We start from the raw sequence: 57,041 nt of genomic DNA on the forward strand, positions 1-57,041 counted from the left end.
GAAGCTTCATATGTGATGTAATCTCAGGATGTGCCGCTTCAGCAATGAGCTGAAAGCTATTTGTTAAAAGAGCATCTCCAGCTAATATAGCCGTTGCTTCGCCGTACACCTTGTGATTCGTCGGTTTACCTCTTCTTAAGTCGTCATCATCCATGCTAGGTAAATCATCGTGAATGAGAGAATATGTATGAATCATTTCCACTGCACATGCTGTTTCTAATCCCATGCTCTCGTCTTTTCCAAACGCATGTAGCGTTGCAAACAACAGCACTGGACGAAGTCGCTTTCCTCCTGCCGTAAGCGAGTAAAGCATGGATTCCTTTAAGTTAACCGGAGCATGTAATGCTTTTACCACTTCAGGCAAGCGTGGTTCTACTCGATCTTTTGTAAAAGAAATATACTCTTTTAAATTCATTTCATTCACCATCACTCTTCCTCCTGTACCGAGAATGGCTCAAGCGTTCCGTCTTCACGTAAAATAGTTTCCATTTGCTTTTCAATATGCTGAAGACGATCGTGACAGAATTTTGAAAGAGTCATTCCTTCTTGGAATTGTTGAATTGCTTCTTCTAAAGGCACGTCGCCTTCTTCTAGCTTGTTTACGATGGTTTCTAACTGCTCCATCGCCTCTTCAAACGTATACTCTTTATTTGTCGCCATTTTTCATCGCTCCTCTATTTTCGAAACTTCACACTGCAACTGTCCATCGGTCAAACGAACGTTTACCACATCGCCTTTGGATACTTGTTTGGTTGATTTAATTAACTCTTTTTCTTTATCGTATACTAAGCTGTAGCCTCTTTCCATTGTTTTTAATGGACTAAGCGTATGTAATTTTGACGTTGCCGTGGCAAATAAAAGCTGTCTTTGCTTTAGCAGCTGCTGCATCTCTTTGGTCAGCATTTTCGTCAGCTGCTGTTGCCGGTCTGCCGCTTTCGTTAACTGATGCTCGGGGTGATTGCGCAACAAAGCGGCTGTTAGCTGCTCGTAGTTCGTCCGTTTATGTTCAATGTACCTTCTGCCTTCACGATAAAAACGCTCCATCAACTGATCTAACTGCTGCTCTTTTTGCTCGACCAACTTTTGAGGATAACGAAAAGCATATGATTTCTGGGATCGTTCAAGCCTGCGGCTACTAGACTGAAGCATTTCTTTCATCGAACGAAGAAGACGGATATTTCGCTGAGTCAATCTTTCTGTAATTTCACTGATATGAGGCACAGCCAATTCCGCAGCACCCGTTGGAGTAGGAGCGCGAAGATCTGCTACAAAATCTGCAATTGTAAAATCGGTTTCATGTCCAACCGCTGAAATAACAGGAATAGTAGAAGTGAAAATTGCACGAGCAACGCTTTCTTCGTTAAAAGCCCAAAGCTCTTCAATTGACCCACCACCGCGGCCAACAATTAATACGTCTGCTTCTTTACGACGGTTTGCTTCTTCAATTGCCTTAATGATAGACGGTGCCGCATTCACTCCTTGAACAAGAGCGGGCATAACAATAATGTTCGCGTTATATCTGCGCTTTAATGTCGTAATAATATCACGTACGGCTGCTCCAGTTGGAGATGTAATAACACCTATTGTTGTTGGATACTTCGGCAGTTTTCGTTTCCTAGCAGGATCAAATAAGCCTTCTTTTTCCAGCTTTTTTTTCAGCTGTTCGTAGGCCAAGTATAAGTTTCCAACGCCATCAGGCTGCATTTCTTTTACGTACATTTGATAATTTCCGCTTGGTTCATAAACCGAAATTTCAGCTCGAATGAGTACATTCATTCCTTCTTCAGGCTGAAAATTAAGCTGCCGGTTATGCCCAGCAAACATAACGGCTGCGATACGAGCATTTTGATCTTTCAAGGTGAAATACATATGTCCCCGACTATGACGTTTAAAGTTAGAAATTTCTCCTTTAATCCATACATCTTGCATGTGAGGGTCTACATCAAACTTGCGCTTAATGTATCGTGTAAGAGCCGTAACGGTTAGATAACGCACTTCACTCATCATTTTGCCTCCTTTGCAGTCACCCTCTCCCCTTTATATAAAGGAGAGAAGCATTTTGGTCACTTGATTTGGCAAGATGAACCTTTATTTAGATAAAGTTGTTAACACTTTAGACAATACGCCATTGATAAACTTGCTTGATTGATCATCGCCAAACGTTTTCGCTAATTCAATCGCTTCATTTAACGTAACGCTCGTAGGAATTTCTTCTTCATACTTCATTTCGTATACGGCAATACGTAGGATAACGCGGTCTACAGTAGCTACACGATCTAACGTCCATTTTTCTAAATGATTGCGTAAAAGTTCATCAATTTCTTGCTGATGTTCAACCACACCTAGCACGAGACTTTCTAAAAATTGATCAGACTTTTCATTTTGTACAACATTTCCGATTGCCTCCATTGGCTCGGTCTGCCCTAAATCATGCTGAAATAGTGCTTGTAATGCTTTTTGGCGTGCTGTATGTCTTTTCATTATTTTTGCTCCTTTATTTATCTTCTTCAACTAGTATACCTAGATAATAGCATAGTTTATGAAACGATACTTCATTGTTCTTATACGAAGTTTGTAGAACACGAAAAAGACCGTCTTTATGACGAGACAGTCTTTTTCACTTTACCATAGCTTGTGTTGAAAAGGAACAAGTAATCATACGTTATTCCATTTTAGCAACAGCCGTTAGGTAAACGTTTGTTTTATTCAACTTCTTCAATATCAGTTTTTTGCGTATCAAACTGAATCCCTACGATATGAATGTTTACTTCATCGAGATCAATAGCTGTCATATTTTTAAGGGCTTGACGAATGTTATCTTGCACTTGTTGCGCTACGTTTGGAATAGACACCCCAAACTTCATCATACAAAATACGTCTACTTTTATCCCGTTTTCTGTTAAGTCCACTTTTACACCTTTACCGTGGTTTTTCTTTCCTAGTTTCTCCACAACGCCAGCTGCAAAATTTCCTCTCATTGCAGAAACGCCTTCTACTTCAGAAGCAGCAATACCCGCAATGACTTCAATAACCTCAGGAGCAATTTCTACTTTGCCAAGAGAATTTGGGTGTTCTTCCATTTCTAATACATGATTTTCATTCATGTACAGCACCTCCTATAGTTTATATTATACTAAGAATTCATTACGTCATATAGCTCAAGAAACTTCGTGTTGAATTCACCGCTAACAAATTTTTCATGATTTAATAGTTTTTGGTGAAAAGGAATAGTGGTCGCAACGCCGTCGATAACAAATTCATCTAACGCGCGCTTCATTCGTTCAATAGCTTCCTCACGAGTTGGCGCATGAACAATCAATTTAGCCACCATTGAATCATAGTAAGGCGGGATTGCATAGCCCGGGTACGCAGCAGAGTCTACGCGCACTCCGTAGCCACCTGGCGGCAAGTACATTTGAATCGTACCTGGTGATGGCATAAAGTTTTTCTCTGGGTTTTCTGCGTTGATTCGGCACTCAATTGCCCATCCGTTAAATGTCACTTCTTCTTGCGTAAACGGTAAAGTTTCACCATTTGCCACTTTGATTTGTTCTTTAATTAAGTCAACTCCCGTCACCATCTCTGTAACAGGGTGTTCTACTTGGATACGCGTATTCATTTCCATGAAGTAAAATTTGTTTTCACGGTAATCATAAATGAATTCCACTGTTCCGGCTCCTGTGTAATTAACGGCTTGAGCGGCTTTAACAGCAGCATCGCCCATTAATTCACGCGTTTTTTCGTCTAATGCTGGAGAAGGCGTTTCTTCAATTAATTTTTGAAGACGGCGTTGAATCGAGCAATCACGCTCTCCTAAATGTACAGTATTCCCATGAGAATCAGCCAACACTTGGATCTCAACGTGACGGAAATCCTCAATGAACTTTTCAATGTACACACCAGGGTTACCGAAAGCTGTAGCAGCTTCTTGCTGTGTAATTGTAATACCTTTAATAAGCTCTTGCTCATTTTTCGCAACGCGGATTCCTTTTCCTCCGCCTCCTGCCGTTGCTTTAATAATAACAGGATAGCCAATATCATTAGCGATTGACATACCGTCTTCCACTGACTCTACAATTCCAGTTGAACCAGGAACAATTGGGACACCGGCTTCACGCATCGTTTCTCTCGCTACGTCTTTTGTTCCCATTTTGTTAATGGCTTCAGGACTTGGTCCTACAAATGTAACGTTACACTCTCTGCATAGCTCTGCAAAATCAGCGTTTTCAGCTAAAAAGCCGTATCCAGGGTGAATAGCGTCACAGCCCGTTAGCATCGCAACGCTCATAATGTTTGTAAAGTTTAAATAGCTGTCTTTAGATGACGTTGGTCCAATACAATACGCTTCGTCTGCTAATTGTACATGCAAAGAATCGCGATCAGCTTGAGAATGAACAGCTACTGATTCTACACCTAACTCTTTACAGGCTCGAATAATTCGAACCGCAATTTCTCCTCGATTCGCAATTAATAGCTTTTTAATCATATTTACCGCTCCTTATTCAGGCTTTACTAAGAAAAGAGGTTGACCGTATTCTACAAGTTGTCCATTTTCAACTAATACGTCAACGATTTCACCTTTAACTTCTGCTTCGATTTCATTAAATAATTTCATTGCTTCTACGATACATACAACCGAATCTTTTTGTACTTTATCTCCAGGAGTCACGTATACATCTGATTCTGGCGATGATGACGCATAGAATGTCCCTACCATCGGAGATGTGATTTTATGTAAGCTTTCATCAACCGCTGGGGCCGCTTGTTCTTCTTTTGGTTGAGCAGACTGTGCTGCTGGGGCTGGCGCTGAAGCCGCTGCTGCCTGCGGTGCAGGTGCTGCCGCTTGTTCAGGTGCCGAAACCACTACTTGCTGCGCTTGTTTGGAAACAATTGCGTCTTTTTTCTTCATCTTGATTTTGGAGCCTTCGTGCTCATAGGTGAACTCCTCGATTGATGATTGATCAACTAGTTTAATGATCTCACGGATCTCTTGAATTTTTAACATATTGAACACTCCTACCTCATGAAAATAGAATTCTCTACAATGTTAATAATACGACAGATGGCTACAGCCATTCAATTCGTTTGGCAAACATTAAAAAGAAGTTCCACTTACTCTATAATAACTTTTTAGCGTTATCGTTTTATAAATGGAAACATAGCTTTACAGATGACAATACGTATGAAAACATTTGTCACCTAGTACTAATATAAGATTATGAAACCTATTATAACCGAAGTAAAAAAAGAAAGCCATGTTAAAATTTTTACCGTCTCGCTTAGATTTTAGTCATTTCATAAAAAAAGAAGTGTAAACAACCCCAATTTACGGCTGTTTCACACTTCTCTTATTCCCTTTATTTAGTTGGTTGAAACTCTACCGCTACTTCTTTTGGACCCATTTCTTTTTTGACTAGCTGAATGATTTGATTTGCTTTTGTTTTTGAGTGTTTTTCTGTCTTAACCGTAATTTGTACTTGCTTTCCGTCTGCTCTTACTAGCGCATCACTGTATCCTTTTGCTTTAATTAATGTTTCCAGCGTGGCTTCTTTTTCCCCGAGCTTTGATAATTCATCAATTTTATCCATCGCCTTGCTTACTTCCGCAGGCGTCACATTTTTTGATGCAGCTACTTCTTGATACTCTTCTTTTAATTGACTTCTTTCATCATTTAATTCCAAGCGAAGAGCCGTAAATAGCTCATCGCTATCTGTGCTTGATACAACCGCTGATTCTTTTGCATTTTTAGCCGTTTCCTTCTTTACATCTCCTGCTGAACCTTCAGTTTTTGAATCTTCTTTTGTTCCTGATTTCTCATCTGCCTGTTGTTTTGTATCTTCTGCAGGAGCCTTGTCATCAGCCTGCTTTTCGCTTTGTTTTTCATTGTCTACTAGCGCAACATTACTCTGAGGATTTTCTGGCGTTGTCATATAATACACCGATAACACAACAACTAAACTTAACATTGTTAATAACCAAACCGTTTGCTTTTTTAATAACATATTCATTTCCCCCTCATCCTTTTTTCGCTAATACTGCTACTCTATGACTTGGTATATCGAGCGCTCTTGTCACGGCTTCAATAATAGATTTCTTTACCTCGATATTATCAGCTCCTTTAGCGACAACTAACACGCCTCTTACTTTTGGCTTTTCGGTTTTAACTACAACAGGCTTTTCTTGTTCTCCACTTCTTACAATGACCAGCTGTTCGTCTGTTGAGGAATCTTCAACTTTACGAGTCCCTCCTTCACGGTCCGTTTCGTTGGTCGTTTGCGATTTTGTGACGCTGTTTTTTTCATATATTTTGGATTCTGTTGCATCTAGGTTCACAATTACTTTTACCTTACTTACGCCTCTAACTTGATCCAAAATATCTTTCAATTCTTCCTCATACCGCTCTTCATAACCTGTCATCGTTGTTGTCTTTTTAGAGCTGAAAGCGGGAACATCCTGTGATACCGGTGGTGCGCTGGTTTCTTTGCTTGCACTCTTTAGTAATCCCCCTGAATTCATAGATGTTGTGAGTGAGTTGCTAAATACCATAAAGATAACGCCTGCAGCTAGTAAAATGCCTATATACATTAACTTTGAAGGTTTCTTCGTAGTTGATGACTGTTTAAGTGAAAAGAACCGCTGAAAAAATGATGGGTCACCTTTTTCTGGCTTTTGACTCATTTCGTGTCTCCCTCCTCCATATTCACAACAACTTGGCCTTGTTTTACATCCCATTTTGCTGCTAAATAGTTGGATAATTTCTTGGATTCTGTTGGTTTGTTTGTTTCGATCGGTGTGGAGGTATCAATAGAAATAACTTTCACAGCTGAAACAACCTCGGAATCATCCGATGCTTTTTTACTTACGGCAACTGAAATGGATTTAATATTATCAGCGGTAGGTTCGTCGTTCGGCTTTTTTGTTTCAATGTGAATTCGATCAATTGCTACACCATACTGATCCATCAACTCCTCTTTTACATCTGCCTCCATTTGGACAGCCATTTGTTCTAAAATATATGCACGTTGTGAAGCTTGTATTTCTTTTTTCTGATTTTCTATTGAATTTTCTACCTGCTGATCGGATCGAATAGATGATAAGCTAAGTGATTTCAGCATTTGATTAACATCCACTTTGAAAATTTGAAAAACGGGTGTAATAATAATCAGCATTAAAAGAAGTCCAACCACCAGCTTTGTATATTTTTGAAAACTAGAATTGGGCAGCAGTAAATTAATAATGGTAGCTAATAAGATAAAAAGAACGATATTAGTAATCCACGTCGTTAAGGCCTGCAATTTCTTCACCTCACCATCATTGTGACGTTGCTCGCTGTAATGATCACCGTTAAACATAAGAAAAACATAAGCGAGACAACCGCAAGCGCCGCAAAAATATAGATGACGCTTTTGCTGATAATGCTCAAGCAGGAAATAACCGGTCCTCCTCCAATGGGTTGAAGAAGAGCTGCTGCTAGCTTATAGATAAAAGCGAGCGTTAATACTTTAATAGCCGGAAACGCGACGATTAACAGTAAGACTGCTACTCCAGCAATCCCTACTGAATTCTTTAATAGAAGCGAGGCACTGATAACTGTATCAGCCGCATCTGTGAACACACGCCCTACAACAGGTATAAAGTTCCCTGTGACAAACTTTGCCGTTCGAATCGTAATACCGTCGGCAACAGCTGACGTGGCCCCTTGGACGGATAGCACTCCTAAAAAAACAGTTAGGAATATCCCAAGCACGCCAATGCTTATATTCCTCAACAGCTGAGCAAGCTGTGTAACGTTATGCTCATCTGAAATCGTACTCACAATGCTAAGCAGTGCTGAAAGAAAAAGCAGCGGCATCACTACGTATTGAATAAGCAAACCGCTTGTGTTCATTAAAAACAAAATCATCGGATGAAAAAAGGCTGCAGATACAACTCCTCCTGATGATGCCATTAAGGCAAGCAGCAGCGGCACCAGAGCTAAAATGAATTTGGTCATGGTCTCAATCGCTCCCGTTGCATAAGAGATGGCAATTTGAAAACTATTAAGAGCAATGATGATCAAAACCATATATACAAGCGCATACGCTACTTTACTTACGGTTTGCTGATTAAACGCACTTTGGAGCGTTTGTAAAAACACGCTAAAAACCGTTAGCATAATGAGCGTACCGAGGAGCTTTCCATTCGCTAATACTTCATGAAATAAAAACTTTACAAGACCTCCTAGCCATTCTTTAAGAGAGAACTCTTTTTCTCCTTTTAAAAAATCGACTAAACTTCCCTTCTGACTCTCGGGTAAAAAGCCGCCGTATTGGGTAATAATATCGTCCCAAAACTGTTTGACTTCATCGATACCGAGCTTATCAATTTGTTCATTGACAAGTTCTTGCTGCTTCGGGGGTTCGGAAGCTTGTACATTTTCTGGAAAGAAAAAAAAGAGGAACAAAAGAAGAGCGAGTATATTCACTTTAAACGTCCACCGCTTCATTTCGTCACCTCATATTAAGTAAAATTAATTGGGCAGCATTGAAATAATCGTTTCAATAATGACCGTTAAAATAGGAATTGCCATGGAGAGAATCAGCACTTTTCCACCTAATTCAATTTTAGAAGCAATGGCACCTTGCCCTGCATCTTTCGTAATTTGAGCACCAAATTCGGCGATATAGGCGATACCAATAATTTTCAAAATGGTTTCCACATAAATCATGTTAACGTGGGCATTAATCGACAGCCGCTCGACCATCTTAATAATTTCGTAGATTTGATCAATTAAAAAAAGAAAGATCACGGATCCCACGAATACAACAAGTAAAAAAGCAATAGGTGATTTATGTTCTTTTAAAATAAGAGCCAAAAACGTAGCTACTAACCCTAAGCCCACAATTTGAAGCATTTCAATGGCAACTCACCCCTCTACCCTTGAAATAAAAAAACCGATTTGATTTTTTGAAATAAGTCCTCTACAATCGAAGCAACCATAAATAAAATATAAATAAAACCGATGAGGGTAACCCAGTTCGCGTAATCTTTTTTTCCCATCTGTTCGAGTACGGTGACTAAAAAAGCTACAACGATACCAATCCCAGCAATCTGAAAAATGGTGTTCATATCAATTCCCACATTCAATCCTCCTCTACCGCTACATCAATAGAATGACCAGTAGCAACCCAGATAGAAAGCCTAAACTTTTAACCATTTTTTCATAGCGATTCTGCTTATCAACTGCATCTTGTTCTTCGCGTTCAAGATGATTCAGCGTCAGTAAGATATGCTTTTGCTGTGAATAACGATCATGCTGACCAAGCGTTTCACCAAATTGTTTTAAGATTTCTAGTTCTCCCGTTTTAAATGCGGTTTGTTTCCAAAATTGGTCCAACGTCTTTTCCCAAGCTTCCTTGACACTTTCAGTACCTTCTTTTAATTTCATTGAAAACTCATTAAATAAAGAAGCCAAAGGATTAGGAAGCTGTAGAGATAACAAATGAGCAACTTCTTGAAGAGGCCGATTGCTGTACATAATTTCTGCTTCTAACGACCTCAGAGCCGTTTTTAATTGCCTGAGCTGCCTAGGTCTTGCACTAAGCTGCTTCGCAAACTCAAATCCTGTGTAAGTGGAAGCAAATAAGATAAAGATGGCACCAAACAGTTTCATACACCATCACCCTTTACTATTTTCAATAAGCGACTTTTCAGCGGACGTTTTCATGGAATTATAGTGCTCATCGTAGATAGCCTGAAGTGTTCCAGGACCTCGGCTGTTCGATAGCACAACATACCTTTTGAATACGTGAAGTTTCATTAAAGCTTGCAAAGTGGGACGCTTCATTAAATCGTCAATGTCATAGCCATGAACAGTCATAATGACACGAACGCCAGCATTAACCGCTTCAAGTACGGCCTTACAATCTTCTTCACTTCCCACTTCATCCACGATCAGCACATCGGGGCTCATGGAGCGAATCATCATCATCATGCCTTCAGCTTTCGGACAGCTGTCTAATAAATCCATTCTAGATCCGAATGTATGCTGAGGAACCCCTTTAACGGCCCCAGCAATTTCTGATCGTTCATCTACAATTCCCACTTTAAACGGAGGAATCTTAGAGCGCTCTATGCCAGTACTTATTACTCTGGCTAAATCGCGAATCATGGTTGTTTTTCCTGTTTGAGGAGGTCCTATAATGACCGTACTTTGCCAATAGCGATTGTATAAAAAAGGAATAAGCTGATTCGAAATACCAATCTTTTGTTTAGCAATCCGGATATTAAAGGATGATACATCTCGAATCACACGAACCTGTCCATTTTCCGTTACAACCTTTCCCGCTAGCCCAACCCGGTGCCCGCCTTCAATGGTGACATATCCTTTTTTCAATTCTTCTTCAATCATATAAATCGAAAACTGGCTTAATTTATTTAAGATAAATAAAGCATCTTCTGCACTTGGAAGATACGATTCGAAATATGGCTGATTGTTGATTGTAAATTCGACAGGTCTTCCTATGCGCACTCGAATTTCTTCTAGTACATGAGAATGGTTTGTAACATAAAATTCAACAGTCTTTTTTAAATTAGGCGGAAAGATTGCAAGTATTTCGTTTAACATATTCATCCCCTCATATTTGAACTCACTTCAATGTATTATAAGCTTGACCATTTTATGCCTACCTTTTATTTAAAAACACCGATTAAAATGAAGAGCACTCCTACTACAATCATGATTAATTTCCCAAAAGATAATTGATCGGCTACGGACACTAAACCTATGGTAAAAGAACTCACCATTACAATCGGACCAACAAGCGCTAACATTCCATTAATCATTAACGCTTTTTTCACATCATTGTTTGTGACAATTAAAATAGCGGCAATAAACTCAATAAATGAAGAAATAAATCGAAGGCACGCCATCGTTAATACCGTACCGTTTAAATGATCCAACCACTGCTTCATAAGCCCCTCCTATACCTCTGCGTTGTTTAGTACAACCTATGCAAAATAAAGAAGAGTTAGCACAAAAAAACATACAAAAAAGGCAGAGAATGATTCTCTGCCTTTTTTGTATGTTTGCAGCTTGCTTACACGACCCAATTACGCGCGTGATACGTAGCTGCTGTCTGTTGTGTTGATAATTAATACGTCGCCTTCATTTACGAAGAACGGAACGTTTACTGTTAAGCCAGTTTCAACAGTTGCCGGTTTTGTACCGCCAGAAGCTGTGTCACCTTTAATACCAGGTTCAGTTTCTGTTACTTTAAGCTCAACTGTGTTTGGAAGTTCAACACCTAATGTCTCACCTTGGTACATCATAATTGCTACTTCCATATTCTCTTTTAAGAATTTTAGCTCATATTCAATTGCACTTGCCGGAAGCTCTAATTGCTCATAAGACTGGTTGTCCATGAATACGTGCTGATCGCCGCTTGCATATAGATATTGCATTTTACGGTTATCAATTTGGGCTTTTCCTACTTTTTCACCTGCACGGAACGTTTTTTCTTGCACAGCTCCTGTACGAAGGTTACGTAGTTTTGAGCGAACGAATGCAGCGCCTTTACCAGGCTTTACGTGTTGGAAATCCATCACACGCCAAATACCTCCGTCTACTTCTACTGTCAAACCTGTACGAAAATCATTTACTGAAATCATGAAGAAATCCTCCTACATTTTATAAAATAATGAACTCTTTTGATGAGTGCGATAATGCCTCATTACCTTCTGCTGTGACGATCGTATCATCTTCAATACGAACGCCCCCTAAGTCTGGTATGTAAATACCTGGTTCAACGGTTACAATCATACCTGGCTGCAGTACATCTGTAGATTTCACAGAAAGTGATGGGCCTTCATGTACTTCTAACCCTACGCCGTGACCGGTCGAATGTCCAAAATACTGGCCGTATCCGTGTTCTGTAATATAATCACGCGTTAGCGCATCTGCTTCTTTACCCGTCATGCCTGCTTTGATGCCGCTCATTCCGTTAAGCTGCGCTTGCAGTACGACATTATAAATTTCTTTTAGCTTATCACTTACTTCACCGACGGCAAATGTTCGTGTGATATCTGAACAGTAACCATTATAGTATGCGCCAAAATCAAGCGTGACAAGTTCGCCTTTTTCAATTACTTTGTCAGAAGCAACACCATGCGGTAAAGCCCCGCGATGCCCTGAAGCAACAATTGTATCAAAAGATGAAGATGTTGCGCCTTGTTTTCTCATAAAGAACTCCAGTTCATTAGATACTTGAAGCTCTGTTAAACCAGGACGAACAAAGGTTAAAATATGTTCATATGCTGCATCTGCTATTTTTGCAGCTTCCTTTAATATCTTAATCTCTGAGTCACTCTTTATCAAGCGTAAGTTTTCGATTGCGTGCGAGATTGGAACAAGTTCCGCCCCGATATGCTTATCAAATAATTGATGCTGTCCATATGTAACATAATTCTGTTCAAAACCAAGCTTTTTAATTCCAAATTGTTTCACTACATTCGCTACTTCTTCTACAATAGGACCCTTGTGCTGAACGATATCAAAACCTTCTGTTTGACTAGTTGCTTGTTCAACATAACGAAAATCTGTTACAAATGCCGCTTTGTTTTCAGAAATGATAACCACACCAGCAGATCCTGTGAAATTGGTCATATAGCGTCTGTTATATTCACTTGTAATTACAACACCGTCCACATTCAACTTTGAAAACTGTTGGCGTAGTTTTTCGATTTTCATTTTATTTCCCCCTTAATTGTAAAAGTGCCTGCAGGGCAAGCTCGTATCCGTATAAACCTAACCCGACAATTTGACCATGTGTAACAGGTGCCGTCACCGAATGGTGGCGAAACTCTTCACGCTTATGTACGTTCGAAATATGCACTTCAATAACAGGAACAGATATACTAGCAATCGCATCCCGAATGGCATAACTGTAGTGAGTAAAAGCACCAGGATTGATCATAATCCCATCGAATTTCTCATCCGCTTCATGAATCCAGTCGATAATTACACCTTCGTGATTAGACTGTACGCACTCAACTTCTACCCCGTGGTCTCTGCCTGCTCGCTGAAGCTTCTCTTCAAGATTTTGAAGATTATCTGTCCCATATACCGCTGGTTCGCGTACGCCTAAACGATTTAAATTAGGACCGTTTATTACTAAAATCTTATTCATCTTAATTCAACACTCTCCCCTACTACGAACCCTTTATGCAGCTCACTTATGTGAATTTGCACTTTATTTTTCTTTTTAAATCATTATATAGAATATATTAGCATACGTTGGAACATTCACACTACTTATTCGCCGTTTGAAAATCTGTAGATTCATCTTTTGTTTGAAGCTCTGCAGCTTCAAAAGAAATGGAATATCCGATGAATACACCATATAAAATATAAATACAGAGGGATGAAATAATCGTGTTAGCTGGAAGCTCTCCAATTGTTTTTAAGTTGGGAAAGAGCGGATTCAAAACAACGAATACAATTGCCCACCATAATAAGCCGTAAGCAAAACCTATCCAAATTGTTTTAAACTTCTTTAATAGGACGTAGTATAACAACCCGACAACAATAGATAATACCCCTATAAGAAAAATACTGACGATAACACCTATTCCTTTGTCCTTCCAATCACCTAATGCCCATGGATCTAAAAGCATATTTGGATTGATAACACTAAAGCTGAACAGATAATTTAAATAGCCAATAAAGCTCCAGAAAACCCCTCCAAAAAAGGAAATAAAGATGGCTTTAAATAAAAAAGACATTTCCTGTTTATGCGTAGGGTGGTTATCCTGTTTTTTTTCATGCTGTTCTTTAGGTTCTGACATATTAATCACCTCTTGATGTAGTATGAACTTTTTTCTCATTTCCTACTGACTCATTTCTAAGTTTTTACGTTTATTACTCTTCCTATACGCAAGAAGGGAGCCTGATATCAAAGAGACATTTTAAAACTACTTCGCACAGAGTTTCATAAACAAATTTTATAAGTGAAAGGAAAAAAATTCATAACAAGGGTGTGGAGATGAAAAATATTGGCTAAACTAGATAACATGCATCCACCTAGAGGTTTATTTGATTTTGCTGTAGAATATAAAATACTAAGAAGTCTAGTCTAGTTAAGTTAGGTTGGTGCCTGAAATGTCTAAATTACAAAAACCTGCGTATGGTGGTCAAGCCGTTATAGAAGGCGTCATGTTCGGTGGCAAACGTATGATGGTGACGGCTATTCGCCGCAAAGATCAATCTATTGATTATTTTCATTCAAAAAGAAAATCAAATTCCGTACTCACTGCTTTAAAAAAAATTCCTTTTTCACGAGGAATTGCTGCTATTGTTGAAGCCAGTGCAAACGGTACGCAGCACTTGAACTTTTCCTCTGAACGCTATGACGTGAATCCAGAAGATGATGCTCAAGTAGCAGAAGAACAACAAAAAGAGAAAAAAGAATCAAAACTATCTTTAATATTTGGCGTTGCAACTATTGGTGTAATATCCTTTCTTTTCGGGAAAGTACTATTTACATTGATTCCTGTGTTTTTAGCACAATTGACACGTCCTGTTTTCACTTCAAGTGTAGCTCAAGTTTTTATTGAAGGAGTATTTAAACTATTATTGCTCCTTAGCTATATTTATGTGATTTCACAAACGCCACTTATTAAACGGGTGTTTCAATATCATGGAGCAGAACACAAGGTCATTAATGCATATGAAAACAATGCTGAACTTACGGTAGAAGCCGTGCAAGCACAATCTCGACTTCATTATCGCTGCGGAAGTAGCTTTATCCTCTTTACCGTAGTTGTAGGAATGTTTGTCTACCTACTCGTTCCAACGGATCCTCTTTGGTTACGAATTGTGGATCGCCTTGCATTAATTCCAGTTGTCCTTGGTTTATCATTTGAAGTGTTACAGTTAACCAATAAAGTTCGTCACGTCCCTCTTCTTCGCTTTTTAGGTTATCCCGGTTTATGGCTTCAGCTTTTAACAACCAAAGAACCAAAAGATGATCAAGTTGAAGTTGCGATTGCTTCATTTAAAGAACTTTTACGCGTTGAAAATGAACTTTCTTCTACCACTGACGAACAAGTTGTCTAATCCACACCGTTTTGCTTTCTTTTTTTACTATTTTAGGAGGTGAACAAAATGAGACGTCCATTCGTGAGACCACTTGTATATGGTCTAATCGGGTTAGGAGTCATTGGCTTTGCATTTACGTTGATTACAGATCCAGCTGTTTTATTACGTCAAGCAGGTTATATTTTTCTGTTTATCATTTTGTTTTACTTAGTTTATCGGTTTATTCTCCGCCCTTCTCAGACAAAAGGTCAAGATAGAGGCTATGTGCGCGCAGTAAAACAATCAAAACTGCGTCAAAAAGAAAAAGAGCGAGGAAGCAACAAAGTTGACATGCATACGTATCGAAGCTCAAATAAGCGCCCGGTATCCAAATCAACGAAACCGCTAAAGAAAAAGAAAAACAACTCACACTTGACCGTCATCGAAGGTAAAAAAGGAAAAAAGAAAAATAGAGCATTCTTTTAAAAAAACAAGGAGAAAAGCCTCCTTGTTTTTTTAATAGCACCATTTTTTCAAAAATGCCCTTGTACGCTTTTTGCCAAACGCAATCAGCTCTTCCTTCCGCTCTTCTGTGAGGGTGAATTCGGTCGCAAAAACTTGATTAACAGGTAAAAAGATAATATTTTTTTCGTGACGTTTTGAAATATGTCTTGCATCGTGCGCATCTTTCATCGTCTCAAAAAGCGCGCTGAATAAACCAACGGCATTTTTAATTTTATTCCGTTCCCTTTCTTCGTTCTTCGGGCTCAGCTTCACACCAATTACCGGTCGTTTCTTAAGACTTTTATCATCATCAAATAGAAAAATTGGAAAGTTGCTTAACACGCCCCCGTCGACTATTAAACTGCTTGGGGTAGATTTTAATTTAACCGGCTCAAAAAAATATGGAATGCTGCAGCTCATTCGAACGGCTCTTGCTACAGAAAAGCGATTCGGGTCGATTTGATATTTAGGCAAATCATCTGGAAGAACAAGCATCGTACTGTTGGTCAAATCTGAAGCAATAATACGCAGCGACTGATCAGGCAAATCAGCAAATGTACGAATTCCTCTGTTCCGCAATTTCTCAGCAATCCACTTTTCAAGCCTTTCTCCTTTATATAATCCCATTTTCCAATATAAAAACAGCCACTTTGTCAAGCTTGATGGTAAAAAAGACATTCTTTGATCTAAAAAAGAAGATAACTCAATTTCATTCATCATTTCAACAATTTCTTCACTTGTATAACCGGCTGCTACAAATGCACAAATAATGGAACCCGCGCTCGTTCCGGCTAACCGCCGAAAGATCAAGCCTTTTTCTTCTAGAGCTTGTAACGCGCCAATCAGCGCAAGCCCTTTAATACCGCCACCTGAAAACACTCCGTCGACGTACACAGCCTCTCCTCCAAACTACCCACTCTACATTTGTAGTCAACTCAGCAACAAGTTATGATAAAAAGAAAAAAAGCAGTGACGCTATTGGCCGCTGCTTTTTTCTTATAATTTTTGCTCTTCTTCATTTCGTTTTTGTACATTGCGAAGATCTTGAATACGGTTATGATTTTCTTCAAAGTATTGAACCAAATCTCCAATTCGATCAATGGAATTCCAGCTTAAATGATGTTCAATTCCTTCTACGTCATCATAAATATTTTTCTCATCTACGCCAATGATGCGCAGCAGCTGCTCTAAAAGCTCGTGGCGATAAACAAGACGTTTTCCAATCTTCTGCCCCTTAGCTGTTAAAACAAGGCCTCGATATTTTTCATAAATTAAGTACTCATCTTTGTCTAGCTTTTGAACCATCTTCGTTACAGATGAGGGGTGAACCGCCAATGCATCAGCAATATCAGACACTCGAGCGTATCCTTTATCTTCAATTAGCATATATATTTGTTCAATATAATCTTCCATACTCGGTGTAGGCATGAAATCTCCCCCAATTAATATTATGTATTGCTAATAATAAGTCATAAATGTCTGTTTCTTATAGTGATATCGTGTTAATGTTTGATAATCTATGTGAAAAAAACGTGTAAATAAAGCGATGTCATAAGATAAAACTGGATAAAAGACATTCAATTAAAATCATACTACAATGCTTATTCAAATACAAGAACCGTTCGATCCCGCTTCTTATTTATGCCCCATTTTTATACATAATAAAAGCTGACTCGTTTGAGTCAGCTTTTACTAATCAATCATGATCAAAAATTAAAGGCCGCATTTCAGCTGTGCACCACAGTTTGTACATGTGTTGCATCCGCCCATTTCTTCTACCGTTCCTTGACGGCAAACCGGACAAGTATTGCCTACTTCAGAACCGATTGTTACATCAGTTGAACGAATTTCATTAATTATATCAACTAACACAACGTGCGATTTCGTTTCTTCTTTTGGCGCTTCAATTTCTTCATCAAACGTATTTTCTTCTGCTTTTAGCGTTAAGACTTGTGCATCACGGCTGCCGTCTACGTACACCGTACCGCCTTTTGCTCCGCCTTTATACAGACGCTCGTACACTTTTTGAACTTGCTCTACTGTGTAACCACGAGGAGCGTTTACTGTTTTACTAATTGAACTGTCAATCCAGCGCTGAATCACACATTGCACGTCCGCGTGAGCTTTTGGTGCAAGTTCCATAGCTGAAATGAACCATTCAGGAAGGTTATTTGGATCTGCTTCTGGATGCTGATCTAAATACTCTTGAACAATATCAGCTTTTACTTCAATAAATTTACCTAAACGGCCGCTTCGGAAGTATGAGAATGAGAAATAAGGTTCAAGACCCGTTGATACCCCAACCATTGTTCCAGTACTGCCTGTTGGCGCTACTGTTAATAAATGAGAGTTTCGGATACCGTTCTCTTTAATGTTTTCACGAATATCTTCAGGCATTTTTTTCATGAAGCCTGTATTTGTGAATGCTTCACGTAAAGAAGCCGTTTCAGCATCTGTTTCGCCCACTAAGAACGGGAAGCTTCCTTTTTCTTTTCCAAGCTCTACAGACGCGCGGTAAGCCGTCGTTGCAATTGTTTCAAACACTTTATCTACTAACTCATTGCCTTTGTCAGAGCCGTACTCTGTTTCACAATAAATAAGAAGATCGTGAAGACCCATTACACCAAGGCCAACACGGCGTTCGCCAAGCGCTTGCTTTTGGTTTTCTTCTAAGAAATAAGGAGTTGCATCAATAACGTTATCTTGCATTCTAACGCCTGTTTCAACCGTTTGACGTAACTTTTCAAAGTTAACAGTTTTCGTTTCTTTATCTGCCATTTGCGCTAGGTTAACAGCAGCTAAGTTGCAGACAGAGAATGGTGCAAGTGGTTGTTCACCACATGGATTTGTTGCAACAACGTGCTGACCATATGCTTGAGCATTTGTCATATCATTAGCATTGTCAAAGAAGAAAATGCCTGGTTCAGCTGAGTACGTTGCACAGATGTTAATTAAGTTCCATAGCTCTTTCGCACGGATAGTACGGTACGTACGAACTTTGTTTCCTTGTTTTGCCCACTCGCGCACATCGCCTACTTCGTGCCAGTTTTCATTGTAGTTAGCCATTTCTTCTTTTGAATAGCTTTCTACATCTGGGAATCGAAGTTCATATTCACCGTCGTTTTCAACAGCATCCATGAAATCTTTTGTTAAGCATACAGAAATGTTTGCTCCTGTTAAAAACTCTGAGTTATGAACGCTGTACGTTCCGCCGGTTTGCAGCTTTTCTTCTGCATCTTTAATGATTTTTTCGTTGAATCCACCAAGACCAGGAATTTGTTTATAGTTAATGATTCCTTGGTACATCGCTTCTTCAGACTCTGTTAGCGGCGTGAACTTCAATTTATCTTGCGCATGTTTTTTAATCATTTCGTCATTTGTGTTTTCAATTAAGAAACGTAAAATGCGAGGGTTTTGCATTTTAGAAATAATAAACTCTACAATGTCAGGATGCCAGTCGGCAAGCATGATCATTTGGGCCCCCAATTTGTTACTCTTCGTTAAGAAGGGTACGGTCATTTCTGCCGTACTCTTACACTTTCATGTAAGATCAGACTATATCATCAAAGAAGAAAATCCCTTTGTCTCGTGCCCCATAGCCACGTTGCCGTTTGCTATGGTTTACTCCTTCCTTTGCTTCCATCATAACACCTACTTTATTCACTAAAGTTTTATTACATTAGAACTTTTAGGAAGTTTCAATAGTCGTTGAACCTTTATCTTCGTTTCCAAAGACACTTGGCTGCTGATTGCCCAATCTTTCCTCTTTTCTAACCATCACGCTCATCGTTGCCGATCACGTTGTGGTGAAGAAAGCTCTAAGGGTGTTCCAGCAATTCACGAGATTACGTCGCCGGTTTGTTAACGACGCGACCCACCTTGCTCAACAAGATGCGTCAGTTTAGCAATATCATCTAACCATGAAACCGAACCAGATGATTTGCCGTTTACACCGCGAGCCAGCGTGTTGCGCGGGCGAAGAGTTGAACCATTCGTTCCAACACCGCCTCCACGGCTCATGATTTCCATTACTTGTTTGCGGTGTTCTGAAATACCTTCACGTGAATCTTTTACATAAGGCATTACGTAACAGTTGAAGTACGTTACGTCTGTATCAGCACCTGCACCGTAAAGAACGCGGCCAGCTGGTACAAAGTTTAGCTGAACAAGCTCTTGATAGAACTTTTCAAACCACTCTTTACGCTTTTCTTCTGTTTTTTCCACAGAAGCTAAGCCTGTTGCATTACGTTTTGCAATTTGCTCGTAGAAGACCTCTAGAGGCTTTTCAATGACATCCAGCGAACGAGTAATTAACCCGTTTTCTGCTTCTTCAGGCGATAAAGCACCTCTAAACTCATCTTCTACCTTGACAACAGCGGTCTTTTGCTCAAAATTAATGCTTTCCACATAGCCAAGTCCTCGTGCTGGAAATTTTGGATCTTCTTTTACAGTTAGAACAACAAAATCTCCTTCTGATAACGTCAATTTTTCCGTATCTTTAAAAGCATAGCGGTCTAACATTACCAATCTTGAAACACCTTTATGAGTCAACTTCATATCCGGTGTAATCGGATGTACTTGCGGAAAGCGTTCAATATCTGAATTGAGCTTTTCAACATTCATATTCACTTTTTGATTTAACAAAACAGTCATTCTCACAACTCCTTACCTATCGAACATCTATAAATTTATTAACTCTTTTTCCTTTTAAAGGAAAAAGAGTTTTTCAATCAACTATCAATAACTTACCACAGGGCTTGGACGAATTCAATATATAGTATTTGACACTTATTCAAACATCTACATATAGAAGAGTGTCAAGTGAAATATTTTTTTTTTCATAAAAAAAGTGTTTGACTTTTCTTCCCTATGTATTCTATTAGCCAAGAATTATTTCTAAAAATTCCAATAAAAAGTGCAACTTATAAGAAGTTGCACTTTTATCTATTTCCCATCGGCATCCGTTTAGCGCTTAAAGTTCCATTCATCCGATCCATACTTTGTGCGCGCTAGTTCTTCTACGTATGCTTCCTCTTCTTCAGACAGTGTATATGGTTCTAAATCGATATCAAGAGCCGAAGCAAATCCTTTATAAAACGCTTCTTTTGCTTCTTCAATAGAGATTTTGCGGCCAGCAATTGCATTGATGGCTACCGCTTTAGAACGAAATGCGCGCTGCATTCTTTCTTTCACGCGATCATTTGGATAATTAAACACGCTGAATAATTTATCTTCATCAATCTCTAACAGAATAGAGCCATGCTGTAGAATAACTCCTTTTTGTCTAGTTTGGGCACTTCCAGCAATTTTGCGGCCCTCTACAACTAGTTCATACCAAGAAGGAGCGTCAAAGCACACGGACGAACGAGGGTTTTTTAAGCTATTTTTTTCTTCTTCTGAACGAGGAATAGCAAAATAAGCCTCGAGCCCTAACGAACGAAATCCTTCCAGTAAACCTTCAGAGATTACGCGATATGCTTCTGTAACTGTCTTGGGCATGTTAGGATACTCTTCAGATACAATTACGCTGTAAGTAAGCTCTTCATCGTGAAGCACGCCCCTGCCGCCCGTTGGACGTCTTACAAAGCCTAGCCCTAATTCTTTTACTTTATCAAAGTTAATTTCTTTTTCAGCTTTTTGAAAATAACCGATTGACAGCGTTGGAGGGTTCCATCCGTAAAAACGAATCGTAGGTGGAATTTCTCCTTTACTATGCCATTCTAATAACGCTTCATCTAACGCCATATTGTAATAAGGCGAACGGTTGTTGGAATCAATAAATCTCCACTTTGCTTTCATCTACCTCATCCTCAGCTATATGTAATATAAAAAATAAATCCGTTTTTTAGTCTACCAAAAGATTGAGCTAAGGAAAAGCAAAGAGCAACATAAAACTGTGAATTCAAATGTGGTAGTTTTTTCATTTCCGGGAAGAAATCCGCTAGATTCAAGGCAAAATCGCTTTACTTCTAATTTCATTCACTTATATAATAAGAGTATGGATTTTGTCGAAGAAAGGAAGAATCAGCATGTCAGCAATTACAGCAGTACTCATTTTACTTGGAGTAATCATCATATACTCTGTCGTTATGTTCTTTTACCAACGTCGCATTATGAAAACGTTAACTGAGGAAGAATTCCGCAGCGGCTACCGCAAGGCACAGCTAGTTGATATTCGTGAACCGAATGAATTTGAAAACGGACATATTTTAGGCGCACGAAATATTCCTCTTTCACAGTTCCGTATGCGCATTAAAGAATTTCGTCCCGATCAGCCTGTCTACATCTATTGTCAAAGCGGAATGCGCACAGGACGTGCAGCACAAATGCTTCGTCGCCACGGTGTTCAAGAAATCTATGATTTAAAAGGCGGCTTCAAAATGTGGAACGGTAAAGTAAAAAAGAAAAAATAAGGGTATGTATATAGAAAAACCTCGCCTTTGGGCGAGGTTTTTTGTTAGACGTTTTGAACAGCCTGTTCTTTCTGATAGCGAAGAACTGGCTTTCTCGCTGCCAGCGTTTCATCAAGGCGCTTCACAACCGTTGTATGCGGAGCTTCCTGTACGACTTCAGGCGTTTCTTCTGCTTCTTTTGCAATTTGAATCATCGCATCGATAAACGCATCTAGCGTTTCTTTCGACTCCGTTTCCGTTGGTTCGATCATCATGCACTCTTCTACGATAAGCGGGAAGTAGATAGTCGGCGGATGATAGCCAAAATCAAGCAGTCGTTTCGCAATATCCAATGTGCGCACGCCAAGCTTTTTCTGACGTTTTCCTGATAAAACAAATTCGTGCTTACAGTGACGGTCAAACGGAAGCTCATAGTGTTCTGCTAAACGACGCATCATATAGTTGGCATTTAGCACAGCGTTTTCCGTCACGGCTTTTAAGCCGTCTGGACCCATTGAACGAATATACGTATAAGCGCGAACGTTGATACCGAAGTTGCCGTAAAACGGCTTTACGCGTCCAATTGACTGAGGACGGTTATAGTCAAAATGATAGCTTTGTTCTGTTTTCACAAGCACTGGTTTAGGCAAATACGGAATTAAATCTGCTTTTACCCCTACCGGACCAGAACCAGGACCGCCTCCTCCATGAGGCCCTGTAAACGTTTTATGAAGGTTTAAATGCACAACGTCAAACCCCATATCTCCAGGGCGAGCTTTACTTAATACTGCGTTTAAATTTGCACCATCATAATAAAGCTTTCCACCTGCTGCGTGAACAATTTCAGCCATTTCTAAAATATCTTCTTCAAATAACCCTAGCGTATTTGGGTTTGTTAACATTAAAGCGGCTGTATCTTCTCCTACTACGCGGCGTAAATCCTCTAAGTCCACTAAACCATGTTCGTTTGATTTTACCGTTACCGTTTCAAATCCCGCAACTGTTGCCGAAGCCGGGTTCGTTCCGTGAGCTGAGTCTGGAACAATGACTTTTGTTCGCTGCGTCTCACCATTTGCTTCATGATAGGCACGAATCATCATAAGCCCGGTCCACTCGCCGTGAGCACCTGCTGCTGGCTGAAGTGTTACTTCATCCATTCCTGTAATTTCTGTTAAATGCTCTTGTAAATCATATAAAAGTTCGAGAGCACCTTGAACCGTTTGCTCATCTTGAAGCGGATGAATATGCGCAAATCCAGCAATGCGTGCTGCTTGTTCATTCACTTTTGGATTATATTTCATCGTACATGAACCAAGCGGATAAAACCCTGAGTCCACTCCGTGATTTCGTTTTGAAAGCGCGGTGTAATGACGCATAATATCGAGTTCTGATACTTCAGGAAGCTCAGGAGCTTTGGTACGCACATACGCTTTTCCAAGCAGTTCTTCAGCATTTACTTGCGGCACATCTAACTCTGGCAATGAATAGCCGATTCGCCCTTCTTTACTGCTTTCAAAAATAAGTGATTGATTTTGATTAAGCATGAAGATCCCCCAATTCATTTACAAGTTGGTCAATTTCCTCTTTTGTACGGAGCTCTGTAAAAGCAAGCAGCATGTGATTTTCAAGCGCTTGGTTATCACGGCTAAGATCATAACCGCCAATTATTTTTGATGCTAATAAATGATTGTTTGCTTCTGTTACAGAAACAGGAAGCCTCACGACTAATTCGTTAAAAAACGGTCCTTCAAATGCTACATTTACCCCTTTTGCCTTTAACACTTCATATGCATAATGCGTTTTTGATAAGTTTTGCAGCGCCATTTCTTTTACACCTTGCTTGCCTAAAGCTGTCATTGCAACTGATGCCGCTAAAGCATTTAACGCTTGATTTGAACAAATGTTAGACGTCGCTTTATCGCGGCGTATATGCTGTTCACGCGCTTGAAGGGTTAAAACAAACCCTCGCTTACCGTTTTCATCTACCGTTTGCCCTACTAATCGCCCTGGAATTTTTCGCATAAGCTTAGACGTAGTTGCAAAGTATCCGCAGTGCGGGCCTCCAAATTGACTCGGAATACCAAATGGCTGTGCATCTCCGATGACAATATCAGCTCCGAATTCTCCAGGAGGCGTAAGTAAACCTAACGATAAAGGATTACTTGAAACCACAAACATGCATTTTTCTTGATGAGTAATTTCTTCAATTTCTTTTAACGGCTCGATTTGTCCGTAGAAATTGGGGTATTGGACAATAACAGCTGCCACGTCACTTCCCATCTCTTTTTCTAATGCAATCATATCTGTTACTCCGTCTGCTGCAGGGATTTCTACCACTTCAATGTATTGACCCTTCGCATACGTTTTTAAAACATCTTTTGACTCAGGGTGAACAGCCGCAGAGACAAGTACTTTTTTCTTTTTTGTTTGACCCGCACTGAGCATAGCAGCTTCTGCTAAAGCAGTTCCTCCGTCATACATAGAAGAATTAGCCACGTCCATCCCCGTTAACTCACAAATCATCGTTTGAAATTCAAAGATGGCCTGAAGTTCTCCTTGAGAAATTTCTGGTTGATACGGAGTATAAGCCGTATAAAATTCCGAACGAGAAATAACATGATCAACAATAACCGGCATGTAATGATCGTAAACTCCTGCTCCTAAAAAAGAAGCATAGTCTTTTAAATGAGCATTTTTAGCAGCCATACTATTTAATTCTTTTAACAGCTGAGGCTCTGAAGCCGCTTTTTTAATATTGTATTCTCCTTGAAAACGAACGCGCTGCGGAATATCTGAAAATAAATCATCAACAGATGAAACACCAATTGCTGCTAACATTTGCTGCTGATCTTGTTCTGTCATTGGTAAATAGCGATGTAACATGTTAAATTCCTCCCCAAAGCTTACTTTGAACGTTTATAAAAAGGTGTTGAAACCACTTTTGCTTTTAAGCGTTTTTTTCGAACCTGCACTTCCACTTCTTGACCAAGCTCTGAATACTCTGCAGATAATAGCGCTAAACCGATGTTTTTCTTTAGTGTAGGTGACTGTGTCCCTGTTGTCACAAACCCAATTTGCTCTTCACCTGCAAATACTTCGTAACCGTGTCGTGGTATACCTTTATCAATCATTTCAATTCCCACTAACTTACGGGATGCTCCGCTTTCACGCTGTTCTTTTAGCACTTCTTTTCCAATAAAGCTGTCTTTGTTCGTTTTCACTGCAAATCCAATTCGAGCTTCAATGGGCGTAATATCTTTTGAAAGCTCTTGGCCATATAAAGCCAAAGTAGCTTCAAAACGAAGCGTATCGCGAGCTCCTAATCCGCAAGGCAACACACCTTCATCACTGCCTGCTTCTAAAATAGCCGTCCACAAGTGAGAGGCATCAGCTGAAGAACAATAAATTTCAAAGCCATCTTCTCCGGTGTACCCAGTACGTGAAACGAGAGCTTTTACATTGGCTACTTCTACATCATCAGCAAATGTAAATGGCTTTAATAAAGATAAATTTTCGTTCGTTAAAGTTTGTAAAACTTTTTCTGCTAAAGGACCTTGTAAAGCTAGCTGCGCAGTTTCATCAGATTGATTAACGAGCGTTACATCTCCTTGTTTGTGAGACACCAGCCACTCATAGTCTTTTTGAATATTAGCAGCGTTTACGACTAGCAAATACTCTTGATCTGCTTTTTTATAAATCAGCAAATCATCTACCGTGCCTCCGTCTTCGTAACACATAGCCGTATACTGCGCTTTTCCATCTACAAGGGTAGAAACGTCATTTGTCATCGTGTGCTGAAGAAAAGCTAAGCTATCAGCTCCTGTTACAAGAATTTCTCCCATATGAGAGACATCAAAAAGGCCTGCCCTTGTACGTACAGCTTCATGCTCTTCTTTAATAGAAGAAAATTGAACGGGAAGAGCCCATCCGCCAAAATCAATTGTTTTGGCACCATATTTTTGATAGGTATCATAAAGCGGCGTTTTGTGTAATTCTGTTGTCATATTCATGTCCTCCTCTTTTTCACGTGAAACTTTTCATAACGGGGAGTTTTCAAATAGTGTGGGGATCACTATGTATCCAAACAAAAAAGGACAGAAAACCCCCTACTGTATTTAGTAGGAAGTCTCTGTCCTTTTCACCTGAAAGTTTACCTATAAATAAATAGGTTTGCCTCGTGGGTGGTCTATAAACGCATAGACACTCTCCAGAGCTGCGTCAAACAAGAGTCTTTTTGCCTGAGAGATTCACAATTTTATTGCTTGCTCCTTCGGCGCTACATTCAAGTAGTCTCTCCCCGTGTCGTCATTCGCTTCTATAAAGTTGGTAAAGTTGGGCATACTACTGAAAGATGTATCTATCTTTATTCACACAATCATTTGTAAAGTGCTAATCTATTTTCTTTTTCAAATTTTCTAAATATATTTTTATCCTACCTGATTCTTATCATTTGTTCAATAAAAATTTTTTACAAAGGAGCATTTTTATCATGAAAGTGAAATTAAACATCGATGAAACATGGGAAGCGGCCTTCTCAACTAAATTGGAGCAAGACGGCCCTTGGTCTGCGTGGGATTTGTATAAACTTGCCTATGAAATAGAAGACCAAACGCTTATTTCAGAATTTGAAGGACTGCAAAGCCCAAAACATCTAGCCGATTTAACGCCGCTTCCTCATCAGCTCGAAGTAGCCAAACAAGTAGTTGAAACAATGAATGGGAAAGCCATTTTAGCAGATGAAGTAGGACTGGGGAAAACGATTGAAGCAGGGTTAATTTTGAAGGAATATATGATTCGCGGACTTGTTAAAAAAGTTCTCATTTTAGTTCCAGCTTCGCTTGTTTCGCAGTGGGCTATGGAATTGAATCAAAAATTTTATATTCCCGCAGTCCCTCAAAGAAAATCATATGTGTGGGATCAGTGTGACATCGTTGTGTCTTCAATTGATACAGCAAAACGTTCTCCTCATCGAGAAATTGTGCTAGAACAAGACTACGACCTCATCATCATTGATGAAGCTCATAAACTTAAAAACAACAAAACAAAAAACTATGAATTTGTGCAAAGTCTAAAAAAGAAATTTTGTCTGTTGCTAACCGCAACACCGATTCAAAATCGAATTGAAGAAATTTTTAACTTAGTCTCTCTTTTAAAGCCTGGCCATCTCGGCAATAAAGACTATTTCGAAAAATTATTTTCCGCTAAAAAACGCTCTTTGCAAAACGATGAACACTTAAAAGAGCTTGTTAACAAAGTTATGATTCGAAATCGCCGCCACGATACGGGTATCGAATGGACGAAGCGAATTGTTCAAACCATTCCTGTTGAATTCTCGCCAAAAGAACGGGAGCTATACGATGCAATTACGTCTTTTAAAGGAAACGGACTGCACCCTTCAAGCGCTTTTTCAATTTTAACCCTGCAGCGAGAGGCCTGCAGCAGCCGTGAAGCGGTGTATATGACATTAAAAAACATGCTGGAACGTCAGGAAGATCCAAACAGCGCATTAACAGAACATATGATTACTCCGTTAATGGAACTACTTCAGCAAGTGCCGCAAAATGCAAAAGCAGAAAAAGTGCTGGAGCTCGTTCAGAAAATTGATGATAAAGTCATTATTTTTACTGAGTACAGAGCAACTCAACTGTATTTACAGTGGTATTTAAAACAGCATGGAATTACCTCTGTACCTTTTAGAGGCGGATTTAAGCGAGGTAAAAAAGACTGGATGAAGCAGCTTTTTGAAAGCCACGCGCAAGTATTTATTGCCACTGAAGCAGGCGGAGAAGGAATCAATCTTCAGTTTTGTCATCATATCATTAACTATGATCTACCGTGGAATCCAATGCGTCTAGAACAGCGAATTGGAAGGGTCCATCGTTTAGGTCAAAAACATGATGTTCACATTTACAATTTAGCCATTCAACATACGGTCGAAGAACATATTTTAAAATTGTTATACGAAAAAATAAACCTTTTTGAACGAGTTGTTGGAGAGCTAGATGATATTTTAACAAAGCTTGATTTGAAAAATATCGAAGAGCATATTCAGGATATTTTATTTCATTCACGGAGTGAAGGAGAAATAAAAATCAAAATGGAGAACTTGACGTCTATTATTCAATACGAAGACAGCGAGGAGGATCAGCATGCAGCAAACTGATATTCATCAATTTTTAAAGCGTTATTTTCTAGCTAATAATTGTTCTATTGTCACAGAAACATCTTCTTACCTGACGGTTCAATTAACGATTGAACTCGATAAAGAATTGATGAATCGTCCATTTTATTGGCACTATATTGAAAAGACGGGAGGAGAAGCAACTCCTGCTTCGCTCACTTTCATTACAGACCCAGCATTTGAAGACGATTCCGTTCAAGGAGAACGAATTCATTTCGGTTCACCTAGGCTGCACCAAATTTTCGCTTCTACTCAAAAACTAGGCGGGTTTATTCACTTGTATGAACAAGTTGCATCGGCTCAGCCAACAAATCAGCCTTTACACCCTTGGCTTGCATTAAATATTAAAGTCTCATACAAATGCGATCGTAAAAAAGATGAGCTCTTGTCGCTTGGCATTAATTTAATCAATGGACAGATTATTGAATCATTTCATGAATTAATCATTAATCAAAATTTGTCATCTAAAATCTCAGACTATTGCTTTACTCTCTCACCTTTTATTAAACCTAAAAGTGCCATCGCACGACTCACATCATATGTGACTGACTATGTTAAAGCTCAGCCAACTGAATGGGCTGAAAAAGCGCAGGAGAGATGGTATGAAGACTTAGCGCTTCTTGATCATTTTTACGAAACAGCAGAAGAGCTGCCAGAAATATATATGACCGAAAAAACAGCGCTTCAAGAACTGTACGAGCCGACTATCTTGTTTAAGTTTATAAACGGTGGCTTATTTTACATATCGCCTGAAACGATGTCTCGTCAATTTAACAAAACACAAGCCGGTTAAAAAAAAGATGAGCATATGATATGCTCATCTTTCTTTTTTCTTTCGATACCACAGCATAAACGACAGCGGAATCATTCCAAACCATCTGTTTGCAAAAGGTGCTCGCTCTTCTTTTTTTTGAATCTTTTTCGTTTTCCTCTCTTCTTTTGGCTGATCCATATATTGTACAAATTGCTGAGTCATATATTTTACATAATCATTCGTTTTCATATAATCATCTCCTCAGCACTATTATATCCGGAGAGAAAGAGACTTAATCCGTCCACTTCACAATGTGCTGATCCTTTTTTTGAATATATGCCGTTTCCGTCAATGCTCTTCCTTGCAATGTTTGACACTTTATTTTTAGAATAATCATCTGTTCATCTTCACTTACTACTTCGTATGAAACCGTACCAGTTTCTAATACTAAAGATGCAGATGGAGATGTATTATGTTCTTTTATTTCTTTTTTTACATGTACAACTGCGTTTTCTAAAAGTTGCTGCAGACGATTTTTCTGCTCTACTTCTTGATAAAATGAACTTTTCGTCACAAAATAAGTGGTTTGCTGAGCTACTAACAGAAGAAAAAGCGCACAAAATGCCAAAACAACCGGGAGAATAAATCCTTGCTCATTATGTTTCATGAGCAAGCATCAAAAACGTCGTAATGGTTTCTTCTCTAACTTTGTTAACACCGTCTGTTGAACGAATCAACAGCCTTTCTTTTTGCTGTTCATACATAATATCCTTAATGTGCTGCAGCACAACTTCATGACCGCTTTCATCCACTCGTCTTCTTATCTTGTCTTCGTAGCGTTCATAAGTGATGATCTGATTATCTTCCATTTTCAACGTAAGCGTAGTCGCATGAATTCCCACTTCTTTTGCTTCTCGATATTCCATAGCAAGTTGATTCACAAAAATTTCCCACTCCATTTCATTCATACTAAAATCCGGATTATATGTTTGCTTAGCTAGCGGAATGATAATGGGAAAAAATGAAACAATGATCAAAAAAAGAGTAAAACTGACTAACATCTCTACAAGCGTAAAGCCTTTTTCCCTTTTCACTTCAACATCACATCACACTTCTTTTTCATTTTCTCAGCGGAATCTGTCCATTCTACACAAAGCTTTTGAGCACTTTCTCCGTTCCACTTCAGATAAAACGCAACGTTTTCTTTTACGATTTTTTCTCGCCGTTTATATCCTTCTTCATATTTATATTTCAATAGCTCTTCGTGCAAGATAGCATCAGCTTGATACGAAACATATTGCTTCTTTTCTGCTTCCTTCATCTGAACATACAAAGGAATAATTGTACCGGTTAGGAGTAAAAGCATGCTAAATGAAACAAGCATTTCTAACAAGGTGTAGCCCTGCTGACCCTTACATCTTGTCCACATAAAAACGCCCTCTGCCTATTTGAAAAGTAACTTTATATTTAAATTTTTGATTGCTGATAAAAATGGTCTTCGCTTGAGAAATATTGCCGTTTTTGTTGTATTGTATCGTGGAATTGCCGCTTCCAAACGTGATATGAATGGTGGAGTCATAAGCGCGCTTATAAAGAACGGCACGAGAATCAGAAACAATATATTCTGTTTCCTTCGGTGCGAAGTTAATTTTAATTGGAGATTCTCGGTTCATGGCTGTCTGCTGCACATAAAACGTGTCGCTTTGCAGCTGTCGCAAAAATAATGTGATTTTGTAATATTCCACAAGCGGACGAATGGCTACAATAATGGAAAACATCATCACTTGCACAATAAATAAAACCATCAGCATCTCAATGAGGGTAAATCCTTTTTGCTTAAGAAGAACCACTAGCTGTAACCTTTCCGGTACCGTCAACTTGAATGGCTTGACCATTTGGACACACGGTGCCTTCTTTTAAGTAGCCGCCTGCTTCAAGCTCTTCTAGACTTGGTTTTTCGCCATTTTCAAGTTCGTATACTTGTACCTCAGCCTCTACGGTTTTGACAAGAGCTGAGCAGCCTTTGTTGTTAATAACCGTATTATGCTTTAATACATTTGGAATCATAATGAGCAAAAGCACGGTAATAACGAGCATAACAATGAGCATTTCAATAAGGGTAAATCCTTTATCACCTTTTAGAATCATATTCTTTCACCTTTCTACAAGCTCGACATCACTTCTAACATCGGAAGCATAACGGACATATACATAAGCAGAATGACAATTCCGATGAATAAGAATGTAAGCGGCTGTACATATTTTAAAATACGAAAAATAAACTGTTCCATTCTTTCCATCATAAATAGACTGTAATCATACAGTTCTTGAGAAAGCTCACCGTTCTGCTGGCCATGCACAATAACTTGAGCCAAGTCTTTTTCATAATGAGATTTACCTGAAACGATATGATCTAATCGCATTCCTGAGGAAAGTTGATCTGTAAAAGCAAAAGCTTCCACTTGAAAAAACGGATGATGCTCTTGCTTTTGAAAAAGAGCAAAGCATTCATAAATAGATAAACCACCATTTAGTAAATTGCTCATATGAACAGAAAAAAAGTACGAGTTAAATAGCCGTGTGAACGTTCGGATAACGGGAACTCTCATAAAAAGCTGCATTTGAACTACTGGAGGCAATTTTTTAATATAAATCACATAAAACAAATAAAGGATGATTGGCATACTGATGACTGCAGGTAACACAAAAGGAAAGAACGACATCGCCTGCATAAATAAGAGAATAAACGAAGACTGCTTGTTTCCAAAGGATAAATACAGAGCTTCAAACTGTGGAAGTAAAACCGTACTTAAAACAAATAAAATGGAAAGAATAAACAGCAGTAGCAATACGGGGTATTGAACAAGTTTTTGAAATTTTTTACGATGCCTTACTTTTTCTTCAATCATTGAGCTGCTTTCTTTTAAAGCAAATTGAAGATTTCCATGCTGTTCCGCAAAATATAAATAGCTTAAAATATCGCGGTGAAACTGAAGTTTAACAAAAGCATCGTGCAAAGATTCTCCTCGTTTTAACTGCTCAAGACATTTTTCAATATCCGTTTTTTCTTTGTTAGATACTTGAAACGTCAAAAACGAAAGAGCTTGAGAAAGAGTGTAGCCTTTTTCCAAAAGCTTAGAGACCTGCTTAAGAATTTTTGCTTGCTGAGCAAGAGACCACCTTTTTTGTCTATTTGTCTTCACCCCCATCCGTCTAGCGAATGCGGATATAAATAGCCTAGCGCGATTCCTTTTAGAATCACATCTCGGAGCGTCTTATAATCATAATCCGCATTTTCTCCTTTCACTTCTCTCATCACTGCGCTAAGTTCCTTGCCATAAAGCAATTCGTATATGCTGGACTGACGATGCTTCCTCATTTTTTTACAAGCGGGGTGGCACTTTCCGGAACACAGCGGACAGCGAATTTCTACAAGGCGCTGTGCAGCTACTGCTACAAGAGTCTGTTCCATTTCTTGAAAGCTAACGCCAAACTCAAGCAGCCTGTACAAAGATCCTTTTGTATCTTTAGTATGCATCGTTGTCAAAACCAAGTGTCCGGTAAGCGCTGCTCTCACAGCAATTTTGGCAGTCTCACTATCTCTTATTTCTCCCACCATGATAATGTCTGGGTCATGGCGCAATATAGCTTTTAAACCAGTCGTGTACGTAATCCCCGCCCGTTCATTTACCTGTACTTGAAGCACAGTTTCACTCGGTTTTTCAATAGGATCTTCTAGTGTAATAACATTTCGATTAAAAAGGTGCTTTACTTCGTGTAAAAGAGTATATAGAGTAGTGGTTTTACCTGATCCTGTAGGACCGGTAAAAATAATTAATCCATGAGAGAATTTCAAGAGAGAAATAAGCTTTTTAGTGTGTTCAGGAAAAAGAGATAAATGTTTGAGAGATGTAGATTGTTGATGAGGCAAAAGCCGAATAACAAGACTTTCATCATGAGAAGTAGGAAGAGTTGATAAACGCAAATTTACTTGATAGTGATCAATGGAAGTGGTCAATGCACCATTTTGAGGTTTTCTGCGCTCGCCAATATCCATTCCCCCTAAAAATTTAAAATGCGAAATGAGCCGTTCAGACATTTCCTTTGAAATAACCCTCTTTAAAATAAGCTCCTGGTCAATTCGCAGCTGAATCACAGCATCTTTCTTTCGGGGCACAATATGCACATCAGAACTTCGGCACTCACATGCATCTCGTATAACGTAAGTAGCAAACTGTTCAATTTCGGTCAAACGATCATCACTCCTTTATTTGTATTAAAGATGTTTGGTAAAACATCTAGAAACAGTAATTTCGACCTTTTTCGAGATTTTCCTCCTTCTTTTTTCATTTTTTATAATTTTTTAGTATACGCTTCTTTTCTTGGCTTCAGTCCTTCTACACGATGTACAACTTCTGTACACCTCTAAACGACTACATAAAAAAAGACAACGTGATGTAAAACTCTACGCTGTCGTTTTATTCGTTATTTACTGAATTGAGCTTCTTCATCATGTACGCTTACACAACTAGAGAAGCAAGACTTGTTTTTTTCTTGACTAAATTTTTAAGAGCAGATTCGTTATAGCCTACTACAAGCTTTTTGCCATCTGTTAAAATTGGTCGGCGAAGCAAACGAGGATGTTCAATTAATAGATTGACCACTTCTGATAGTGTCATGCTATCCACATCAACATTTAACTTTTTATATTCTTGACTTCTTTTAGCAAGAAGTTCATCCATCCCTTCTGTTGTCATAGAAAGAAGTTCAAGCATTTCTTTATGAGTAGGTGTTTCTCTAAATAAATGACGCTCTTTAAAATTTACATCTTCCTTCACTAGCCACTTTTTCGTTTTACGACAAGATGTACAGCTCGGGTACGTATAAAATTTAATTTCTTCCATATGAAACCCTCCCGTTTTTTAGTTATAGATTGTTTATATACATTGTACATGTTTTGTATAACTTTTGTATAGTATTTTACACATGTTTTGTATAACTTTTTTTCTTCTGTCGTATTTCAAGGAAAAGATAGCGTTTTCAGGAAAGAAAGGATGTATTATAATGGAAAAGTATCGATATAGTTTCATAAGTGCTTTCTAGTGCTTACACAGCGATGACATTCATCATGACACTAACTAAGTTTGATAAAGGAGGAAATGGACGTGGAACGAATGTACCGTGTAATGGGGTTCTGGACAGCAATTTTCACTGTAATGTTTTACCTCGGTCACATGCATAAGACTTCTTTACTCTTTTTAGCTCAAACAGGCTTTTTTGTAATTCTTAGTTATTTAAAGCTGTCTGAAAGAATGTACATTTACGTTTTCGGCGCATATTTGACCGTCTTTTTTGTGGGGTTCACGTACTGGTCAACTTTTATGATGACACCAGGACAGTAAAGAGAAAAGCGATGGGCTTCCATCGCTTTTTGTATTCTTAAAAACCATTTAGGAAAGGATTTTGATCCATTTCGTGTGCCACAGTTGTTTCAGGTCCGTGACCGCTTAATACAAGCGTATCTTCTGGAAGGGACAGCAATTTCGATTCGATGCTTTCTAACAGCTGAGCTTGATTGCCTCCAGGTAAATCTGTGCGTCCAATGCCGCCTGCAAAAAGCGCGTCACCAGATACTACAAAGTTACCCGGTTTGAAATAATATGAAACGCTGCCAGGAGAATGGCCAGGCGTTTCGTACACCTCAAATTGGAATGAGCCAATTGTTAAATTGCCTTCGATTGAAATAATATCGGTTGCATCTGGAGCCGTAATTTCTCCTAAATCAAAAAATTTCGAACCGTTTAAATCACTATTATGAAGCCATTCTTTTTCATTTTTATGTACATAAAGCGGGATAGAGTAGTGATTCATTACTTCATCTACTCCTCCAATGTGATCAAAATGAGCGTGTGTCAGCAAAATAGCCAACGGTTTATACGTTTGTTTTTCTAGAAATTCAACGAGCTGTTTTCCCTGAGCTCCCGGGTCAAAAACTAAACACTCTTTTTTTTCGTTAGCAACGACATAACAATTCGTTTGAATAGGTCCTAGCGGTATACGATGATAGTTCATAATGTGTCCTCCTTGTAAAATTTATTTCTGTTATATGCATTATCATACACACATCATCTTATAAATGAAAGTAAGGACCTTTCTAAGCTAATAAGGCGAAAGAAAGATTGGTTTTCATCTCGACAAACGGTTAGAAAAGTTTTACAATTAAAGGGATAAGCTAATGATAGCGCTTTAATTTTAAGTTGCCTAAAGGAGGTTTCTTCGAGTGGGTCTTATGATTATTTTTGCACTAACAACATTGCTAGGCGTATTTGCAGCTATTTCATCTTTTAGAAATAAAAACATATTAGGCATTGGTTTTTCGGTACTAACATTCGGGGTATTCGGATGGTTTACCGTGATGACCATTATACATCACGGTTATCCGGCGGTACATCATTAAAAAAGCCACGCAAAGCATATGCTTTGCGTGGCTTTTCAAATAGATAGATATTCCATTGCCGCAACTAAAATAGCCTTGGTCGGATTATATACGCGTGATATTTGAGATAGAGGCAGCGGATTAATTCCTTTCCCCAGTTCTAAGGTGAACCCTAGCTTTTTCTTTTCTAAGATAAACCAATCCTTAAATCCAGCGTGACTATCAATCGTTTTGACTGCTTTATAACCGCTTACCCTTTCAAAATAACTGGCTATTTCCTTCGCTTCCGTCGGCTCTTCATTCATATACCCCCAGTAAAATTCTTCTCCTTGGGTATGTAAAGCAATCACACAATCAAAATCATGACGCTCAACGAGTTTTACCATTGCCTGCGCTTCAGGTTCAGACAGAGATTCATAGCCTGGAAAGTCCCGATAATGCGGAGCTTTAGGTTCTTTGCGCTTTTTTTCAATTTCCCAATAAGCCGGAAACTGATTATTTAAGTCTACCCCTCGGATATTTGCTTTCCAGCTTTGAAAATCAGGGAAATCTCTTCCTATTTTAGAAAGAAAAGACGCATAAGGTTCACTTACAGCAGGACCTTTTAAGACCAGATCTACTCCGTCTGGATTAACAATTGGAACCGCAGAAAGCGTAATTTGATTAAAAAGAGCTCTTGCTTCCTGCCCGTTCAACGCCTGGTCGTAATGAAGAGCAGCTAAATAATCTTCAACAAACTGTAGAAGAACATTTGTCGTAATCCATTCATTGGCATGAAAAGACGCATTAATATGAACCTTTCTTTCTCCGTTTCCAATTAAAATATGAGGAATCGGCTTTCCAAGCACGCTGCACCCTATCCATTCAAGAGAACCATAGGGGTAGTACGTCAAAAGTGTTTGGATATCTTGTATTGTTCGCATGTAATCGTAGGGCTTTTGGATATCTACAATTTGCATAATCTTCACTCCTTTACACTATGTATATGTAAAGATTGAAAAGATGCATGATAAAAAAGCGCTTTGACTAAATGTCAAAGCGCTTTTTTATCTCAGTTAGATTCTTGCTTATTATTCAAAATAAGATTTAACTAACCAAGCTCCTCCAATAATTCCCGCATCGTTTCCTAAAGTAGCGATTGCTAGCTCAGCACCTTGCGCTACGCGAGGAAATGCAAAACGTTTGAAATAATCTCTTACCGGTGCAAGTAATACCTCGCCTGCACGAGACACACCGCCGCCTAGAACGATCTTCTCAGGGTTTAATGCATTAGCAGAGTTTGCTAGTGCTAGACCTAAATGAAAAGCAACTTTACCTACAACATGCATAGCTAACTCGTCTTTTGAACGAGCTGCATCAAATACATCTTTAGATGTAACTTGTCCCTTTTGTTCTAACACTGTGCGAAGCTCACTTGGTTTGTCCGTTTCCGTTAATTCTTCCATTGTTAAACGTACAATTCCAGTTGCTGAAGCAATTGTTTCTAAACAGCCGGTTTTGCCGCAGTTACACGGTGCCCCGCCTTCAGGAATAGAAGTAATGTGCCCGATCTCACCAGCGGCTCCATTTACGCCTTGTACAATTTCACCGTTTGCAATGACGCCACCGCCAACGCCTGTGCCAAGCGTAACGCAAAGTAAATCTTTTGCTCCGTCTCCAGCACCCTTCCACATTTCTCCAATCGCTGCAATGTTTGCATCATTGTCTACTACAACAGGAAGAGAAGTTTCTACTTCCAAGATATCTTTGATAGGGAATTTTTCCCAACCTAAATTGACAGCTACTTCAATCGAACCGTTTGCAAAGTTGACAGGCCCCGGTGCACCAATACCAATTCCTACTAACCTTGATTTTACTTCTCCAAGATCGTTTAACTTTTTATCAATTGCTTTTGCAATATCCGTTGGAATTTTACGGCCTTGCTCGCTCACATCCGTATTAATTTCCCACTTGTGAATGATTTCTCCATAATGATTAATAAAGGCCATTTTTATTGTTGTACCGCCTAAATCAACTCCAACTAACCATTTGTCATCCATGTTCATTCATCCTTTTTCTCTTTTTGTTGTTTTAACTCTCGACGAAGCAAAAGAATTGCCATTTGGTAATCACGTACATCAATCAAGTTAGACTGATATAACTCTTTTACTTCCGCTTCCATCAGCTCTAAATCAGCAATACGATCACCCACGTATATAAAAATGCCGAAGGACTTTAATAATTGTTGTACATCATATAACGTATTCATTCTGTCACCTTTATCCTATTTTCTAGGTGATATGATTCATTTATTTTGAGATAACTCAACAGTCATTCAGTCATAAACAGCGGCCGTATTTAACGCCCACTGCTAGGTCTACATATTAATATTCTAGTAAACGTTCTCACAATAGTAAAGTATAAAATATTAAATTCGTCATTCAACAGTTTTAATTTTCTAGCTCTCGCTTCAGCTTTTCGTATTTTTCATTTTGCGGTTCAAGCGCAATTGCTTTATCGATATTTTGTGTGGCCGCTGGAATATCATTCAGTTTCATATTCACCAGAGCTAAATTGTAATACGCCTCATGAAAAGTTGAATCATACTTTACAGCCTGATTCAATTGCTGTTTAGCTTCTTTATAATTTTCAAGATAAAATTCTGCGCTAGCACTGACGAAATACACGTTACTATTTCCTGTTCCTTTTTCAACAAAAAGCTTAATGGCATCTTTTGCTTCTTCATACTGCTTCTGCTGAAGATACGTAGCCGCTACGCTGAGTGCATAGGGCTCATCTTGATAAACAGAACGCTCATGATATCCATAAAAAAGCAGACTTCCTACTAATAAAAGCGTGCAAATGAAAGCCGGAATCTGAATATACAGCTTTTTTTGTTTCGGTAAACTGACGATGCTCGCAGCTAAAAATCCGCCAACCAAACCGCCAATATGCCCTGCATTATCGACGTTCGGCGCAACAAATCCAAAAATCAAGTTAATCACAATGATTACAATAAAACTCGATCCCATTGTTCGAAAAAAGAAGCGTGGATTTGTTCTTGCTAAAAACAGTAAAGCTCCAAAGCAACCGAAAATGGCCCCTGAGGCTCCTGCGGAAATAGACGTATTCCATATAAAACTTCCTAGAGATCCTGCAAACCCGGCAAATATATAAATAAAGACAAAACGCCCGCTGCCATATATCCTCTCTACAAGCGTTCCTAAATAATACAGGGCTACACTATTCATAAGCACATGCAGAAGTCCTATATGCAAAATTATAGGTGTAAAAAAACGCCACCATTCGCCTTCCATAATTAAGGGGTTGTATTTAGCACCGTATTGAATCAGAGTGAGCGTATTTTGTGTACTGCTCTTCCACTCCAGAAATAGAAACATTAAGATTTGCAGCGCTAAAAATATATATGTAAAAATAGGCTTCCCGTATCCAGCTATTTGCTGTTCTTCGCTTTGTTTTTTCTGTACAAAAAGCACAATTTTATGTTTCCACTGCTCTATTCGCTGTGCTTCTTCTTCGGAAGAGAAATTGTCTGCGCTTTCTAATGTAAGACCCAGCCGTTCGAATAGAGGTTCATAAGCGCTTGCTTTCTCTGCCGTTAGTTGTTCAACGTAACTATTCACTTTAGAGGGACTTGGCTCACTTTCTAAGGACTGCTCTGTATAAAAAGGATCAAAATCAGCAAAGTAAATCGTGTTAAGAGTAATCGTTGACTTACCTCTCTGCTTCCGCACATTCTCAGCTCTTTGTAATGCATATAATACATCTTTTTGCTGCTCAACGGCTGATTTAAAATTCCGGCGGACTATGCGGACAATTGACTTATCTTTGCGATGCGAAGATTGAAACCATAGCTCTGAAGCATCAGCTTTCATCGAAATCAACTCATATGAAGAATGGCCAAGCAATTGCTGTGCCAGCTGCAAATAATAAAAATCTTGCCTAGACAAATAGTCACCTCCTCATACTCTCTATATGTAAAGATGGCAGAAAGCCAGGAAAAAAGCAACGATTTTCCCTTTTTCTTTTTCTACAAAAAAACACCTTACAGGTCTGTAAGGTGTTTTTTATGTATCTTTCGCTCTTAGCGGAAGACCTGCTTCATTAAACGATCCCGAACAAACGGCAAATTAAAAAATGAACGAACAGCTAGACTGCGGATAAATGAATTTCCAAACAGCGAATTTAAAACACGGTATCTCATTTGATAGCCCAGCGTTCCAACAACTAAAAGCGTAAGTACTAATACAATATGTCTCATTTTCAAGCCTCCTTACGTTTACTTTGCTCCTATGACGAACATTTTATGCTCTTATATAGGTAAAAGCAGGATAAGGATTCCGCCTGTAAAAGCAGCAAGCAAAATAGCGGCAAGATTCACAACATCATTGTTAAAGAAAGTTATTCCTTTCTCTTTTACCGTTGGCTTACGGCAATGATCTTTCCGTTCCGTTTCAATACCGCAGTTTTGACAGCGAAAGCGAACTTGCACACTTGCTCCAAGAAGAGTGTCTATAGCGTTTCCAATAAAACCAAAGCACCCGACTATCAATATACTACTTAGCGATACGGATGGAAAAGCAAAATAACAAGCGGCAGCAATAAGAAAAGCTCCGGCTGCTCCGGCTGCTGTGCCTAAAAGTGAAACGGCTCCTGAGGTACCCGCTTCTACTCTCTTTAATGTCCAAAGGTAAAACGGCGGCTTCTTACTAAGAGACCCTATTTCAGATGCCCATGTGTCCGCATTAGCAGCTGAGATACTGATCATAAACATCCACATGTAAACAGGAAAAGCTGTTGCAGCATATAACAAACCGCAAGCAGCAGCTACACCTCCATTAGCAAGGACTTGAATATAATCTCGCCTGTCGTGCTTCTCTAGCTTTTCTTCTAATGCGCGTTTTTTTTCTTTTTTGTACTTACTACACAACGTAGAAGTGCTAAAAAATAAGAGTAAGAGTAAAAAACCTTGAAGCGAAAAACCGATATAAACGCTCGCTCCTACGATAAAAGACATGCAGGCTCCCGATACTGTCAGTGCTTTTGCTATGTAGCCTGCTCCTGCCATGAGTAATATTACAATTATCATGACAGCATCAAACGGGTTCACAGCAAATAAGCTCCTTCTCTGTCAAAATATATTCAACGGGAATATCATGAGATTCATATGGGACCTCTGAAACGACTTGACAATCAAACGCAAGGCTTAGCTTCTGTCCGGTATAATCTGTTAGATAACGATCGTAATAGCCGCCTCCATAGCCGATACGATATCCATTTTTGCTATATACCACGCCAGGCACAAGGAGTAAATCAATTGAAGATTTTGAAACGGGAACAGTTTCTTCAACAATTGGCTCCGCTAACCCGTAGTACACTGTTTCAAGCTGTGAAAAATTCGTAATCTCGTAGAAAACCATTTGAGATGTTGTGGGGTTGCATTTTGGAACAGCTACTTTCTTTCCATCTTTCCAAGCACGTTCAATAATGGCTTTCGTATTAACTTCTTTATTTCTTGAAACTGTAGCTGCAATGACTCTAGCTTCTTTCCATAAACAAGTTTCATACAGTGCATTTGCTATGCTTGTTGAATGTGCCTCGTGCTGCTCTTCAGAAATTAAATTAAGAACGCGCTTCATCTCTTTGCGCAGATGAGATTTCATTTTAATTCCCCCTATAAAAAAAACAGCAGGATTGTACTCCTACTGCTTACTTTGTTTCACGATGAAGTGTAACTTTTTTAAGTCTTGGGCTGTATTTTTTTAACTCAAGACGATCTGGGTTATTACGCTTGTTTTTAGTTGTAATGTAATTACGGTCACCAGTTTCAGTGCAAGCTAATGTAACGTTTACGCGCATCTATTTTCCCTCCAAACATTATAAACATAAATCAGACTTTAATATAATATCATTTTTCGAAAGGAAATGCCAGTCTGTTTTTTTGAAGAAAGTCATTTAATTTCATTTCTTCACTTTTTCTTTCCTCTTAGAGCCCTGAGCTCCTTCTCTGCTACGCCTTATATATAGATGAAGTTTCCTGAAATAAGCGGAACTCTTTTTATGAGAGGCGTACTTTCTTTCTTTTAAATAAAATCCATTATTTACACTCTTTGATACTCTTGTATTTTTTCTACAAAATATGCCGACAGCTTCTTGGCAGTCTGAGTGTTTAACGCCTCTGAATAAATATTTAATACAGGCAAGTGACCATCAGGCAAAATAAGCGTCCATTCATGGGGATCATGGTAAATTTTTAAGCCATCAATGACATACACTTGTTTACCGATTGCTTCTTCTAATAGCTTCTTCATCACTTGTTCTTGAATTTCTAGCGGACATGAAATATACCGCCAGTTCATATAAGCGTGCGGGACATATTGAATCATTTCAGAAATTTTCCGCTGTTGCACCATAATTAATTCGATCAGCTGACATAAAGCGTACATAGCATCTAACTGAAATTGAACGGGCCCCAACAGACTAAGCAAATCACGTTTTTTTGCTTTTGTCCTCATAAATGATTGATTGAGAGATTGAGCAAATGTTTCTAGTGTGGATGAATAGTGTATAGGAATAGGAACGAATGCTACTTTTTTTGTCATGTATACGCTATAAATATAAAGCGACATAATTTCTGAGTCATTTACGATGCAGCCTTTTTCATCATATAAAGCAAATGTTTCTCCATCTTCTTTAATCTGAATACAAAAAGACAGCTTATTTCGTTTAATTATTCGTTTGATTTCTTCTGTTTTCTCCCATTTTTTTAAAAATAAAACGTGGACACGAAGACGCTTACATAATAATTCGACAACTTTCTGTATAAACGGCGAACAAATCACGCCAATACGCGTACTGTCTTCTAATAAAACATGCTGATTAATTGATTTTACTAAAGCATCACAATATTCTTCCCTGATATTTCCTATGCTTGTTTCTTTAAGTGAAACAGAAGTTGTTATGTTTGCTTTTTTAGCTTGAAGGTACATCCGCTCAATCTTTTTTTCAATAAGCTGATTAACTAATTGCCCTTTCTTGTCATATATTTCTAAAAAGAGGCCGCTGTTTTTGCTATCCACACCAATATAAATACCAATGCTCGCTTGCGAAGTCATCATGTAATATCGAAATACCGGAAGAGCTTCTTTTTTAATATCATACACAGCTGAATGATTACTCCGTAAAAAAGAAAAGCATTCTTTACGAAGTTGAATGGCTTCTCCTTCATCATCGCTTGCTAGACAGAACGACCCTTGGTGTTTGCATACAAGTAATAACGCATTGTATAGTCTTTCTCGATCAACAGATGAATGTACATACAGGCGACCGTTTTTGAAGATAGAAACATCTGGTTTTACAGAAAGTTGAGGTAGCACTTGATTTTCAGCTACTGTATCTTGGACATACGTAGTCATTGCTTGAACATTTACATAGGGACCTATCGTAGCGTTGTATAAAAACGATTCTGCCCCCACCGTTACGTTTTGAAGCAAAATCGTTTTATCGATTGCAGAATGTGCTTCTATGATACTATTGGTTCCGATAATCGTGTAAGGACCAATTGAAGCACCTTTTCTAATCACAACATTTTCTCCTACGTAAACCGGATCGTAAATAGTCACCCCTTCTTCTATAAGCGCGTCATCTGAGACAATACTTTCCTGTCTATTGCCAAACCACTTCCTCCATAAATCATAGTGTGCTTGACGATAATGGTGGATTTGCCCAATATCAATCCAATAATCTTCCGTTACAAAACTGCACACAGTATGATTATATTCCAAAAGAAGCGGGATAATGTCAAAGCTAAAATCTGTAGGACCATAAGAATTCACGTAATCAAGAACGGATTTTTTGATCACATACACTCCCGTATTAATCAATCGGCTATTGGCCTGTTCGTAGGTCGGTTTCTCTACAAATCCCGTGACTCGATGCCCTTCATCTATCGTCACCACTCCATAACCCCGCACGTCGTTTACTTCTTTTGTAACAATGGTCATTTCGCTTTTTTGTTCATAATGAAAATGAATAACGTCTTGAAGATTAATTTCTGTTAAGGCATCTCCACTAATAATAATACAGTCTTCCTCAATAAAGGCCTCTGCTCGCTTAATTCCGCCCGCTGTTCCAAGAGGCTCTTTTTCAATAAAATAAGTAAGCGTCACTCCCCACTGAGAGCCATCCCCAAAGTATTCAATAATTTGTTCATGCCTATACTGCAGCGTAATCCCAATCTCTGTAATTCCATGTTTCTTAAGCAGTTCAATGCTATATTCCATCACAGGTTTATCGTAAAGCGGCAGCATAGGCTTTGGAATCGTATAGGTCAAGGGCTGCAGTCTTGTTCCTTTACCGCCAGCAAGTATAATGGCTTTCAATTTTTTGCCTCCCTCCTTTTTTTATCCTGGCAAATGTGATGTTGAAACAGCTTACTTGTATCAATAGCGATTTTTTCCCAGCTAAACATAGTTGTTGCTTTTCTATACCCATTTTCGCTGATTTTTGCAGCCGTTTTTTCATTTTTTAACAAAAATTCAATACAATTGATTAATTCGAGCGTATCTCCTCGGGCAAACGTCAGGCCCGTGTCGAAATGTGAAACAATATCGCTTAGACCTCCTGTATCAGCAACGATAGTTGGCTTCTTGGCTACCATCCCCTCTAAAGCCACAATTCCAAAAGGTTCATATAGACTTGGAAAAACAACCATTTTGCAAGCTTGAAGAAGCTGATTTCGTTCGTTATCGGTAATGTATCCAATAAAATACACGTATTTGTCTAATTGCTTTTCACTTACCTGTGTTCGAAACTCATGAAGTAAAGGCCCTTTTCCTGCCACAACGAATTGAACATCTATTTGTTTTTTCTTAAATAGTTCCGCTGCTTCAATAAATAGCTGAAATCCTTTTTCATATACAATTCGTCCAATTGAAAAAATAATAGGGGCCTTTCTAAAATTATATTTCTTTTGTAAACTTTCTTTTAGCCGCTCATTTACTGCGTCGACTACCAGCTGCTTGTCAATTCCATTTGGAAATATAGCAATTTTATCTTGCTCTACGTGAAATAAAGTGATTAATTCTTTCTTCATATAGTCGCTGCAGACAATGATTGAGCTTGATTGTCGAATCAGCTCCTCTTCTTGCAAGTGAATTTTCTGCTGCATGTCATTATGAATACCATTATTGCGCCCATGTTCTGTCGCATGAATGGTCGTAATTAGCGGTCTATCCGTTTTATCTGCTAAACATTTTGCAGCGGAGGCAACAAGCCAGTCATGAGCATGAATAACGTCAAAAGACAGCTTGTAGCCTAACTGCAGTCCTCTAAGAGCCATAGCCACGTTCAAACTGTTTACCCATGTCAAAAAATCCGGATGATGAGGCTGCAGGCTTTTAACTCGGTAAACGTGAACACCGTATAAACGCTCATATTCCGGCAGCCCCTCTACATACGTTGTTAATACATTAACGTGATGACCCGCCTTTGCTAACGCTCTGGATAAATCAAATACATGTCGTGCAAGTCCTCCGATAACTAGAGGAGGGAATTCCCATGCAAGCATTAAAATGGAGAGACCACCTTTATATTGATTTACTGATAAAGCCGCCGGCTCTATCCCTTTTGTAGGGTATAAAAAAGAACTTCCTGAAAGAAAACTGTTTTCGCTATCCATCCTTGGATTCTCTTCGTGACAAAGAAAATCAAATAGTTTTACTTGCCTTTCGTATTCATCTCTGACTTTTTCAAAATTATAAAGCCAATCGCTGCTACTTAAAAGGAGCCACTGTCGGTAGATAGCATTCACCACGCTAGGATGTTTAGAATCGATAACATCTAGCATCGCCTCTGACTTCTGTACGGTTGAAATAAACAATTGATTGTTCTCACTGACAAATTCGGCGCTTTTTGTTGCACCGTAGAGTGCAAGAGTTTCGTTTTGATGAAACTCTATATCCCTCGCGTAATCTAAAGGATATTGAAATGTACCGCTTACTGCTTGCATTCGCTGAAAGCCAAGCGTGTCCTTAGCCTTCAAATCCAAAACAGCGCTCGCTTTATTCATTGCTCCTTCCTCAACTTGTTTTCCTTGCTTAGGATATGGGAACAAGATAATGCCAGCAGGCGACTTTTTTAGTTCATCTGTTGATGACTTCACAAAGGTATAGCGTATTTCATGAGATTTTAGGAGCATATCTACTTGATGAGTATACTCTCCTTGCTGTATAAAAAAACCGACGGGCTTTTTTTCAAAAAACTGTTGAAAAACACGTATTGCTTCTGTAATTTGGAGATTTAATGTTTGTTCGGTTTTAAGGGTGGAAACGAACGCGTTCGTTACGGTAGTAGGAATACATTCCATCATGTCATGCTGAAAGAAATATTTGCAGGCTGAGAACAAGCTCCCGTCCCACTTTTTTAAAAAAGTGAGTGCTCTCTGATGCTGCCGGCTTGAAAACTGGTGTAAATATTGAGCGTAACGAGTGTTAAACTCCTCGTCGTTTAATGCGTTCGAAAACACACAAGACATCACAGCTGTTGCACCTATCAATTTCTTAGACTCAATTTGATCTAAAAAAGGGATGAATTCGTTCGTTACTTGTTCAAACAGCGGATACTCACTCTCTGCTTGAAGTACATGTAGCAACGGACAATGCATATAAGTTAAAAGAATACAGTCATCACTATTCATATTGCTTCTTCACCTGCTCCAAGTCATTTGAATATAAGGAATATGTGCTAAATTCATTTTGAACACCCTGGTAAACTTTTACAGGTTTGTACATCCAGCCTAACGAAGTTACATTCACTTGTTCATGTTGTTCTTTCATCAAATAAACTGGATTCGAACGAAGAAGGGAAAAAAAACTTCCTTCTTTATCTTGAATACCAATATCTATTACATACGTGCGCTCACTTTCCAAGCTGTTCATAAACATGAAGTCTTGCTTAGGAGTAAGACCCTTCATATAATAGCGGTTTGATTCATGGCCGTTAAAATGAAGACCTGTTATATCATACGTACACATAGCTAGATTCAATTCTTCCCACCGTGTTGAAAACATACTTTCTACCATCTCTCGAATATGCTCAGAAAACGACCAGTGAACATAAATACGAGATGAGTCAAGCTGAGTAGCTATACACACATTTAAGTTTTGAATAAGATTAGCAGCCACTGTTTTATCACTTCGTTTCTTAGAATGTTTTTTCTACATATAAATGCCGTATAAACTTATTAACATCTTACCATTCAGAAAAAGTTGCCACAATAAACGCAATTTGTCGATTTATGTTAAAAATTCAGGTTAACGTAGTAATTATAATTTACTAACAAAAAAACCTCTTCGCTTATTAGAAGAGGTTTTTCTACTATTCGTTTAAGTCGTAGCGTTTGCCTTTTACAAGGTAAAATACGCTTTCTGCTACATTAGTGGTATGATCAGCCATACGCTCTAAATAGCGGGCTACAAATAAAAGCTGCGTAATTTGGTTCATAGCCTCCTGCTTTTCTTTAGCAAGACTTAAAAGTTCTTTGATTGTTATTCCGTAAAGCTCATCCACTTGATCGTCCATTTCCGCTACTTTTTTAGCCAACACAAGATCTTCCTCGTGATAAGCTTTTAACGAAAGGCTCAACATTTCAATCGAAATATCATGCATTTTCTTTACGTGTTCTAACGGCTTAATTAATTCTTCGTTTCCAATTCGTATAGCTGATTTTGCTACGTTAACCGCAAAATCTGCCATACGCTCAACATCCGAAGCAATTTTAATTGCCACAATGATACGTCTTAAATCGATAGCCACCGGCTGCTGCTTTGCAATCAGTAAGATAGCTAGGTCATTAATTTCTTCTTCTAAGTCATCCACGTATGAATCGCCGTCGATAATTTCTAGCGCCAGCTCAACGTTGCTTGTTTGCAACGCTTCAATTGATTTTGATAGCGCCTCATGCGTTAAGCGCCCTATTTCTAATAATTTTTCACGTAATATCTTTAAATCACCATGAAACTTTTCGCGTACAACCACTCATCCCATCTCCTTGTATGTCTTAACCGAAACGACCTGTAATATAATCTTCTGTGCGTTTATCAGATGGCATTGAGAAGATTTTATCTGTTTCTGCGTACTCTACCACTTCTCCATTTAAGAAAAATGCTGTTTTATCTGAAATACGTGCCGCTTGCTGCATATTATGGGTAACAATAATAATGCTGAAGTCTTTCTTTAATTCTTGTACTAACTCTTCTACTTTTAATGTTGAAATTGGATCAAGTGCAGAAGTAGGCTCATCCATTAAAATAACGTCGGGTTCAATAGCCAAGCAGCGCGCAATACAGATACGCTGCTGTTGTCCACCTGACAACCCATTCGCATTTTGATTCAAACGATCTTTAACTTCGTCCCAAATAGCTGCTCCTCGTAAACTTTTTTCAACAATTTCATCTAGTTTTTTCTTGTTGCGAACACCATGAATTCTTGGACCGTACGCAATATTATCATAAATAGATTTCGGGAACGGATTTGGCTTTTGGAAAACCATTCCTACTTGCGTGCGCAGCTCTTCCACATGGTACGATTTATCAAAAATATTTTTCCCTCTATACTTAATTTCACCTGATGTACGAACAATTGGAGTCATTTCTACCATACGATTTAATGTTTTAATATATGTTGATTTTCCGCACCCTGATGGACCGATGATCGCGGTAACTTCGTTAGCATGAATGTCTAAATCAATATTTTTTAAGGCATGTGTGTTGCCATACCATAAATTCAAACCTTTTGTTTTATATACAATTTCTTTTGTTTGCGGAGTATTTACTTTTTCTTTGTTAGTCAATTCCATTGTTATTGCCATTGGATAATCCTCCTTCATCGTCTTTAACCGTTTTGAGCACAATAAAAGTCTCTCTATGTCTATTTAATATCTATTGTTTACTATCAGTGTAAATAAATACGAGAAGCCGAAACGCTTCCCCTTATTTTGATCATTTCTATTAACCCTTACACTTACAGAATAATAGCCGACTATTAATTGTGTTTTAACTCAATGTAAAGCTTTTGTAAACGAAGGTCTATCTGCGTGTTTTTTAGGTAAAAAACTAGTTCTTTTGACCCTTAAATTCAATTAAAAACCATATATGTAAAGATTTATAACAAAAAAAGAAGAGGTAGGGACATAACTAAATTAATTCAATCTAAAGATGGGTAAAGTAGATAAATAAGCCAGTATGAATCACTTTCGATACCGCTGTTGATTTTCGTGCAAGGCTTCGCTTTCCACGGGCGACCGGTGAGCCTCCTCGTCGCTTCCGCTTTTCCTGCAGGAGTCTTCACCTTGCCCTCCAATCAACCGCTAAAAGCACCTACATACACGAAATCTACGTCCACCCTACCAATAAAAAAATCCGAACAAAGTTGATTCTTAATCAACTTCGTTCGGATCTTACTTCAACTAATATGCTTTTGTCCCAGCCTCTTTAATTGGCGTCGTTTGCAATGACAGCCTGTTGATTCTCTTCTTGGTCTTTTACTTCTTGTTCACCTTTTTTCTTTAAATCAAAATACGTATCGAGCGCAGAACGAGCAAGCTCTTTTGTAATGGTATTTGGTGCACTTGGCACAAATGCCGATGGTACCACGACAGCTACTGCAATTTCAGGATTATTTGCCGGAGCAAAGGCCACAAAGTTTGAATTATTAACTTTAATCGGATCCCCTCCGCTTGGGTTTTTCTCATAGGCTTGTGCCGTTCCTGATTTACCAGCAGGATTATAGTTCGCTGTATGGAAAGCTGCATACCCTGTACCGCCTTGTTCTTGCGTAACGCGCTTAAAGCCATTTTGAACATCTTTAATGTATTCTTCTTTCATCGTAATACGATTTAACACATCAGGTTCAAATGAATGCTGCGTACCGCCAATTTCATCGGTTTTAATCGTTGATTTTCGGATTTCTTTTACTAGCTGCGGCTTGATGCGATACCCTCCATTAGCTATTGCAGAAGTATATTGAACAAGCTGCAGCGGCGTGTACGTATCATACTGACCAATTCCTAAATCAAGCGCCGTACCTGGAACATCGCTTCCGCCTTGGACACCTGTTGATTCGTTATCAAGGTCTATGCCTGTTGATACGCCTAAGCCGAACTGACTGTAGTAAGAACGCAGTTCGCTGAATGTATCAGGTTTAATCGGTAAAGTCATGTTTTTATGATACTGTAACCCAGCCATAGCCATTACCGTTTTAAACATAAAGACGTTGGATGAATATTTTAACGCAGATGAATACGTTAAGGGTCCTAACCCTTCAGCCTCAGCTGATTTTTTAACCGGTGTTCCTTTAATTTTTAACGGTTCATCAACGAACACTGTGTTTGGCTTAATAGCTCCTGAATCTAAGCCGGCTAAAACCGTTGCTCCTTTTACAACAGAGCCCATTGTATAAGATGTTGAAATATTTCCTAATGCAAAATCTTCTATTTTAGGCGCTCCAGTCTTCTTATCAATGGTGTATTTTTTACCTGCCATTGTTAAAATTTCTCCTGTGTGAGGATCCATCATAATAACAAAAGCACGGTCTAAAAATTGCGTTCCTTTCATTTGCTTTTTGGCTAAAAGCTGGTCCGTAATTTGTTTTTCTACTGCTTTTTGAAGCTCCATATCAATAGTTAAAACCAAATCACTGCCGCGTTCACCTTTAGACACTTGAATTGTATCAAGGAGATTTCCTTTTTTATCTGTTACATATTGGACTTTTTCTTTTTGACCGCTGAGCTGAGCTTCGTATTGCTTCTCTAAATAGCTCGTCCCAACTTGGTCATTTCGGCTATAGCCTCTTGACAAGTAATACTGTACTTTATCTTTAGGCAGTCCTTCGTTGGCAGATGATACATTTCCAAGCAAAGTACGAAGAGTACTGTTTTCTGGGTATGAGCGATCCCAATACGTTGTTGTATCAACACCTGGAAGTTCATCTAAGTGCTCACTTACAACGGCATACTCTTCATTTGTCACACCGCTCTTAACAATTTGCGGGGTGTTAGAGTAACCTGCTTCCATTTGGCGCTTAATAGCGAGAACTTCTAAATCACTCTTTAGACTTTCTAAATCTTTTTTAGAGATGCGGTCTAACTGACGTTGATACAGTTCGTCATCAGTCATTTCACCATCTTGAACTTTTTTGCGATCAGCTTGCGTAATTTTCTGTTCCGCTTCTTTTGGGTGAAGCATAATCCAATAATCCTTCATATCGCGTTCTGTAATTTTTACCACATTTTTAGCATCTTTATTCTTTTTATTTTCTGGAATATCAATCACATTTGTGGTGTAAGGAACATCGATCATAGTGGCTAACTTTTTAGCGATGCGCAGCCTTTCTTCAGCTGTATTTCCTTGAAAACGAGTATATGTAATCGTATTTAAAGAGGTATTATCTACAATTACGCGGTTATAACGATCGTACATTTTCCCTCGAGGAACAGGCGTACTGACCGTAACGTCCTGTGTTTTTTCGACTTCTCGTTCGTAATTCTCACCGTACACAATTTGAACAAGTCCCAACCGCAAAATTAATACGGAAAATAGGGCAAATACGGTCAAGAAAAGTAAGTTCACACGAAAAGGCACGTGACTTTTTCTTCTTTTTTTCTTTTTCATACCAACACCTACACTTTATAAAACATATATACCATAACACCATAAAATCAGACATTTAGCAAATAAATAGACACCTGGCAGGTGCCTATTTACACAACGTATTTATTCTAAAAGAAAAGCGAGACATTTTCCATAGTACAAATGAAGGAGCTCACAATACTCTAAGCTGGAGACTCTCCGTCTCCTTCATTTAATACCGGAGGAGTAACAGTCGTTTCTTTTTTGTGCAGAGGCTGTGAGATATGTCTCACACAAAAATAAATGATCGCATGCCCTGCTCCAACAATAGCTAACAAAATGGGAATACTTTTTGCTTCATCAAAAAATAGTACAGCTATTAAAAACAAAGATATGGAAACGACGCGCCCAATATTCAGAAATACTTCTCTGACAACAATGTATTCAATTCTTTTTGAAACAACGTCTTTCGCTCGTCCAATCACATCGTATGTTAGAGAAATGAATGGAACCAACAAAATAGGATAGGCAATGGCAATACAAACAGCATATATAATTAACTTTGGATACGATAAGTTAAAGATAAGCAAAAAGACTGCTCCATAGAGAAGGAGGCCCCCTGTGAAGATAAATCGAAGGCGATTTTTTTGCTTAATAAATCTTGAGGCAACATAGTATCCTACAAACGCAACCGCTGAATTCACCAGTCCATATGTTCCTAAAGCTAATTCACTTCCCGTCGTAATAAATACCATGACGGATACAACAAAAATGAACGTACCTTCACGCAACCCTTGAAAGAAATGAGCCTGCAATATTCGATTCCAGTCTTTATTGACTTTTCTTTCAGCCCATACTTCTTTAAATTTGTATACTCCTTCCGCTGCGCGTCTTGTAATAAAAAAACTAAGCACAACGGCACCGATAAACAATAGCAAAGATACACCAAATACAATTTTATACCCAAGTGATTCATACAAAGCGGAAATAACAAAGCCCGCTCCTAAAGGACCAATCATCCCTGCAAAAGAGTTTAAGATCCCTAAAAATCCGTTAAAAAAGTCTCTTGTATCAGGTTCTGTAATTTCAAAAGTTAGCACATTAAAAGCTAGCCAATAAAAGCCATATCCTATACCCAGCAGTCCACCAAGCACTACTAAATACTCGGCTGCGTTAGCTCCACTGACTAATACAGCGATATAAAAAACAGCTAAAAAAGATACACCTAACCTTAAAACCACAACACGGTCAATTCGTTTGGCCCATTTACCTGCTAAAATAAACGTAAGCGGCTGAAGCACCACTACCGCTAAATTATAAATAGCGAGATCCGAAAATTCGCCTGATTGTTTCCACAGATAAATGTTAACAAACGAATTGGAAATTGAAATAGCCAAGGCATAAAGACCGCCTATAATTAAAAGCAAAAGTAAATCTTTACTAACTTCTACATCTCCAACTACTTTTTTTAATAAAGCCATATTAAAAAACTCCTTTTCTCTTCTACACCTAGTGTGTGAAAAAGAAAAGGAGATATGTAAAAGAATTGGAAAACAAAAAAGCCAGTAAAGGTAATAATTACTTTACTGGCTCTTGAATACGTCTTCAGCTTATTTTGCAGCGTCGTAACGCTTAGCAACTTCGTCCCATTTTACAACATTAAAGAATGCTGAAATGTAATCTGGACGGCGGTTTTGGTAATTTAAGTAGTAAGCGTGCTCCCAAACGTCTAGACCAAGAATTGGCGTTTTGCCTTCCATTAATGGGCTATCTTGGTTTGGTGTGCTTGTTACTTCTAATTCGCCGTTGTTTACAACTAACCAAGCCCAGCCAGAACCGAAGCGAGTTTTAGCTGCATTTGCAAATTCTTCTTTGAATTGATCAAAGCTGCCGAATTTGCTAGCGATAGCGTCTGCTAATTCACCAGTTGGAGCACCGCCGCCGTTAGGGCAAAGGATTGTCCAAAATAATGAGTGGTTCGCATGACCGCCACCGTTATTGCGTACTGCTGTACGGATATCTTCAGGAACAGCATCTAAGTTTGAAATTAACTCTTCAATACTTTTGCTTTCTAAATCCGCTTTGCCTTCAACAGCAGCGTTTAGGTTTGTAACATATGTGTTGTGATGTTTTGTGTGGTGAATATTCATTGTTTCTTTGTCGATATGTGGTTCCAGTGCATCGTATGCATAAGGTAGTTCTGGTAATTTGTAAGCCATGAATAATTCCTCCTTCAAAATATGTAAGCATTTTGGCGCAAAAGCACCATATACGTTTAGATTAGCAAATTTACCCTACTGTTTCAAATAAAAAGTTTCTAATCCATGATTTATATTTACCTAATTCCCATTCGCTATTCTTTTAAACATAAAAAAAGCTTCTTTTTCTCAAAAGAAGCTTTGAATAGACAATAGTATGGCGGAGGAAGAGGGATTCGAACCCCCGCGGGCTTTAACACCCCTGTCGGTTTTCAAGACCGATCCCTTCAGCCGGACTTGGGTATTCCTCCAACCCTATAAATGGTGGACCCTGCAGGACTCGAACCTGCGACCGGACGGTTATGAGCCGTCTGCTCTAACCAGCTGAGCTAAGGGTCCACATGGCTCCACAGGTAGGACTCGAACCTACGACCGATCGGTTAACAGCCGATAGCTCTACCACTGAGCTACTGTGGAACAATATGAATTATGTATGTCACAAACGTAAATTGGAAAATAGCGGCGGAGGGGATCGAACCCCCGACCTCACGGGTATGAACCGTACGCTCTAGCCAGCTGAGCTACACCGCCATGGCTCCACAGGTAGGACTCGAACCTACGACCGATCGGTTAACAGCCGATAGCTCTACCACTGAGCTACTGTGGAACAATATAACATTTACTAGCGACATTAAAAATTTAACATGTTTCTAGCCTAAAGTCAATATATTATTTTAAAACAGCGTATAAAAAATAGGCAATCATCAGCAGTTGAATAAATCCTTTTGAAATAGCGCCACTAAAAAAGCCAATAACTGAACCTACTCCAATTTTTACTGCGTTGCTAATTGTGGTCCGATGAACAATCAGTTCTCCTACAATCGCTCCGATAAACGGCCCTAAAATAATTCCAAATCCCGGAATGACAAACGGACCCACAAGCAGCCCAACTGTACTTCCCCAAACACCTGCTTTAGTGCCTCCGAATTTTTTCACACCAATAATATTAGCTATATAGTCTGCTAAAAAAAGTGCGACAACTAACAATCCTTGTATCACCCAAAATAACCAGCTATAGGAGCTAAAATCATAAAATAAACCGTATATAACAAATCCTAGAGCTACGAATAGCACGCTTGGGATGATGGGATAAACCAACCCAACAAACGATACAACAAAGCTAATGATAATTAATGTCCAACATAAAATAGCCATGTCCGCACCTATCCTTTTTATTATTACTATTTATCATACAATAATCACTCCTATAAAGAAAGACCTTGCACGACGATTCCTTCCTTTATTTTACTTTCGAATACCTCTTCAAATAATGATTCTCGAGTGTACCTCTACAATATTAACAGCACGGTCCTCAAGCTGTCCGTAATATCCCCAAAAACAATGACGGCAAAACCTGTACATATACGCATAAGATGTGCTTGTGACAAAACGCTCCACCGCATCATTTTAATTGGTAACGGTTTCTAAAATCTATTGTAAACCTTAAATTTTCGCTATAAAATAAGGTATAATCAGAATCTTCAATAAGAGGAGGCTTTACAATGAGCATGCTGAAAAAGATGGCATGGAGTTTTACTTCCTTCAAAAAAATAAGGTCGCTTCGCTTTGAGCATACGAATAAAACAATTGGCTTTGTGCTGTTTTTAACATTTATTTCTTTGCTGCCTACATTTTTCTTTATGACTTTGACGATTGTAAACGGCTATCATATCGCTACTACAGATCTTCCGAAATCTGTTTCTTCTTTTTCTATTTCAAACTCACAGCTTACGTCAAGTCAACCTTTCACTAAAAAAGTAAACGGTACCGCTTTTATCTTAAACCCCTCACAGTCTATTGAACGGTTTCATTCCCCTGCTCATGCAATTGGTTTTTTAAAGGATGGAATTTACATCACGACTAATTCACAAACACAAACGTATTCATATGAGTTGCTAAACTGGCATCATAAAGATAAAAATGAACTGTTAAACTTGCTGCACGAACAAAAATTTTCTTTATACATACTAGTCCCTATCGCTATGCTTTTACTGTACGTATTAACATCTGGACTAAACTTCCTTTCTATTACCTGCCTTGCTTATCTTGGAAAACTGATTGGACTCATTACTAAAAAGCAGCTTCCTTTCAAGCAGCTATGGGCACTGAGCGCTTATAGTACGGTAGCCTTCACGCTGCTTTATACGCTTTTTGAAGCTTTTTCTTCGTCTCTAGCAACACATAGCTCTCTTTACTGGATAGGAACATTCTTCATTTACTTGTTGCTCGTCACAAGGGTTCCTATAAGAAAAAAGGTAAAACCTAATAAAGAGGCTGGGACAAACGTATTTTAGTTGAAGGAAAATCCAAACGAGGAATCTAGATTCTTGATAGAGAATTCAACTCGTTCGGATTTTTTTATTGATATGGTGAACGCAGTTTTCATGTATGTGGCTGCTTCTAGCTGGTGATTGGAGGGCAAGACGAAGACTCCTGCGGGAAAAACGGAACGCAGGAGCGTATGCGATGAGGAGGCTCACCGGCCGCCCGCGGAAAGCAACGCCTGGCACGGAAATCAACAGCGGTGTCACAAGCGATACATACTAAATCATTTATTCCACTTGTTCGCCTTTAGATTGGAGTGATTTAGTTAAGTCTTAGCCTCTTTATTTCTGTACAACTTTTCTTCTTCCCATTGCAGAAGAAAGAATTTTCAACTGATACAAAACCCACAAACCTCCTGCTGTGAGCAGAATAAAGCTATAAACAAACATCAGCCTTTCAGTATGCATCCACACTTCAAAAACAACAGGTCCCAACGCTACTCCTAAAAATCTCACCGTTCCATAAATGGATACAATAAACCCTCTTTCTTCGTCTGAAGCCGCTGAAGTAATCATCATATTAATACACGGAAGAACAAATCCTAAGCCGCCAAAGGCGACTGTCAAACAAAACATCAGCACAGGAAGCGTATAAATAAGCGTTAATACTCCAAACATCAGGAATAAAAGAGTTATGCCTACTATCATTAATTTTTTCATGAGCTCTACATCTGTTTTGATGCGTTGACCGGTCCAATAAGAAACGAGCGTCATCGCACCAAGAGGAAATAAAAAAGCGGTTCCTTTAAAAAAACCGTCTATATGATACGTTTCCTCTATTAGAAAAGATAAGTAATATAAAATGCCAAATAATAAAAACAACCCCAATCCCCCGACAAAGAATAAAGGAAAAAGCGATTTTCTTTTATCATAGACAATCCCAATGGCTCTCTTTAAATATTCTTGAACAGATACTGAATCCGAACCTGTTTTCCCTTCTCTCACATACATCACTATACCTACTAAAGCAGCACCTGCAGCTAAAGGATAAACAAAAAACGCGGCATACCATACGACGAGTGCTGCCAATGCTCCAATTATCGGCGCAACCACTTTTCCAACTCCGTTATACACTTCTAAAATCCCGAGGACTTTTGCTCTTTTTTCCCCTGTAAATACATCTCCAGTTAATGCCATTGCCAACGTTGTAGTACCTGCAGCTCCAATCCCTTGAATGACTCTGCCTGCCATCAACACAGCAAAGCTTCCAGAAGAGAATGAAGCACTACTAGCAGCGATGACACTACCTATTATCATCATGACGAGTGAATATATGATTAACTTTTTACGCCCATACCGGTCTGATAAAATCCCTACAGCAGGGATACACAATGCGGCTGGAATCGAAAATGCACTCAGTATCAAACTGGTTTGAACTCCGCTTAAATGAAGTGACTTTTGAATGCTTGGCAGCAGAGGAATGAGCATGGAATTTCCCAGCACCATGATTAAAGGCAATAAGCCTAATGAAACAATCATTAATTTTTCTTTCAATTTTTGTTCTCCAATCA

The 57,041-nt window shown here is 38.8% G+C and carries 62 protein-coding genes, 5 tRNA genes, 2 pseudogenes and 1 riboswitch (1 of these 70 cut by a window edge); of the genes and pseudogenes, 8 read left to right on the plus strand and 61 right to left on the minus strand.

What is annotated here, in order from left to right:
• The 20 genes from ACN6NE_RS06870 to ACN6NE_RS06965 all read right to left on the minus strand — a co-directional run.
• Positions 1 to 427: the beginning of a polyprenyl synthetase family protein gene (locus tag ACN6NE_RS06870; protein ID WP_129704731.1), read on the minus strand. It extends 470 nt beyond the left edge of the window; only the first 427 of its 897 coding nucleotides appear in the window; the start codon lies at positions 425 to 427; its stop codon lies beyond the left edge, outside the window.
• Entirely contained in the window at positions 427 to 660 is a 234-nt protein-coding gene (locus ACN6NE_RS06875) for an exodeoxyribonuclease VII small subunit (protein WP_013059140.1), read from the minus strand. The genes ACN6NE_RS06870 and ACN6NE_RS06875 overlap by 1 nt, the downstream gene beginning before the upstream one ends.
• Positions 661 to 663: 3 nt before the next feature.
• Positions 664 to 2,004, minus strand: coding sequence for an exodeoxyribonuclease VII large subunit (xseA, locus tag ACN6NE_RS06880; protein ID WP_129705185.1), 1,341 nt, complete (start codon positions 2,002 to 2,004; stop codon positions 664 to 666).
• An 84-nt stretch (positions 2,005 to 2,088) separates the two neighbouring features.
• The gene (nusB, locus tag ACN6NE_RS06885) at positions 2,089 to 2,481 is read right to left on the minus strand and encodes a transcription antitermination factor NusB (RefSeq protein ID WP_013059142.1); all 393 of its coding nucleotides are present in this window, start codon (positions 2,479 to 2,481) and stop codon (positions 2,089 to 2,091) included.
• 221 nt (positions 2,482 to 2,702) lie between these two features.
• A complete protein-coding gene (locus ACN6NE_RS06890) occupies positions 2,703 to 3,104 on the minus strand; it encodes an Asp23/Gls24 family envelope stress response protein (protein ID WP_013059143.1) in 402 nt (133 codons plus the stop codon).
• Between the two features lie 29 nt (positions 3,105 to 3,133).
• Positions 3,134 to 4,486, minus strand: coding sequence for an acetyl-CoA carboxylase biotin carboxylase subunit (gene accC / locus ACN6NE_RS06895; protein WP_013084993.1), 1,353 nt, complete (start codon positions 4,484 to 4,486; stop codon positions 3,134 to 3,136).
• Between the two features lie 12 nt (positions 4,487 to 4,498).
• On the minus strand, positions 4,499 to 5,005 hold the full coding sequence (gene accB / locus ACN6NE_RS06900) for an acetyl-CoA carboxylase biotin carboxyl carrier protein (protein WP_474324964.1): 507 nt from the start codon (positions 5,003 to 5,005) through the stop codon (positions 4,499 to 4,501).
• Positions 5,006 to 5,357: 352 nt separating this feature from the next.
• Entirely contained in the window at positions 5,358 to 6,002 is a 645-nt protein-coding gene (locus tag ACN6NE_RS06905; protein ID WP_129705187.1) for a SpoIIIAH-like family protein, read from the minus strand.
• 13 nt (positions 6,003 to 6,015) lie between these two features.
• Complete coding sequence (spoIIIAG, locus tag ACN6NE_RS06910) at positions 6,016 to 6,678, minus strand: stage III sporulation protein AG (RefSeq protein ID WP_013084996.1); 663 nt, start codon at positions 6,676 to 6,678, stop codon at positions 6,016 to 6,018.
• Positions 6,675 to 7,295: a stage III sporulation protein AF gene (gene spoIIIAF, locus ACN6NE_RS06915; protein ID WP_013059148.1), complete on the minus strand. Its 621-nt coding sequence runs from the start codon at positions 7,293 to 7,295 to the stop codon at positions 6,675 to 6,677. The genes spoIIIAG and spoIIIAF overlap by 4 nt, the downstream gene beginning before the upstream one ends.
• Positions 7,296 to 7,300: 5 nt before the next feature.
• Positions 7,301 to 8,485, minus strand: coding sequence for a stage III sporulation protein AE (spoIIIAE, locus tag ACN6NE_RS06920; protein ID WP_129704738.1), 1,185 nt, complete (start codon positions 8,483 to 8,485; stop codon positions 7,301 to 7,303).
• 24 nt (positions 8,486 to 8,509) lie between these two features.
• Positions 8,510 to 8,893: a stage III sporulation protein AD gene (gene spoIIIAD / locus ACN6NE_RS06925; RefSeq protein ID WP_013059150.1), complete on the minus strand. Its 384-nt coding sequence runs from the start codon at positions 8,891 to 8,893 to the stop codon at positions 8,510 to 8,512.
• Positions 8,894 to 8,913: 20 nt separating this feature from the next.
• On the minus strand, positions 8,914 to 9,120 hold the full coding sequence (gene spoIIIAC, locus ACN6NE_RS06930) for a stage III sporulation protein AC (RefSeq protein WP_013059151.1): 207 nt from the start codon (positions 9,118 to 9,120) through the stop codon (positions 8,914 to 8,916).
• A gap of 19 nt (positions 9,121 to 9,139) precedes the next feature.
• Positions 9,140 to 9,652: a stage III sporulation protein SpoIIIAB gene (gene spoIIIAB, locus ACN6NE_RS06935; RefSeq protein ID WP_129704740.1), complete on the minus strand. Its 513-nt coding sequence runs from the start codon at positions 9,650 to 9,652 to the stop codon at positions 9,140 to 9,142.
• Positions 9,653 to 9,658: 6 nt separating this feature from the next.
• Positions 9,659 to 10,606, minus strand: coding sequence for a stage III sporulation protein AA (gene spoIIIAA, locus ACN6NE_RS06940; protein WP_013059153.1), 948 nt, complete (start codon positions 10,604 to 10,606; stop codon positions 9,659 to 9,661).
• Between the two features lie 65 nt (positions 10,607 to 10,671).
• Positions 10,672 to 10,953: a YqhV family protein gene (locus tag ACN6NE_RS06945; RefSeq protein WP_013059154.1), complete on the minus strand. Its 282-nt coding sequence runs from the start codon at positions 10,951 to 10,953 to the stop codon at positions 10,672 to 10,674.
• 138 nt (positions 10,954 to 11,091) lie between these two features.
• On the minus strand, positions 11,092 to 11,649 hold the full coding sequence (gene efp, locus ACN6NE_RS06950) for an elongation factor P (protein WP_013059155.1): 558 nt from the start codon (positions 11,647 to 11,649) through the stop codon (positions 11,092 to 11,094).
• Positions 11,650 to 11,668: 19 nt separating this feature from the next.
• A complete protein-coding gene (locus ACN6NE_RS06955) occupies positions 11,669 to 12,727 on the minus strand; it encodes a M24 family metallopeptidase (protein WP_474324968.1) in 1,059 nt (352 codons plus the stop codon).
• Between the two features lies 1 nt (position 12,728).
• Positions 12,729 to 13,166 (minus strand): type II 3-dehydroquinate dehydratase, encoded by a 438-nt coding sequence (gene aroQ, locus ACN6NE_RS06960; RefSeq protein ID WP_013059157.1) that lies wholly within the window; start codon positions 13,164 to 13,166, stop codon positions 12,729 to 12,731.
• A gap of 121 nt (positions 13,167 to 13,287) precedes the next feature.
• Positions 13,288 to 13,824 carry a YqhR family membrane protein gene (locus ACN6NE_RS06965; protein WP_060746982.1) on the minus strand — a complete coding sequence of 179 codons (537 nt, stop codon included), beginning with the start codon at positions 13,822 to 13,824 and terminating at the stop codon, positions 13,288 to 13,290.
• 313 nt (positions 13,825 to 14,137) lie between these two features.
• Here ACN6NE_RS06965 and ACN6NE_RS06970 point away from each other — a divergent pair, with 313 nt between their 5' ends.
• Complete coding sequence (locus tag ACN6NE_RS06970; RefSeq protein ID WP_474324970.1) at positions 14,138 to 15,094, plus strand: DUF1385 domain-containing protein; 957 nt, start codon at positions 14,138 to 14,140, stop codon at positions 15,092 to 15,094.
• 48 nt (positions 15,095 to 15,142) lie between these two features.
• The gene (locus tag ACN6NE_RS06975) at positions 15,143 to 15,541 is read left to right on the plus strand and encodes an SA1362 family protein (RefSeq protein WP_129704746.1); all 399 of its coding nucleotides are present in this window, start codon (positions 15,143 to 15,145) and stop codon (positions 15,539 to 15,541) included.
• 30 nt (positions 15,542 to 15,571) lie between these two features.
• On the opposite strand, the gene ACN6NE_RS06980 is transcribed toward ACN6NE_RS06975, so the two are convergent.
• The 5 genes and pseudogenes from ACN6NE_RS06980 to ACN6NE_RS07000 all read right to left on the minus strand — a co-directional run bounded on the left by ACN6NE_RS06980 (position 15,572) and on the right by ACN6NE_RS07000 (position 21,358).
• A complete protein-coding gene (locus ACN6NE_RS06980; RefSeq protein ID WP_129704748.1) occupies positions 15,572 to 16,453 on the minus strand; it encodes a patatin-like phospholipase family protein in 882 nt (293 codons plus the stop codon).
• Between the two features lie 102 nt (positions 16,454 to 16,555).
• Positions 16,556 to 16,987 carry a transcriptional regulator MntR gene (gene mntR / locus ACN6NE_RS06985; protein WP_013085004.1) on the minus strand — a complete coding sequence of 144 codons (432 nt, stop codon included), beginning with the start codon at positions 16,985 to 16,987 and terminating at the stop codon, positions 16,556 to 16,558.
• Positions 16,988 to 17,272: 285 nt separating this feature from the next.
• Positions 17,273 to 19,051 (minus strand): annotated as a pseudogene (locus tag ACN6NE_RS06990) (vitamin B12-dependent ribonucleotide reductase); the annotation flags it as partial.
• Between the two features lie 372 nt (positions 19,052 to 19,423).
• Positions 19,424 to 20,212 (minus strand): annotated as a pseudogene (locus ACN6NE_RS06995) (ribonucleotide reductase N-terminal alpha domain-containing protein); the annotation flags it as partial.
• Positions 20,213 to 20,524: 312 nt separating this feature from the next.
• Positions 20,525 to 21,358, minus strand: coding sequence for a lipoate--protein ligase family protein (locus tag ACN6NE_RS07000; RefSeq protein ID WP_013085005.1), 834 nt, complete (start codon positions 21,356 to 21,358; stop codon positions 20,525 to 20,527).
• A 230-nt stretch (positions 21,359 to 21,588) separates the two neighbouring features.
• On the opposite strand from ACN6NE_RS07000, the gene ACN6NE_RS07005 reads away from it, so the two are divergent.
• Positions 21,589 to 21,972 (plus strand): rhodanese-like domain-containing protein, encoded by a 384-nt coding sequence (locus ACN6NE_RS07005; protein WP_129704752.1) that lies wholly within the window; start codon positions 21,589 to 21,591, stop codon positions 21,970 to 21,972.
• Positions 21,973 to 22,016: 44 nt separating this feature from the next.
• Here ACN6NE_RS07005 and gcvPB read toward each other — a convergent pair whose 3' ends face one another.
• From gcvPB to gcvT, 3 genes are read right to left on the minus strand one after another with little or no spacing between them, the layout of a single operon-like run.
• On the minus strand, positions 22,017 to 23,495 hold the full coding sequence (gcvPB, locus tag ACN6NE_RS07010; RefSeq protein WP_129704754.1) for an aminomethyl-transferring glycine dehydrogenase subunit GcvPB: 1,479 nt from the start codon (positions 23,493 to 23,495) through the stop codon (positions 22,017 to 22,019).
• A complete protein-coding gene (gene gcvPA / locus ACN6NE_RS07015; protein ID WP_129704756.1) occupies positions 23,488 to 24,834 on the minus strand; it encodes an aminomethyl-transferring glycine dehydrogenase subunit GcvPA in 1,347 nt (448 codons plus the stop codon). The genes gcvPB and gcvPA overlap by 8 nt, the downstream gene beginning before the upstream one ends.
• 20 nt (positions 24,835 to 24,854) lie before the next feature.
• A complete protein-coding gene (gene gcvT, locus ACN6NE_RS07020; RefSeq protein WP_129704757.1) occupies positions 24,855 to 25,955 on the minus strand; it encodes a glycine cleavage system aminomethyltransferase GcvT in 1,101 nt (366 codons plus the stop codon).
• Positions 25,956 to 26,167: 212 nt separating this feature from the next.
• A riboswitch (glycine riboswitch) is annotated at positions 26,168 to 26,260 on the minus strand.
• Between the two features lie 180 nt (positions 26,261 to 26,440).
• Here gcvT and ACN6NE_RS07025 point away from each other — a divergent pair.
• On the plus strand, positions 26,441 to 28,114 hold the full coding sequence (locus ACN6NE_RS07025) for a DEAD/DEAH box helicase (RefSeq protein ID WP_129704759.1): 1,674 nt from the start codon (positions 26,441 to 26,443) through the stop codon (positions 28,112 to 28,114).
• Positions 28,101 to 28,925, plus strand: coding sequence for a YqhG family protein (locus ACN6NE_RS07030; RefSeq protein ID WP_013059169.1), 825 nt, complete (start codon positions 28,101 to 28,103; stop codon positions 28,923 to 28,925). Before ACN6NE_RS07025 ends, ACN6NE_RS07030 begins: the two co-directional genes overlap by 14 nt.
• A gap of 24 nt (positions 28,926 to 28,949) precedes the next feature.
• On the opposite strand, the gene ACN6NE_RS07035 is transcribed toward ACN6NE_RS07030, so the two are convergent.
• From ACN6NE_RS07035 to ACN6NE_RS07075, 9 genes are all read right to left on the minus strand, one after another.
• Positions 28,950 to 29,135 carry a YqzE family protein gene (locus tag ACN6NE_RS07035; RefSeq protein ID WP_013059170.1) on the minus strand — a complete coding sequence of 62 codons (186 nt, stop codon included), beginning with the start codon at positions 29,133 to 29,135 and terminating at the stop codon, positions 28,950 to 28,952.
• A 43-nt stretch (positions 29,136 to 29,178) separates the two neighbouring features.
• The gene (comGG, locus tag ACN6NE_RS07040) at positions 29,179 to 29,553 is read right to left on the minus strand and encodes a competence type IV pilus minor pilin ComGG (protein ID WP_129704761.1); all 375 of its coding nucleotides are present in this window, start codon (positions 29,551 to 29,553) and stop codon (positions 29,179 to 29,181) included.
• The gene (comGF, locus tag ACN6NE_RS07045) at positions 29,543 to 29,980 is read right to left on the minus strand and encodes a competence type IV pilus minor pilin ComGF (protein WP_129704763.1); all 438 of its coding nucleotides are present in this window, start codon (positions 29,978 to 29,980) and stop codon (positions 29,543 to 29,545) included. The genes comGG and comGF overlap by 11 nt, the downstream gene beginning before the upstream one ends.
• A complete protein-coding gene (locus ACN6NE_RS07050; protein ID WP_129704765.1) occupies positions 29,977 to 30,315 on the minus strand; it encodes a type II secretion system protein in 339 nt (112 codons plus the stop codon). Before ACN6NE_RS07050 ends, comGF begins: the two co-directional genes overlap by 4 nt.
• On the minus strand, positions 30,299 to 30,781 hold the full coding sequence (gene comGD / locus ACN6NE_RS07055) for a competence type IV pilus minor pilin ComGD (protein WP_240702488.1): 483 nt from the start codon (positions 30,779 to 30,781) through the stop codon (positions 30,299 to 30,301). Before comGD ends, ACN6NE_RS07050 begins: the two co-directional genes overlap by 17 nt.
• Positions 30,723 to 31,034, minus strand: a complete 312-nt coding sequence (comGC, locus tag ACN6NE_RS07060; RefSeq protein WP_129704769.1) for a competence type IV pilus major pilin ComGC — start codon at positions 31,032 to 31,034, stop codon at positions 30,723 to 30,725. Before comGC ends, comGD begins: the two co-directional genes overlap by 59 nt.
• A 14-nt stretch (positions 31,035 to 31,048) precedes the next feature.
• Positions 31,049 to 32,095 (minus strand): competence type IV pilus assembly protein ComGB, encoded by a 1,047-nt coding sequence (comGB, locus tag ACN6NE_RS07065; RefSeq protein WP_013059176.1) that lies wholly within the window; start codon positions 32,093 to 32,095, stop codon positions 31,049 to 31,051.
• Positions 32,086 to 33,138, minus strand: coding sequence for a competence type IV pilus ATPase ComGA (comGA, locus tag ACN6NE_RS07070; protein WP_116073650.1), 1,053 nt, complete (start codon positions 33,136 to 33,138; stop codon positions 32,086 to 32,088). Before comGA ends, comGB begins: the two co-directional genes overlap by 10 nt.
• Positions 33,139 to 33,406: 268 nt before the next feature.
• Positions 33,407 to 33,790 (minus strand): Spx/MgsR family RNA polymerase-binding regulatory protein, encoded by a 384-nt coding sequence (locus tag ACN6NE_RS07075; RefSeq protein WP_013059178.1) that lies wholly within the window; start codon positions 33,788 to 33,790, stop codon positions 33,407 to 33,409.
• Positions 33,791 to 34,051: 261 nt separating this feature from the next.
• Between ACN6NE_RS07075 and ACN6NE_RS07080 the strand changes: the two genes are divergently transcribed.
• Positions 34,052 to 34,288, plus strand: a complete 237-nt coding sequence (locus ACN6NE_RS07080) for a DUF2626 domain-containing protein (RefSeq protein WP_013059179.1) — start codon at positions 34,052 to 34,054, stop codon at positions 34,286 to 34,288.
• A 37-nt stretch (positions 34,289 to 34,325) separates the two neighbouring features.
• Here the strand turns inward: ACN6NE_RS07080 and ACN6NE_RS07085 are convergent, their stop codons facing one another.
• Positions 34,326 to 34,958, minus strand: a complete 633-nt coding sequence (locus tag ACN6NE_RS07085; protein ID WP_474324975.1) for an MBL fold metallo-hydrolase — start codon at positions 34,956 to 34,958, stop codon at positions 34,326 to 34,328.
• Between the two features lie 208 nt (positions 34,959 to 35,166).
• On the opposite strand from ACN6NE_RS07085, the gene ACN6NE_RS07090 reads away from it, so the two are divergent.
• On the plus strand, positions 35,167 to 35,343 hold the full coding sequence (locus ACN6NE_RS07090) for a DUF2759 domain-containing protein (protein WP_013059181.1): 177 nt from the start codon (positions 35,167 to 35,169) through the stop codon (positions 35,341 to 35,343).
• 35 nt (positions 35,344 to 35,378) lie between these two features.
• Here ACN6NE_RS07090 and ACN6NE_RS07095 read toward each other — a convergent pair whose 3' ends face one another.
• From ACN6NE_RS07095 to ACN6NE_RS07200, 22 genes are all read right to left on the minus strand, one after another.
• Positions 35,379 to 36,281 carry a M14 family metallopeptidase gene (locus tag ACN6NE_RS07095; RefSeq protein WP_129704771.1) on the minus strand — a complete coding sequence of 301 codons (903 nt, stop codon included), beginning with the start codon at positions 36,279 to 36,281 and terminating at the stop codon, positions 35,379 to 35,381.
• A 111-nt stretch (positions 36,282 to 36,392) separates the two neighbouring features.
• Entirely contained in the window at positions 36,393 to 37,361 is a 969-nt protein-coding gene (locus tag ACN6NE_RS07100) for an ROK family glucokinase (protein WP_474324977.1), read from the minus strand.
• A gap of 2 nt (positions 37,362 to 37,363) precedes the next feature.
• Entirely contained in the window at positions 37,364 to 37,570 is a 207-nt protein-coding gene (locus ACN6NE_RS07105; RefSeq protein ID WP_013059184.1) for a YqgQ family protein, read from the minus strand.
• 181 nt (positions 37,571 to 37,751) lie between these two features.
• Positions 37,752 to 39,272, minus strand: a complete 1,521-nt coding sequence (locus ACN6NE_RS07110; protein ID WP_129704775.1) for a rhomboid family protein — start codon at positions 39,270 to 39,272, stop codon at positions 37,752 to 37,754.
• A gap of 134 nt (positions 39,273 to 39,406) precedes the next feature.
• Positions 39,407 to 39,583, minus strand: a complete 177-nt coding sequence (locus ACN6NE_RS07115) for a hypothetical protein (RefSeq protein ID WP_013059186.1) — start codon at positions 39,581 to 39,583, stop codon at positions 39,407 to 39,409.
• Positions 39,584 to 39,634: 51 nt separating this feature from the next.
• Positions 39,635 to 40,432, minus strand: coding sequence for a DUF92 domain-containing protein (locus ACN6NE_RS07120; RefSeq protein ID WP_129704777.1), 798 nt, complete (start codon positions 40,430 to 40,432; stop codon positions 39,635 to 39,637).
• The gene (locus ACN6NE_RS07125) at positions 40,419 to 40,985 is read right to left on the minus strand and encodes a 5-formyltetrahydrofolate cyclo-ligase (RefSeq protein WP_216887380.1); all 567 of its coding nucleotides are present in this window, start codon (positions 40,983 to 40,985) and stop codon (positions 40,419 to 40,421) included. Before ACN6NE_RS07125 ends, ACN6NE_RS07120 begins: the two co-directional genes overlap by 14 nt.
• Positions 40,986 to 41,031: 46 nt before the next feature.
• Complete coding sequence (gene rpmG / locus ACN6NE_RS07130) at positions 41,032 to 41,181, minus strand: 50S ribosomal protein L33 (RefSeq protein WP_013059189.1); 150 nt, start codon at positions 41,179 to 41,181, stop codon at positions 41,032 to 41,034.
• 242 nt (positions 41,182 to 41,423) lie between these two features.
• On the minus strand, positions 41,424 to 43,703 hold the full coding sequence (locus ACN6NE_RS07135) for a sugar phosphate nucleotidyltransferase (protein ID WP_474324979.1): 2,280 nt from the start codon (positions 43,701 to 43,703) through the stop codon (positions 41,424 to 41,426).
• On the minus strand, positions 43,700 to 46,018 hold the full coding sequence (locus ACN6NE_RS07140; protein ID WP_129704783.1) for a glycosyltransferase: 2,319 nt from the start codon (positions 46,016 to 46,018) through the stop codon (positions 43,700 to 43,702). Before ACN6NE_RS07140 ends, ACN6NE_RS07135 begins: the two co-directional genes overlap by 4 nt.
• Positions 46,011 to 46,505 carry a DUF4912 domain-containing protein gene (locus ACN6NE_RS07145; RefSeq protein ID WP_129704785.1) on the minus strand — a complete coding sequence of 165 codons (495 nt, stop codon included), beginning with the start codon at positions 46,503 to 46,505 and terminating at the stop codon, positions 46,011 to 46,013. The genes ACN6NE_RS07140 and ACN6NE_RS07145 overlap by 8 nt, the downstream gene beginning before the upstream one ends.
• A 193-nt stretch (positions 46,506 to 46,698) precedes the next feature.
• On the minus strand, positions 46,699 to 47,358 hold the full coding sequence (phoU, locus tag ACN6NE_RS07150; protein ID WP_013059193.1) for a phosphate signaling complex protein PhoU: 660 nt from the start codon (positions 47,356 to 47,358) through the stop codon (positions 46,699 to 46,701).
• A 22-nt stretch (positions 47,359 to 47,380) separates the two neighbouring features.
• On the minus strand, positions 47,381 to 48,178 hold the full coding sequence (gene pstB / locus ACN6NE_RS07155) for a phosphate ABC transporter ATP-binding protein PstB (RefSeq protein WP_438616512.1): 798 nt from the start codon (positions 48,176 to 48,178) through the stop codon (positions 47,381 to 47,383).
• A 634-nt stretch (positions 48,179 to 48,812) separates the two neighbouring features.
• The gene (locus tag ACN6NE_RS07160) at positions 48,813 to 50,990 is read right to left on the minus strand and encodes a peptidoglycan D,D-transpeptidase FtsI family protein (RefSeq protein WP_129704789.1); all 2,178 of its coding nucleotides are present in this window, start codon (positions 50,988 to 50,990) and stop codon (positions 48,813 to 48,815) included.
• Between the two features lie 161 nt (positions 50,991 to 51,151).
• A complete protein-coding gene (locus tag ACN6NE_RS07165) occupies positions 51,152 to 52,429 on the minus strand; it encodes an MFS transporter (protein ID WP_474324982.1) in 1,278 nt (425 codons plus the stop codon).
• Positions 52,430 to 52,558: 129 nt separating this feature from the next.
• Positions 52,559 to 53,167 carry a superoxide dismutase SodA gene (gene sodA / locus ACN6NE_RS07170; protein WP_013059198.1) on the minus strand — a complete coding sequence of 203 codons (609 nt, stop codon included), beginning with the start codon at positions 53,165 to 53,167 and terminating at the stop codon, positions 52,559 to 52,561.
• A 197-nt stretch (positions 53,168 to 53,364) separates the two neighbouring features.
• Positions 53,365 to 53,457: transfer RNA gene (locus ACN6NE_RS07175), tRNA-Ser, on the minus strand.
• A gap of 11 nt (positions 53,458 to 53,468) precedes the next feature.
• Positions 53,469 to 53,545 (minus strand) — tRNA-Ile (locus tag ACN6NE_RS07180).
• 3 nt (positions 53,546 to 53,548) lie between these two features.
• Positions 53,549 to 53,623: transfer RNA gene (locus tag ACN6NE_RS07185), tRNA-Asn, on the minus strand.
• Positions 53,624 to 53,663: 40 nt separating this feature from the next.
• Positions 53,664 to 53,737: transfer RNA gene (locus ACN6NE_RS07190), tRNA-Met, on the minus strand.
• A gap of 1 nt (position 53,738) precedes the next feature.
• A tRNA-Asn gene (locus tag ACN6NE_RS07195) sits at positions 53,739 to 53,813 on the minus strand.
• A gap of 62 nt (positions 53,814 to 53,875) precedes the next feature.
• On the minus strand, positions 53,876 to 54,361 hold the full coding sequence (locus ACN6NE_RS07200) for a DUF456 domain-containing protein (protein ID WP_116073674.1): 486 nt from the start codon (positions 54,359 to 54,361) through the stop codon (positions 53,876 to 53,878).
• 347 nt (positions 54,362 to 54,708) lie between these two features.
• Here ACN6NE_RS07200 and ACN6NE_RS07205 point away from each other — a divergent pair, with 347 nt between their 5' ends.
• Positions 54,709 to 55,500, plus strand: a complete 792-nt coding sequence (locus ACN6NE_RS07205) for a DUF1189 domain-containing protein (protein WP_129704795.1) — start codon at positions 54,709 to 54,711, stop codon at positions 55,498 to 55,500.
• Positions 55,501 to 55,812: 312 nt separating this feature from the next.
• On the opposite strand, the gene ACN6NE_RS07210 is transcribed toward ACN6NE_RS07205, so the two are convergent.
• A complete protein-coding gene (locus tag ACN6NE_RS07210) occupies positions 55,813 to 57,024 on the minus strand; it encodes an MFS transporter (RefSeq protein ID WP_129704797.1) in 1,212 nt (403 codons plus the stop codon).
• Positions 57,025 to 57,041 lie beyond the last annotated feature (17 nt).

Source organism: Priestia sp. 53B2, from assembly GCF_056099005.1.

Bases quoted from the DNA above. Each gene is read 5' to 3' on its own strand.
- ACN6NE_RS06875 (WP_013059140.1), bottom strand. From the start codon at position 660: ATGGCGACAAATAAAGAGTATACGTTTGAAGAGGCGATGGAGCAGTTA.
- xseA (WP_129705185.1), bottom strand. From the start codon at position 2,004: ATGAGTGAAGTGCGTTATCTAACCGTTACGGCTCTTACACGATACATT.
- nusB (WP_013059142.1), bottom strand. From the start codon at position 2,481: ATGAAAAGACATACAGCACGCCAAAAAGCATTACAAGCACTATTTCAG.
- ACN6NE_RS06890 (WP_013059143.1), bottom strand. From the start codon at position 3,104: ATGAATGAAAATCATGTATTAGAAATGGAAGAACACCCAAATTCTCTT.
- accC (WP_013084993.1), bottom strand. From the start codon at position 4,486: ATGATTAAAAAGCTATTAATTGCGAATCGAGGAGAAATTGCGGTTCGA.
- accB (WP_474324964.1), bottom strand. From the start codon at position 5,005: ATGTTAAAAATTCAAGAGATCCGTGAGATCATTAAACTAGTTGATCAA.
- ACN6NE_RS06905 (WP_129705187.1), bottom strand. From the start codon at position 6,002: ATGTTATTAAAAAAGCAAACGGTTTGGTTATTAACAATGTTAAGTTTA.
- spoIIIAG (WP_013084996.1), bottom strand. From the start codon at position 6,678: ATGAGTCAAAAGCCAGAAAAAGGTGACCCATCATTTTTTCAGCGGTTC.
- spoIIIAE (WP_129704738.1), bottom strand. From the start codon at position 8,485: ATGAAGCGGTGGACGTTTAAAGTGAATATACTCGCTCTTCTTTTGTTC.
- spoIIIAD (WP_013059150.1), bottom strand. From the start codon at position 8,893: ATGCTTCAAATTGTGGGCTTAGGGTTAGTAGCTACGTTTTTGGCTCTT.
- spoIIIAB (WP_129704740.1), bottom strand. From the start codon at position 9,652: ATGAAACTGTTTGGTGCCATCTTTATCTTATTTGCTTCCACTTACACA.
- spoIIIAA (WP_013059153.1), bottom strand. From the start codon at position 10,606: ATGTTAAACGAAATACTTGCAATCTTTCCGCCTAATTTAAAAAAGACT.
- ACN6NE_RS06945 (WP_013059154.1), bottom strand. From the start codon at position 10,953: ATGAAGCAGTGGTTGGATCATTTAAACGGTACGGTATTAACGATGGCG.
- efp (WP_013059155.1), bottom strand. From the start codon at position 11,649: ATGATTTCAGTAAATGATTTTCGTACAGGTTTGACAGTAGAAGTAGAC.
- ACN6NE_RS06955 (WP_474324968.1), bottom strand. From the start codon at position 12,727: ATGAAAATCGAAAAACTACGCCAACAGTTTTCAAAGTTGAATGTGGAC.
- aroQ (WP_013059157.1), bottom strand. From the start codon at position 13,166: ATGAATAAGATTTTAGTAATAAACGGTCCTAATTTAAATCGTTTAGGC.
- ACN6NE_RS06965 (WP_060746982.1), bottom strand. From the start codon at position 13,824: ATGTCAGAACCTAAAGAACAGCATGAAAAAAAACAGGATAACCACCCT.
- ACN6NE_RS06970 (WP_474324970.1), top strand. From the start codon at position 14,138: ATGTCTAAATTACAAAAACCTGCGTATGGTGGTCAAGCCGTTATAGAA.
- ACN6NE_RS06975 (WP_129704746.1), top strand. From the start codon at position 15,143: ATGAGACGTCCATTCGTGAGACCACTTGTATATGGTCTAATCGGGTTA.
- mntR (WP_013085004.1), bottom strand. From the start codon at position 16,987: ATGCCTACACCGAGTATGGAAGATTATATTGAACAAATATATATGCTA.
- ACN6NE_RS07000 (WP_013085005.1), bottom strand. From the start codon at position 21,358: ATGAAAGCAAAGTGGAGATTTATTGATTCCAACAACCGTTCGCCTTAT.
- ACN6NE_RS07005 (WP_129704752.1), top strand. From the start codon at position 21,589: ATGTCAGCAATTACAGCAGTACTCATTTTACTTGGAGTAATCATCATA.
- gcvPB (WP_129704754.1), bottom strand. From the start codon at position 23,495: ATGCTTAATCAAAATCAATCACTTATTTTTGAAAGCAGTAAAGAAGGG.
- gcvPA (WP_129704756.1), bottom strand. From the start codon at position 24,834: ATGTTACATCGCTATTTACCAATGACAGAACAAGATCAGCAGCAAATG.
- gcvT (WP_129704757.1), bottom strand. From the start codon at position 25,955: ATGACAACAGAATTACACAAAACGCCGCTTTATGATACCTATCAAAAA.
- ACN6NE_RS07025 (WP_129704759.1), top strand. From the start codon at position 26,441: ATGAAAGTGAAATTAAACATCGATGAAACATGGGAAGCGGCCTTCTCA.
- ACN6NE_RS07030 (WP_013059169.1), top strand. From the start codon at position 28,101: ATGCAGCAAACTGATATTCATCAATTTTTAAAGCGTTATTTTCTAGCT.
- ACN6NE_RS07035 (WP_013059170.1), bottom strand. From the start codon at position 29,135: ATGAAAACGAATGATTATGTAAAATATATGACTCAGCAATTTGTACAA.
- comGG (WP_129704761.1), bottom strand. From the start codon at position 29,553: ATGAAACATAATGAGCAAGGATTTATTCTCCCGGTTGTTTTGGCATTT.
- ACN6NE_RS07050 (WP_129704765.1), bottom strand. From the start codon at position 30,315: ATGTGGACAAGATGTAAGGGTCAGCAGGGCTACACCTTGTTAGAAATG.
- comGD (WP_240702488.1), bottom strand. From the start codon at position 30,781: ATGGTCAAGCCATTCAAGTTGACGGTACCGGAAAGGTTACAGCTAGTG.
- comGC (WP_129704769.1), bottom strand. From the start codon at position 31,034: ATGATTCTAAAAGGTGATAAAGGATTTACCCTTATTGAAATGCTCATT.
- comGB (WP_013059176.1), bottom strand. From the start codon at position 32,095: ATGGGGGTGAAGACAAATAGACAAAAAAGGTGGTCTCTTGCTCAGCAA.
- ACN6NE_RS07075 (WP_013059178.1), bottom strand. From the start codon at position 33,790: ATGGAAGAAATTAAATTTTATACGTACCCGAGCTGTACATCTTGTCGT.
- ACN6NE_RS07085 (WP_474324975.1), bottom strand. From the start codon at position 34,958: ATGAACTATCATCGTATACCGCTAGGACCTATTCAAACGAATTGTTAT.
- ACN6NE_RS07095 (WP_129704771.1), bottom strand. From the start codon at position 36,281: ATGCAAATTGTAGATATCCAAAAGCCCTACGATTACATGCGAACAATA.
- ACN6NE_RS07100 (WP_474324977.1), bottom strand. From the start codon at position 37,361: ATGGATGACAAATGGTTAGTTGGAGTTGATTTAGGCGGTACAACAATA.
- ACN6NE_RS07105 (WP_013059184.1), bottom strand. From the start codon at position 37,570: ATGAATACGTTATATGATGTACAACAATTATTAAAGTCCTTCGGCATT.
- ACN6NE_RS07115 (WP_013059186.1), bottom strand. From the start codon at position 39,583: ATGAGACATATTGTATTAGTACTTACGCTTTTAGTTGTTGGAACGCTG.
- ACN6NE_RS07125 (WP_216887380.1), bottom strand. From the start codon at position 40,985: ATGAAATCTCATCTGCGCAAAGAGATGAAGCGCGTTCTTAATTTAATT.
- rpmG (WP_013059189.1), bottom strand. From the start codon at position 41,181: ATGCGCGTAAACGTTACATTAGCTTGCACTGAAACTGGTGACCGTAAT.
- ACN6NE_RS07140 (WP_129704783.1), bottom strand. From the start codon at position 46,018: ATGAATAGTGATGACTGTATTCTTTTAACTTATATGCATTGTCCGTTG.
- pstB (WP_438616512.1), bottom strand. From the start codon at position 48,178: ATGGAATTGACTAACAAAGAAAAAGTAAATACTCCGCAAACAAAAGAA.
- ACN6NE_RS07160 (WP_129704789.1), bottom strand. From the start codon at position 50,990: ATGAAAAAGAAAAAAAGAAGAAAAAGTCACGTGCCTTTTCGTGTGAAC.
- ACN6NE_RS07165 (WP_474324982.1), bottom strand. From the start codon at position 52,429: ATGGCTTTATTAAAAAAAGTAGTTGGAGATGTAGAAGTTAGTAAAGAT.
- sodA (WP_013059198.1), bottom strand. From the start codon at position 53,167: ATGGCTTACAAATTACCAGAACTACCTTATGCATACGATGCACTGGAA.
- ACN6NE_RS07200 (WP_116073674.1), bottom strand. From the start codon at position 54,361: ATGGCTATTTTATGTTGGACATTAATTATCATTAGCTTTGTTGTATCG.
- ACN6NE_RS07205 (WP_129704795.1), top strand. From the start codon at position 54,709: ATGAGCATGCTGAAAAAGATGGCATGGAGTTTTACTTCCTTCAAAAAA.